Raw genomic sequence first — 57,671 nt, 5'->3', positions numbered from 1 at the left:
AATAGCCAAAAATCACCCCGATAAACAAATTGTTTTCTTTGCTATCGGCTTTGAAACTACCGCCCCTAGCACCGCTTTTACTATTCTACAAGCTGCTGAAGAAAATCTACAAAACTTTAGCGTATTTAGTAACCATGTCCTCGTAATTCCCGCCCTCAAAGCCTTATTAGATAACCCCGATTTACAACTAGATGGATTTGTCGGGCCTGGTCATGTCAGTATGGTAATAGGCACTGATCCTTATGAATTTATTGCCCAACAATATCATAAACCCGTAGTGGTTTCTGGCTTTGAACCTTTAGATATTTTGCAATCAATTTGGATGCTGTTACAGCAGTTAGTAGAAAATCGTTGTCAAGTCGAAAACCAATACAATCGACTCGTACAACCAGCAGGTAATCAAAACGCCTTAAAAGCCATGAATCAAGTGTTTACAGTGCGTGAAACATTTGAATGGCGAGGCTTAAATGAAATACCTAATTCCGGGTTAAAAATTCGCCCAGAATATGCCCAATTTGATGCAGAATTAAAATTTACTCTTCCTAACCAAAAAATCGCAGATCATAAAGCTTGTCAATGTGGTGAAATTCTCAAAGGAGTGCTGAAACCTTGGCAATGTAAAGTATTTGGTACAGCTTGCACACCAGAAACACCAATTGGTACTTGTATGGTATCTTCAGAAGGGGCTTGTGCAGCATACTATAAATATGGCAGATTCTCGACTGTGATGCAAAAATCAGCAGTTGAACAGCCAAAAGTGACTATCCCTTCATAACCTCCACAACAGCAGCGATACACTTCACACAACAACACTGCGAGGAAAATTGTATGCCATTTGTCACCGTGAAAATTGCCAGAGGACATTCCATCGAGAAAAAACGGCATTTAGTAGAAGCCATTACCAATGCTATGGTTGCAGCATTAGATACCAAGCCCGAATGGATTACAATTCACATTGATGAATTTGAGCGAGAAAATTGGGCTGTCAATGGTATTTTACATTGCGATCGCCATCGTGGTAGACACGACGAAACAGGCAGATAACACTAAAAAATAAAGCGTAGGGTGTGTTACCCATCACGTAACGCACCTTACCTAATATTAAATATCAAAAACCACAAATTACAAATTACAAAATATTAAAAATGGATATTCCCCAAACCAACGCCACACCCAACCCTCTCTTACAAAAAATTGAACAAATTCGTCGCCGCCAAAATAAAATCAAAGATACCCACATCACCCTCGCACATGGTAGCGGCGGAAAAGCCATGCGCGATTTAATTGATGATATCTTTGTCAGCAGTTTTGATAATCCAATTCTCTCCCAATTAGAAGACCAAGCAAGTGTTAATTTATCCCAACTTTTACCCCAAGGAGATAGACTAGCATTTACCACAGATTCCTATGTAGTAGACCCCTTATTTTTCCCTGGCAGTGATATCGGAGAATTAGCAATAAACGGCACAATTAATGATTTAGCCGTCAGTGGTGCTAAACCCTTATATTTAACCTGTAGCGTCATATTAGAAGAAGGACTACCCACAGAAACCCTACGACGTGTCGCCACCAGCATGAAAATTGCCGCCCAAAAAGCAGGAGTGCAAATAGTTACAGGTGACACAAAAGTAGTGCATCGTGGCGCAGCAGATAAATTATTTATTAACACGGCTGGTATTGGTATCATCCCCACAGGCGTTAACATTTCCGCCCACAACATTCAACCAGGAGATGCCATCATTATTAATGGGGAATTAGGAAATCATGGCGCAGCAATTTTAATTGCCCGTGGAGAATTAGCATTAGATACTAACATAGAAAGTGATTGTCAACCATTACATGAATTAGTAGCAACCATCCTTAACGTATGTCCTGAAATTCACGCCATGCGAGATGCAACCAGGGGAGGTTTAGCCACAGTTCTTAATGAATTTTCTTTAACTTCTAATGTAGGAATACGCATCAATGAAGCAACAATTCCTGTGCGGGAAGAAGTTAAAGGAATGTGTGAAATTTTGGGGTTAGACCCCTTATATCTAGCCAATGAAGGTAAGTTAGTAGTAGTAGTAGCAAATGACAAAGCCGATACAGTTGTATCAGCAATGAAATCTCACCCAGCCGGAAAAAATGCCTGTATTATTGGTGAGGTTGTTTCTACACCTCCAGGGGTTGTCTTATTAAAAACAGCCTTCGGCACAGAACGTATTGTTGATATGCTAGTCGGCGACCAATTACCAAGAATTTGTTAACAATTAAGAAGATTTATTCATGCACGAACTAGGAATTACCCAAAATATAGTAGCAATTGTCAATGAATATGCCAACGGCTCAAAAGTGCGGCGAGTTGTCGTAGAAATTGGCAAACTCTCAGCTATTATGCCTGATGCTATCAAATTTTGCTTTGATATATGTTCTCAAGGTACAGCATTAGAAGGCGCAACTTTACAAATTATCGAAATTCCTGGTTTAGCAAAATGTCGTCAATGTGGTGCAGAAATTCCTTTAGAAAAACCATTTGGAATATGTGAATGTGGCAGTGTCCACCTAGATTTAATTACAGGCGAAGAACTAAAAATTAAGGAGATAGAAGTAGAGGAAGTATGTGTGTAACCTGCGGTTGTTCAGATGATGCTGACAGCAAAATTACTAACTTAGAAACAAGAGAAATGGAACACAACCACCATCATCATACTCACACTTTACCAGATGGTACTGTGATTACCCATGCTCACCATCACGACCATGATCATAACCATGAATCATCACAAATTCACGCCCAAATTCATGGGACAACTATATCATTAGAACAGGAAATTTTAGGAAAAAATAACCTGTTAGCCGCCCAAAATCGGGGATGGTTCAAAGGTCGGAATATTCTCGCCTTAAATTTAATGAGTTCCCCAGGTGCAGGGAAAACAACTCTGTTAACTCGCACAATTAACGACCTCAAACAACAGATACCCATCAACGTCATCGAAGGCGACCAAGAAACGATTAACGATGCGGAAAAAATTAAACAGACAGGTTGTAAAGTTGTGCAAATCAACACAGGAACAGGCTGTCATTTAGACGCATCAATGATAGAAAGAGGTTTACAACAACTCAACCCACCATTAAACTCAGTGGTGATGATTGAAAATGTGGGTAATTTAGTCTGTCCAGCTTTATTTGACTTAGGAGAACAGGCGAAAGTTGTAATTCTTTCCGTCACAGAAGGGGAAGATAAACCGATTAAATACCCCCATATTTTCCGTGCGAGTGAGATAATGATTCTCACCAAAATTGATTTATTACCTTATGTACAGTTTGATGTGCAGCGTTGTCTAGAATACGCTAAACAAGTCAACCCCAACATTCAGATTTTTCAGGTTTCTGCTACTACAGGTGCTGGTTTAGAGAGTTGGTATAAATGGTTAACAGAAAAAGTTTTTAGCTGTGCAAATTTGGTCAATGCTTAAGTGAGTATACTTAAGTTTAGCAAATAGTTTAAGTCTTAAAAATCTCGGCTTCTTTCCGAAGTCGGGTTTTTTTGTTGGCAGCAATTATTATTTATCATAAATACCTCTATAGATTCATGAAAATGGTGATTAGTTTACCAAAAATTGAGGTACATATTTTCCTCTTGACTTGGTGCGTAAATTTTCAAATAACAAAATCATCATGAATAATATAATTAACTACAACAATGACAAAGGACTCCTCGCCTACATAGAATTTTTAGCCGCTAGTGCCTTAAAACCCAGAAATGGGAATACTGACCCAGTATTTGACTTTGAGGATGCACTTGATCAAACAGAAATGGCGCAGTTAGCAGTTGAAGAATTAAAAAAAATTCCAGAAGTCAACACCTTATTTGAAGAACGCTGGCTACCTGCACCTTTTAATTTAGATGACTTAGCCAAACTCCCAGAGGGAACTTTAGGTCATATCTATGCCAGAGAGATGAAAGCTAGAGGTTTCGACCCTTACTTTTATAAACAAGTCCCTGTAGTTGATGATATTTCCTATGTTAAAATGCTGTGGCGTTCTACCCATGATATTTATCATGTAGTCACTGGATTTGAGACTGATGCTATTGGAGAAATAGGACTACAAGCATTTGTGTTAGCTCAAACTTCAATTCCTATCAGTGTGATGTTGGTAAGTTTTGGTATGGTAAGGATCAGTCTGTATCAACCAACAAAATTCAATGATTTAATGACAGAAATAGCTCGCGGCTATCGGCTAGGTTCTCAAACTCCTGGTAAACTAATAGCCCAAAAATGGGATCAGTTTTGGGACGTACAAGTAAGTGAAATTCGTGCGCGCTTAGGCATGAAAACCATAGACCATGATTTAGCCGCAATTGCCTAGTTAAAAAATCAAAAACTGGATTTCAATTTTGCCACATATTCAGGATATCTTTCACTAAAACTTCTTGTATCCAAATTTGTAAAACAATCACTAAAGGCACAGCTAAAAACACACCCAAAAACCCAAAAAATGAGCCAAATATCACTACAGATAATAAAGTAACTGCTGGTAATAGTGATACTTGACTTTTCATTACCAAAGGCACGATAATTAAACTTTCTACCTGTTGAATTATAAAGTATACGAATACGACTGCGCCAGCTTTCCAAGGGGAATCCATCAGAGCTAACAAAGCCGGTGGAATCACACTCAAAGTAGGGCCTACATTGGGGATAAATTCTAATAATCCTGCTAAAATTGCATTGATTAGTGGTAATCTTACCTGCAAAAGTGCTAACCCAATATAGCTGAAAACACTAATCAATAACATAGTCAACAGTGTGCCTTTAATCCAACCAGTTAAAGATAATGCACACTTATTGAGAATTACATGAACTCGCGGACGATAGAAAGCCGGAAATAAAAAGATAAAACCTCTACGATAGGCAACGGGATTTACTAAGAGCATAATAGTCAATGCTAATAATAGTAGTGTTCCTAAAGCAATAGTCAGGGAACTACTGATTAAAAACAAAAAATTATTCAAGATGCGATTTAACCAGCCTTGTAAACCTTGAGTCAGATATCTAAAATTACGAACATTATCTAAAAATTCATTGGGAATTACTCGTACTAACCAATCATTCCATAACCGAATCCGATCTAATGCCATTGGCATCAGGTTACTTAATTCTCGTAATTGCTCAATCAACTGAGGTACGAGGATAATAAAAAAGCTAAAGATTAAAAATAATAAAATACTCACAGCTATAAAAATAGCCAGACCTCGCTTAATCCGAAATTTCTGTAAAAATTGGACAAAATGGTTTAAAACAGTTGCCAAAACTACAGCAGCAAATGCAATCAAAACTATTTGACGAATTTGCCAAATAATATACAAAGATATAATGACTAAGAAAAACCCCATTAATTGACCAAAAGGCACAATTCCGCCTCCATTTTGCCAGCAATCAACAGATTGTGCGGCTTTTAACATGAATTTAACATTTAAATAATACTGCCTGGTGATTGATAAATAAGCCGCTTCAAGAGAGATTTTTAACTCAGCAATATTCACCTTGAGGCGTAATTAAGTCAAATATAGTAGGGAGTAAGGAATGGGGAATAGGACTCTTTCCAATTACCACTGTTTAGTTCGTAATTTATCAGCAAAATCCTTCCCTAGCTAGAGAGCGATCGCCTGGGTAATGTGAGAATTTTAGCCACAGGAGGAAATATGCGTCAGCTAATTATTCAAGTACCAAGAGGGCATGGAGATACTGTTATTAATATCGCCAAATCTCTCGATGCACAGAACTTAGCCGAATTTGCCGCCCACAATGGTGAAGATGAAGCCATTGATGTGGTAATACTTCATGTGTCTAATCATAAAGTTGACCCCCTGTTAGCTAAATTACAAGACCTACCCAAACTACACATTACACTCATTCCCTCTGCCGTCATCCCTCTACAACCACCCGCATCGGAAGCACCAGAACAAGTCAAAGACGTAGAAACCCTCAGCCCCATAGAAGTCTTTCTTTCTGGCTTGCAAAGTGTCGGCTCTTGGCGTGGCTTTCTCGCTTATGCGGCGGTAGCTGGGATAGTAGTCTGGATTGGTTTATACACAAATACAACTTTTTTGCTAGTTGCTGCTATGCTAATTGCTCCCTTTGCCGGCCCAGCAATGAATACAGCAATCGCCACAGCACGAGGAGACTATCAACTACTCTGGCGCAGTCTGCTGAGATATTTTGTAGCATTAGCAGTCACCATCCTCACCACATGGACACTCAGCCTGATTTTACGCCAGGAAATTGCTACCAGTTTGATGATTGCTAATAGCCAAGTGTCCGCAGTGGCAGTATTTTTACCCCTCGCAGCCGGAGCAGCCGGGGCGTTGAACTTAGTACAATCCCAGCAAAATAGCCTAGTATCTGGGGCGGCAACTGGGATGTTAGTTGCTGCTTCCTTAGCTCCCCCAACCGGAATTGTCGGTATGGCTACCGCCATTGGTAGATGGGATATGGTGACAGATGGCATATTCTTACTATTACTGCAACTATGCGGCATCAATTTATCAGCCTCCCTGTTATTCCGAGTTTATGGTTTGTCAACTCAAGGAACTCGTTATCAACGTGGTAAAAAACTGGTTACTCGCTTGGCTTGGATAATTACCGTTATCGCCTTGAGTCTGCTTCTCACTTGGCAATTTATTAATTCTCCCTATTTAGAACGTTCCACCATTGCCCAACAAGCTAATGCAGAACTGCAAAATGTTGTAAAGCAAGTTGATTTAGCCAAATTAGTTGAGTCTAATGTTCGCTTTACTCGTCCCAATATAGAAGGAGAAAATACCTTGCTATGCGTTGTTTATGTTCAACGTCAACAAGGAGTCACCGCATCTGCTGGGGAAATTCGTTCTCGTCTTACACAGGCAATTCAAACCCGATTAAATCGAGAAGGGTTTAATGTTACACCCCTAGTAGATGTGATTGTCTTGGAGAAAGGTTAGGAAGAAGCAGGGGAGTAGGGGAGATGAGGGAGATGAGGGAGATGAGGAGGATGTAGCTTGCTTTCCTTCTCTTTCAGAGACGCTATCGCGTAGCTTGCTTACCCGGAGGGGTACGGAGGCGTAAGCCTACCCGCAGGGTGGGGGATGAAGGAAGGTAGAAATTCTTTTCCAGTCCCTTCCAGTCCCCAATCTCTTCCCATCCCCAATCCCCAGTCAAGAGTCAAAAGTCCCCATTCCCCATTATGAATTGGAAACAACTTCTACTGAACTTACGCCTGATTAAATTGCGACGCTTTTTTGGTTCGCTATTTTATCCTATGCAAAGGGATTTATTAGAGCGTCCGTTTCTCAGTGCCAAACAAGTGTTTGCAGAAATTGGTGATATCCTCAAGGCTGAACCTATACCGCAAGGCGCAAAATTTTACTTTGAAAAAGTTGAACTGGAAATACATTTTTTAGCTGCTGATTTCGTGCGTGTAAATTGGCAACCAGGAATAGCACCGATTCCCTATGCTATGGCTGGCAAAGATTGGTCAGAAGTAGCAGTTGAATTTGAAAAAATGGGCAATAGCTGGTTAATTTCCACTAAAGAATTACAAGTAATAGTTAATCAAAATGGTAGTCTTATCTATCAAAATTATCTAGGCGAAATTATCCGCGAAGAACTACCCCCCCAACTCAAAACTGCTGGTTGGGTGCATCAAGCTAAACTACGTCCAGAAGAACATATCTATGGCTTAGGTGAACGTGCTGCACCTCTCAACCTACGAACACCGCAAGAGGGGAAACCTGCTACCACCAGTTATTTAATGTGGAATTATGACGCAGGTGGTAGATATGGCCCCGGAACAGATCCGCTTTATCTGTGCATTCCCTTGTATCTGGGTTTGCATCAGTCGGGGAGTTACTTGATTTTCTATGAAAATAGCTACAAAGCAACATTTAGCTTTAACGGTTACGCCGCCGCCGACTTTGATGGGGGAGCATTGCGGTATTATTTTAGTATCGGTTCCCCAGCGCAATTATTAGACCGTTACACCCAATTAACAGGTCGTCCCGCCTTGCCTCCCCGTTGGGTGCTTGGTTATCATCAATCACGCTGGGGATATGAAACAGAAGCAGCCATCCGGGAAGTTGCGGAGGGATTTAAGAATCATAATTTACCTTTGAGTGCTATTCATTTAGATATAGACTGCCAAGAAGGATTTCGCGCCTTTACCATTGATCCTGACCGCTTTCCTCAGTTAACGGAATTTAACCAGGAATTAGTAGACAGAGGAGTGCATTTAATTGCAATTGTGAATCCTGGTGTGAAAGCTGACCGGAAAAGTAAATTATTTGAAGAAGGGCGATCGCAAGAAGTATTTTGCAAAACCATCAATGATAAACTGATCATCGCCCCCGTCTGGCCTGGACTGTGTGCATTTCCTGACTTCACCAACCCCAAAGCCCGCCACTGGTGGAGTCGTCAGTATGAATATCTCCTAGACTTAGGCTTCACTGGTTTTTGGCATGATATGAACGAACCAGGGATTTTTGTCCTTTGGGGTGATCCTTCCCTACCGCCAAATTCTACCCTGCATTTTCTCGAAGGCAGAGGTGGCAATCATCTTGAAGCGCATAATGTCTATGGATTACTACAAGCCGAGGCAGCTTATGAAGCCTTAAAAGAATACAAACCAGAACATCGTCCTTTCATTGTATCCCGTGCAGGTTGGGCAGGTTTACAACGTTATGCCTGGACTTGGACAGGAGACATCGAAACAAGTTGGGCTGGACTACGTATAACAATTACCACTGTATTAAATATGGGTCTTTCTGGCATTCCCTACAGTGGGGCTGATATCGGTGGTTTTAAGGGTAATCCCAGTCCTGAATTATATTTGCGTTGGTTTCAGATGTCATGTTTTTTACCCTTCTTTCGTACCCATAGTGCCAACAACGTCAAACCCCGCACACCTTGGACTTTTGGCGAACAAATTCTGAGTATAGCCAGAGACTTTCTCTGGTTGCGCTATCGACTTTTACCTTATCTCTATACCTTAACATGGGAAACCAACCAAACTGGCCATCCCCTTGTACGTCCTTTATTTTGGGCTGACAGCCACAACCCCCAACTCTGGGCTGTGGAAGATGCTTTTTTATTAGGTGAGGCGTTGTTAATTGCTCCCATTGTTGAAGAAGGTGCAACTTCACGCCCAATCATCTTACCTGATGGGCATTGGTATCACTTCTGGGATGATACCCGATTCCCTGGCGGAAATCAAATTGACATCGCCGCACCACAAGAGCAAATACCTGTATTTGTCAAAGCGGGTTGTGTGTTACCAATGGCAGAAAATCAACAACTCATCCTTCATATTTATCCCCCGGTAACTGGAGTTGGTGCGGGTAGGGTGTATAGTGATGCGGGTGATGGTTATGCTGCTTGGCGGTTAGATGAATTTTATCTCAAGCGAGATGAGGATAACTTAGAAATTATCTGGCAACAGCAAGGAAATTACCCGTTCCCCTACAAAAACGTTAAACTCCATATTCACGGTTTAGCAGTACAAAAAGTTTGGGTAGACGGTGAACAAGTTGATTACCAAAACAATTGTTTCCAGGTTGAACAATTTCAACAAATCAACTGCCAAATTCTCGCAGAAGACTAACATCAACAAACATCTTGCACCTATAGGTTGATCATAATTTTTGTAGGGTGGGCATTGCTTACCATTTGCTCAAACCCTTAGCTTTAGAGAACATCAAAAAATAAATTATCCAAATCGACTGTTAGTAGGGTGCGTCAGTAGGAATATTTTCTTGGTATAGTAGGGGCGGGTTCACAAATACCCTAGTTGAGCAATCCAAGATATTTATAAACCCGCCCCTACTAGGGTTTCTCGTACTGACGCACCCTACATTTTGGATATTTTGTAATTTACCTGCGTCAGCCTTTATGGTAAATATTTAACCGGACATGATTTACCAGCGCAACATGAGCAATATTCCCGCAGTCGGACAACCAGCACCAGATTTTTCTACCCCTGACCAAAATGACAACCCTGTAAGTCTTAATGATTTTAACGGTCAATGGTTGGTAATTTATTTCTACCCCAAAGATGACACCCCTGGTTGTACTACCGAAGCCAAAGACTTTACAGAATTACAATCAGAATTTAGCCAATTAGGAGCTAAAATTGTAGGTGTAAGTCCCGATTCAGGGAAAGCTCATTGCAAATTTATAGACAAACATAGCTTGAATATTACCCTATTAAGTGACCCAGAACATCAACTAATTGAAGCTTACGGTGCTTGGCGATTAAAGAAATTCATGGGTAAAGAATATATGGGTGTAGCACGTTCAACTTTTTTGATTTCACCTGACAAAAAAATTGCTTATGTTTGGGCGAACGTTAAAGCTAAAGGTCACGCGCAAGCAGTGTTAAATAAATTGCAAGAATTAACAGCTAATTAAAAAAGGAAAAATGAATTATTTTAAGCTATGGCAATCTGAAAAAACTTAATTCAAAAATAAGATAAAACCTATGTCGAATCGTCCTATATATCTCGATTGTCACGCCACCACGCCTGTAGATGAACGGGTATTAAGTGCGATGCTACCCTACTTTACAGAAAAATTTGGCAACCCATCTAGTATTAATCATGTTTACGGTTGGGAAACAGAAGCGGCTGTGAAACAAGCACGGGAAATTTTAGCCGATGCAATTAACGCCACACCTGAAGAAATTGTTTTTACTAGCGGGGCGACGGAAGCAAATAATTTAGCGATTAAAGGTGTAGCGGAAGCTTATTTTTCTAAAGGTCAGCATATTATTACTGTGGCGACTGAACATAGTGCGGTGCTTGACCCTTGTGAATATTTAAAAAATCTGGGTTTTGATATTACTATACTGCCTGTTAAATCAGATGGATTAATTGATTTAACAGTATTAGAAAAAGCGTTGCGTCCTGAAACAATTTTAGTTTCTGTGATGGCGGCTAATAATGAAATTGGTGTCTTACAACCATTGGCAGAAATTGGCGAACTATGTCATCAACGCCAGATAATTTTTCACACAGATGCAGCCCAAGCTATTGGTAAAATACCTCTTGATGTGCAAACAATGCACATAGATTTAATGTCTCTGACAGCCCATAAAGTTTACGGGCCGAAAGGTATCGGTGCGTTATATGTTCGCAGACGCAACCCTAGAGTACAACTCGCACCACAACAACACGGGGGAGGACATGAACGGGGTATGCGTTCTGGGACTTTGTATACACCGCAAATTGTCGGTTTTGGCAAAGCTGTAGAGATAGCTTTGGCTGAACAAGAGACTGAAAACCAACGTCTCACCCAGTTACGACAAAGTTTGTGGGAACAGCTTTCACATTTAGAGGGAATTCATCTTAATGGACATCCTACCCAGAGGTTAGCGGGAAACTTAAATATTAGTGTGGAAGGGGTAGACGGTGCGGCTTTATTACTAGGGTTACAGTCAATAATGGCTGTATCTTCTGGTTCAGCTTGTTCATCAACTAAAACAGCACCTTCTCATGTACTAACAGCTTTGGGACACTCAGAAAAATTAGCTTATGCTTCTATTCGGTTTGGCATAGGACGGTTTAATACACAAGCCGAAATTGATTTAGTCGCCAAACACGCGATCGCCACCATTGAGAGTTTACAATCAATTACAGTGAGTTAGCGATCGCTCCCCTTTGACCATTTTCCTTACCTGATGCGCGGATGGGTAGGTGTTGAAAATCGCTCCTCAGCAAAAATCGCTGTATCCCTTACACCATAGGCTTTTGCAGAAAAATTAATTTGAAACCATCCGCGCACCTTACCCAGTAAGGGTTTCAGCTATTTTAGTCAAATCAACTGACATTTTCTCGTGTTATGATAGACCCATCCGCGAATCTGAACCTTGAAAACCTCATATACATTAGCTTTCGGGCTGCCGCAGTTGAAATTAACAATAATCCCTATCAGGGATTGAAACCGCAGATACTTCTTTTGTTGTGTAAAAAACTCTAATCCAAGTTGAAATTAACAATAATCCCTATCAGGGATTGAAACGAAACATTCGCCAGAACCATCCCGGTTACACCAGTTGAAATTAACAATAATCCCTATCAGGGATTGAAACACCTGTGGATGGAAGGACGGAAGATACATCATCGAGTTGAAATTAACAATAATCCCTATCAGGGATTGAAACAGGATTTATAGTCGCAGTGGAATTACCCGCGTAATGTTGAAATTAACAATAATCCCTATCAGGGATTGAAACAGATTTAATCCCATCTCTGGAATACAGAACTCAAGTTGAAATTAACAATAATCCCTATCAGGGATTGAAACTGGGAAGGCATTGTAATCAATGCCTTAGGGATAGATATAGTGTTGAAATTAACAATAATCCCTATCAGGGATTGAAACCCGTGATAGTAGCAATTGCCTGTAAGGTCTATGAGGTTGAAATTAACAATAATCCCTATCAGGGATTGAAACTAGCACTATACGCTGATAATCGTACATCAGTAAAGTTGAAATTAACAATAATCCCTATCAGGGATTGAAACAACTTTTTGGCAAAATGATAGATTTACCGATAAGTTTACCGTTGAAATTAACAATAATCCCTATCAGGGATTGAAACGCCAACTCAAACCTTACCAAGCTGTGTAAATGGTAGTTTCAGGTTGAAATTAACAATAATCCCTATCAGGGATTGAAACGTCTCCAGCAAGACTCCTAGCGAATAATGAATTGGTTGAAATTAACAATAATCCCTATCAGGGATTGAAACTTCTGTCCCATCGATATCTGGGAAAACTTGTACGACCAAGGTTGAAATTAACAATAATCCCTATCAGGGATTGAAACAAAAACAACCCACGCACGGAAACGTGATCATCTATGTTGAAATTAACAATAATCCCTATCAGGGATTGAAACGCGTATACCTCGAAATACAGCCATTAACTTGGGGTTGAAATTAACAATAATCCCTATCAGGGATTGAAACGAATACTATGATTCTTAATAGACTCTAGTTCATTGTTGAAATTAACAATAATCCCTATCAGGGATTGAAACATGACTTGACTGTTTACCCTTGCGGCTGCTTTGACTCAACCGTGTTGAAATTAACAATAATCCCTATCAGGGATTGAAACCCAAACAAAAAATCCCAGGAACGTTGCCGGAACGGTTGAAATTAACAATAATCCCTATCAGGGATTGAAACATCGCACCACTAGCGATCGCCTCTCTCTTCACTTGTTGAAATTAACAATAATCCCTATCAGGGATTGAAACACGGATTCATCGCTAGCCCTTACGGTGCGGGCGATGTTGAAATTAACAATAATCCCTATCAGGGATTGAAACTGCTAGGTGAGGGTGTCTCTCCTTAAAATCCTGAAGTTGAAATTAACAATAATCCCTATCAGGGATTGAAACGAATTTGGATGTGAGCTAGTATTTTCCAAATCGGAGTTGAAATTAACAATAATCCCTATCAGGGATTGAAACTTCAAGGTATTTGTACAGGCAGCCTTTTTGTTTACGTTGAAATTAACAATAATCCCTATCAGGGATTGAAACGCCTACTCGGATAGTAGGATGCACGGATAAAATGGTTGAAATTAACAATAATCCCTATCAGGGATTGAAACCTGAAATTAATGCCTCTATTGGCTTTATATTCTTCGCGTTGAAATTAACAATAATCCCTATCAGGGATTGAAACTTATAAGATTTCGCCCGTCCCAATCGTAGCCCTCGTTGAAATTAACAATAATCCCTATCAGGGATTGAAACGATAAACAGAATTTCCAAACTAACTTATTTCCTATCTTGTTGAAATTAACAATAATCCCTATTAGAGTATGTTGAAAAAGTATTGTTATTAACAGCAAAGTCTCTCAAACCTAACCCCCCCAGCCCCCCTTCCCTACAAGGGAATGGGGGTGTAAAAAAGCCTCTCTCCTTGTAGGGGAGAGGTTTGGAGAGGGGTTTTTATTATGCTGATTGATTGGAAAAACATCATCTCAGCAATCAATAAGGATCATAATCAAACCTACCCCGCTTGACGCTGCGGAAATAATAACCCCTAGTGGGTAGATTATTTAAATCGAAAGTATCACCACTGGGAAAACGCCAAATTTTGTAGTCGTAATAAGTCAATGGGGTTCCGGGTTTGCAGACTTCTGGCGGATGATCTCCTAAAACCAAATACGCCGCATTTCTCCCCATGACTTTGGCAATACCATATTTATCGACAACTATTGATGTTTCTTCACTAATCGCAATACCTAAAGCAGTTTGACAAACACCGTCTTGAATTTGTCGGGCAATAAAGGCCATAATTCGCCCCATGCGTTTGCGAGTGTCAAAATGCGTATCAATGATAGTACCCCGCAAATGCGGCCATTGAAAAAAGTTGTAGGTAAAGGAAATATTCTCATAAGGATCATCTAAAGCATCCTTAGTTTCAATCGGGTCTTCACAAGCACAAGCATCGTAAATATAATCACTGAGAATCATTGCCCCTGCGCTCGTGCCACCAATGCCGCCACCTTTGCGATAAACTGACAATACAGCCGCTTCCAGTCGGGTATTTTTCCAATTGCGGATGTATTGACATTGGTCGCCACCTGCAAAAAAGACTACACCAGCATTGAGGATTTTATGCACAATATCATCTCTGTTGGCATTGTGGCGATCGCTCACTATCAAGGTAGCGACAGAGTTAACCCCCTTCATATCATAAATCAGGTGATTATAGTCATCACCACCATTGGCGCGGAGAACCACAACATTAATTTTCTCCACAGAGTGAGTACCGCCTCTGACTTGGTTAATCATCCACTGGATAGCTGATTCCACATCAGGCCCACCGCCACCCAAGTTGAGAACAGGCCCAGCTAATGCGGGTAATGACGGCAGAATCTCAGCAGTCTTGCTATCGAAGTTGGATCTCAGGTATGCTGTAAGACGGGTAATCACCCTCAACAGCATAGCCCTTGCTGTTTTCAAGAACCTTGCTATACTTGGGAATGCCCTTGTCATACTAATCTTCTGGAGCAAACTGCAACTATTGCTTAATGTCGCACTCCCAAGGGCAAAATTCCCAGCGTACAGGGATTGTACTGTTTTTTAACGGCAAAAAACTGAGAGTAACTATTAACTCTCTGCGTAACTCTGCGAAAACCTCAGCCTTACTCCGCGTTTTTTTACCATTCTACCTGCGATCGCTCCTGCACTACTCTTTGATAAACAGCATCAGTTTGTGCGGCTAATTTCGGCCAGCTAAAGCGTATCCCTAAATCCTCATAAGCATTATCAATCAACCATTGACGATAACCAGGATTTTTTAAAACTTCCAAAATTCCCCACGCCAAAGAATCAGGATTATTCACCCAGGTAACTATACCAGTCTTAGTATGCTGCACTACCTCTGGGAAACCGCCTGTATCTGACACGACTACGGGAACTCGTGAGGCGAAGCTTTCTAAAGCTACAATTCCAAAGGGTTCGTAAAGGCTCGGAAACACCGCACAATCAGCCACAGTTTGAAATTTATCTAAATATTCGTCTGACATGAAGCCTGTAAAATAGCATTTATCCCAAATTCCCAAATCCCAGGCTTGACGTTTGAGATTATCTGTGTTACCTCCGCCAACAATCACAAACTTGACGTAACCCCCCATTTCCCACAACACTTTGGGTGCAGCATTCATTAACACTGATACACCCTTTTCGTAAGTCATCCGTCCCACGTAATAGACTATTTTCTCATGGTCGGCGGCGAATTGACGGCGAAAATCTTGGGCGTGGAAATCTTCGTGATGTTTTTTCTTTTCCGGGCGGATACCGTTATGAATCACATCAATTTTATCCCCAGGACTAGCTAAAACCCGCGCTACCTCTTGGCGCATATAATTGGTACAGACGATAATTCGCCAGGCATCGTAAGCCAGTAAGCTTTCCTTACCGTGAATATAATTTTGAATATCGTTGTGAATGCCGTTGTAACGTCCGTATTCTGTAGCGTGGATGGTAGCAATCAGGGGAATTTTAAAGGTATGCTTGAGAGCGATCGCCGCATCCCCAACTAGCCAATCATGAGCATGGATAATATCAAACGGCCCTTCCTCTACAATTAACTTACCCCCGTGATGTCCCATACTCTGATTCAAATTCACCACCCAGTGAAAAAAGTCATTACTATGGGAAACTGGAACTCGATGTATTTTAATCCCCTCCACCACCTCATACATCGAAGCATTACCAACTTCTACCGTAATCAAATGAATTTCATGGCCTAGTTTGACTAATTCGGGGTACAACTCAGCCACATGACGCGCGATACCGCCAACTATTCTCGGTGGAAACTCCCAACTTAGTACCAGTATCTTCATGAACTAGACTCCCCAATGTTTTCAGCAATTCAAAATTCACAAATCTCTAAATGGTAGGTATCCTAGCTTCTAAGACTGTGTTACCTAAAAGCGCATTTACTTTATAAAACTTTAAATTTCTGAGAGTGGTTATTACCGTAGGTAGATTTACTAAAATTTTCTGATGTTTTTCTCGTTTTTGGAAAAAGCTGATCAAAAATTATCAAGAATCAGTTAATCAGCAAATCTATATGAAACTTATCAGCGTAACTGATCCCCACTCAGGTGGAATGTAGTCTCTTACCCCCCACCCCGTTGGGGAATTCAAAATTCAAAATACCCTACGGGAAGGCAAGCCTACAAAATTCAAAAGTTATAGCAGTTTTCGGTTAATTAAGAAATGTAGAGACGTTGCATACAACGTCTCTACAGGAAGATAAACTTCAAAATTAAAAGACGTTGGGTTGCAACGTCTTTTAGGGTTTTGGGTATCTTGATTATGGATTAGCTTTGGTCTAAACGTAACACAGCCATGAAAGCTTCTTGGGGTACATCGACTGTACCGACTGATTTCATCCGCTTTTTACCTTTAGCTTGTTTTTGTAACAGTTTCTTCTTGCGGCTGATGTCACCACCGTAGCATTTGGCGAGTACATCTTTCCGCAAAGCGGGAATGTGTTCACTGGCGATGACTTTACTACCAATTGACGCTTGAATGGGGACTTTAAATTGGTGACGGGGAATTAATTCTTTAAGTTTTTCCGCCATTGACCGACCTACACCGTAAGCTTTATCACGGTGAACAATCATTGCTAAGGAATCGACGGGATCACCGTTAATCATGATATCCAATTTCACCAGGGGATTCTCACGATAACCGATGAGATGATATTCCATACTAGCATAACCGCGCGATCGCGATTTCATTTGATCAAAAAAGTCGGTAACAACTTCCGCCAAAGGTAACTCATAAGTTAAGGTGGTGCGTCCTTGGGTGAGATATTTCATATCTTTGAACACACCCCGGCGATTTTGCGACAACTCCATCAACGTCCCCACAAACGTTTCCGGTGTAATCATTTCTACTTGCACATAGGGTTCTTCGATGCGTTCGCGGTCGTTGGGAGGTGGTAAATGGCTGGGATTATCAATATACAGTTCTTCACCCTTGTTAGTGATTACCTTATAAACCACAGATGGGGCTGTAATAATTAAATCCAAGTCGTATTCTCGTTCTAGACGTTCCTGCACAATTTCCATGTGCAGCAAGCCTAAGAAACCACACCGGAAACCGAAACCCATCGCGCTGGAAGTTTCGGGTTCATAATGTAACGCCGCATCATTCAGCCGCAGTTTTTCTAAAGCTTCCCGCAAGTCTTCAAATTGATCAGCATCAATGGGGAACATTCCACAGAATACCATCGGGTTGGCTTCTGTATAACCGGGTAAAGGTGTTGAGGCTTTAGCGTTAGACAGAGTAATGGTATCACCCACCCGCGCATCAGCTACAGCTTTAATAGCGGCGGCTAAATAACCCACTTCCCCAGCGTGGAGTTCATCGACTTGCTTTTGGTTGGGGGAGAGAACACCCAACTCATCGATTTCGTATTCCTTACCGGAAGCCATAAGATAGATGCGATCGCCTTTTTTCAACCGACCATCCATCACCCGGAAATAGACGATTACACCCCGATAGGCATCATAATAACTATCAAAGATTAACGCCCGTAAACGTTCATCTACAGTATCCGGTGCGGGTGGGATGCGTTCTACAATCGCTTCCAGAATTTCATCAATCCCGATTCCTTCTTTGGCAGAAGCTAAAATCGCGCCACTGCAATCAAGACCGATAATTTCTTCAATTTCGCTGATTACCCGGTCAGGTTCAGCCCCAGGTAAGTCAATTTTATTGAGAACAGGGATAATCTCTAAATTATGTTCTAGGGCTAAGTAGACATTAGCCAGAGTTTGTGCTTCTACACCTTGAGAAGCATCAACCACCAACAAAGCCCCCTCACAAGCCGCCAAACTGCGTGACACTTCATAAGAGAAGTCAACATGACCTGGTGTATCAATCAGGTTCAACACATACTGCTGACCATCTTTAGCTTGATAGTTCATGCGGGCAGCTTGCAGCTTAATTGTAATGCCGCGCTCCCGTTCCAGATCCATGTTGTCGAGAAACTGTTCCTTCATTTGCCGGTTTTCAACAGTCCCCGTGGCTTGTAGGAGGCGATCGGCAAGGGTGGATTTCCCGTGGTCAATGTGGGCAATAATACAAAAATTGCGAATGCGAACTGCGGGAACGTCAGTCATATACAAATTCTTGCTGAAGCAGCAACCAAGGTTAAAAGCAATTTACTTAATGTATTTTAATGCTTTCTTAGCAAAGATGCTGCTAGTCATTAGTCATTAGTCATTAGTCATTGGTCATTGGTCATTAGTCATTGGTCATTGGTCATTGGTCATTGGTCATTGGTCATTGGTAAAAGTTCATCTCCCCAGTCCCTTCCAATCCCCAATCCCTTCCAATCCCCAGTCCCTTCCAATCCCCAATCCCTTCCAGTCCCCAATCCCTTCCAATCCCCAATCCCTTCCAGTCCCCAATCCCCAATCCCCAATCCCCTTCTTAAAGATTACAGAGGGACTTTTTAAGAATCTCTATAAAGTCCATTTTTCTCTGCTAGTATTCATCGACCTGAAGCGTACAATAAAGATATATCAGTACATAGTGTAGATATCAGGGCGGTTTACACCCGTAATTGTCCTGATGTTCTAATTTACTGAGAAAACTTCTAGATTCATGTCTAGAAAGTTTGATGAACATCCACACTTGCCAGCTGATGCTGTTAATTTGATGAGATTTTGGGGAAATATCTAAATATCCACTCTTCTCATTTGTCAGTAAACAGCCCTAACAGTAAAGATAACTGCTTGACAAAGCGTGTTACCAGAGCGTTTTTGAGTAGATAAACCTATGAATATGAAAGAACGAGCTACCGATGCGGAATCAATGCCCACCGATAAGGTAGAAATCTCTATCCATCTGGACTCGGATTTACTGGAGCAAATTCAGCACCTGACCGATAATCCTAGTAAAGTCATTGAGGTAGCGATTCGGCAATGGTTACGAGGTGAGATTCTCAGAGATGATGAATTGACACGCACCCCCCATAGGATGCCAATTCCACCTAGGGGAGAATGGAATGATTGACCTTTCATTAATAGGCTGTAAAGAATAAAGCTGAAAAATGTAAAGTTTGTCAATCTGAGATTCCAGAACGGCTAAAATACGTAAAAATAAATACGTAAAAGCTGTAATATTTAATGCGAAGCTTTGCCTAGCTTTAGTAAAACTGTTTTGAGTTGCCATTTGTCTATCCAACTCGATTAATGATTATTACTGCCAACTCCCAATTGCCAAACATATTTACTCAAAATCTGGAATCGTTACATCATCAGGGTGATGGGCTATTACCAGCCCTCGGTGCTGAGTTGGTATATACGCAGGATGGGGCTGGGCGTTACCTGTCGTTTTATTGGCAAAAAAGTGAGCTGTTGGGATTTAAACCGAACACAATAGTCACACAATGCAACGAACAGAAAGCTTTTGTACCAGTGGATAAAGCTTCCTACATGGAGATATTGCATCGGGTGTTGACTAACTTGGTTCCCGAAAGGTGTCAATGTTGGTTTAATTGTGAACAAAATCTATTCGAGTTGGAGCTGGCAATTTGTCCGATTATCCCGCCCTTGGGAACTACAGCTAGTGCAGTCTTGGTGACAGGTAGGTTATTACAACTGAAAGTGAATAACCAAGAAGTAAACGTAGCAATTCATACGTCTACACAGATAGACTTAGCTTTGCGATCGCAGGAACACCAAAGAATAGTCAATAAACTTACCAGAAATATTCGCCGGACACTAGATTTAGATGTAATTTGGCAGCAAACAGTTGATAGTCTAGGCAAAGCATTACGGCTAGAACGGTGTATTATTTGCCCTTACCAGCCCGCTAGCTCAAAAGTGCGGGTAATAGCAGAGTATCATCAACCAGAACTGCCTTCTCTGGTGGGTACAGAAATAGATGTGAATACTGAGCCAGCCTTTGCACAGGCGTTAGCTACCTTGGAACCAATTGTCATGGAAATTCCAGGGTATAGCCTCAGTAAGCATAATAAGATGTTAGTAGTGGCTACCTGCTATCAAGACCAAGCTAATGGCTTGATTGCGCTGAATTTACGCTCAGAATGCTGTCCACTCACAGATGCAGAATTAGAATTAGCCAAAGAAGTAGCCGATCAGTTAGGCACAGCGATCGCTCATGCTACCTTATACAAAGAGCTAGAAGTTGCCAGACAAAAAGCCGAAGAAGCCTCCCGCCTCAAAAGTGAGTTTCTCGCTAACGTCTCCCATGAAATTCGTACCCCCCTCAACGGCATGATTGGCTTTTTAAAGCTGATTTTAGAAGGCATGGCAGACGATGCCGAAGAAAGAAATCAGTTTTTAGAAGAAGCCCACCACCTATCTTTACACCTGCTGAATATTATTAACGACATCTTAGATATCGCCAAAATAGAAGCCGGCAAAATGGAGCTAGTTTGCGCTCCAGTCAAGTTAGACGAACTCTTCTGTGATGTGGAAAACTTCATGCGTCCCCAAGCCGAAGCCAAAAACCTCAGTTTTCGGATGCAATTACCGCCTACCTCCGATGACATCATTGTTCAAGGCAACTACCAACGGCTGTTACAAGTCATGTTGAATTTAACCGGAAATGCCATCAAATTCACCCACGAAGGCGGTATTACCATCAGTGCCGATATCGTCCTCCAAAAAGGTAAATTGCCAGAACAGCAGTTTCCTGGTATGGTGAGAGTCAGAGTAGCCGACACTGGGATTGGTGTGTCTCTCGATAAACAAGACAAACTATTTCAACTATTCTCCCAAGTAGATGGCTCTCGCACCCGTCAGTACGGTGGTACAGGTTTGGGACTGGCAATATCCCAAAAATTAATCGAGACTATGGGTGGAGAAGTACATTTTTACAGTCTCGGTGAAGGACTGGGTTCGACAGTAACATTCACAGTCCCCCTCTATCAACAACCAGTTATGCTGTCATCTACTGACAGTGACAGCGATAGTATTTGTTAAAGGTTGCCGGGTAAATTATTCGGGTCAATGCCTTGAGTTTGTAAATAGGCAATCAACCTTTCTTTTTGCTGGCGTTCTTGTTCAGCACGTTGGCGTTCTTGTTCAATCTGTTCCACCGCCCACAGTAACAAATTACCAGATTCATCCCACCACCGCAACCAGTAACCTGTTCTGCCTTCTTTTGTGCCGTACCAAGTCCCCAGAAATAAACCCATCGTTGCCAGCCAATGACGGCCATTTTCATCAGGTTGCTTTAACTCATAGCGTCCGTTTTCCAGGTGGTAAAATTCCAGTAAACCGCCATTAGGGTCAAAAATCACGTAAATAGGGACTTGTAAAACTTGCTCGTAGAAAAACCATTTTCCAGGCGGGTAGGTGCGCTTAAAAGAATATTCTTCCCCCTCAGTACCAGATAAAAACTCCATGACAACCGCCGGGATATCGCCTTCTAAATTGGGCGTGTAACTTTTGCGATCGCCTACAATTTCTTTTACACAGGGAACATACACCCAATCAGGAGCTTTAGCAATAAACTGTCCGTTGACTGTAGCACAAACAGCAAAATTACTAGCAATCAACATTTGCGGTTGGATAAAACCACTAATTTCTAGGCTTTCACGCAAAGCACCCGCCAAAATAGGCTGCCCTGTATTTTCCACTGGTTCATCCTCTAGCTGAAAATCATCGGGCAATGGTTCCCAAGAAATATTCAGTTGATTGATTTGGGCTACCATAGGCAAAGTTTTGGGGTTTATTCCAGTGTATCAAGGGATTGGGGATTGGGGACTGGGGACTGGGGACTGGGGACTGGGGAGATGAACTTTTACCAATGACTAATGACTAATGACCAACGACTAATGACTAATGACCAATGACTAATGACAATCTGATCTAGGATCGATTTATTCAGCCAAAAAAAGAACATTTCGGATAATGTGTTTGTAGTAGACTTTAGCACTACCACAACTCACATTTCCATAACCATTGTTAACTTACTGGGTATCACACGATGGAATTAACACCTCAAAACGTTGAAACAGTCTTAGATGAAATGCGTCCTTATCTAATATCCGATGGTGGCAACGTGGAACTTGTAGACATCGATGGGCCGATTGTGAAACTGCGGTTACAAGGTGCTTGTGGTTCTTGCCCCAGTTCCACCATGACCTTGAGAATGGGCATTGAACGCCGTCTGCGAGAAATGATTCCCGAAATTGCCGAAGTTGAGCAAATAATGTAAGGGACTCTTGACTGGGGACTGGGGACTAGGAAGAAGCAGGGGAGCTTTCGGAGTAGGGGAGCAGAGGGGAAAAATCCCATGCCCTGTGCATTGATGCCCCATGACGGCAGTTGCTCCACTTGGGGAGACCCCAAGACCGTACTGCCTCCCCCATGCCCGATGCCCCATGCCCTGTGCATCGATGCCCCATGCCCAATTCGCAATCACATTCTATGTCTCATCCACTTTATGTAGCCTTTATATGGCATCAACATCAGCCGTTGTATAAATCTCCTGGCAAGGGGATGGCAGCGTCTTCAAGTCAGCAATATCGTTTGCCTTGGGTGCGCTTACATGGCACAAAAGATTATTTGGATTTGGTGTTGATTTTAGAAAAGTACCCGAAATTACACCAAACGGTGAATTTAGTACCATCTTTAATTTTGCAACTTGAAGATTATATTGCCGGTACTGCTTTTGATCCTTACCTGAAAGCCAGCTTGACACCTACAGAACAGCTGACTCACGAACAAAAAGAATTTATTATCCAACATTTTTTTGATGCTAATCACCATACGTTAATCGATCCCCATCCCCGCTACGCCGAGTTGTATTTTCAAAGGCAGGAAAAAGGAGCAGCTTGGTGTTTGGCGAATTGGGATTTGGCTGAGTATGGCGATTTATTAGCGTGGCATAATTTAGCGTGGATAGATCCCCTGTTTTGGGATGACCCAGAAATTGCAGCTTGGTTAAAGCAGGGACGTAATTTTACATTAAGCGATCGCCAGCGTATTTATTCCAAACAGCGCGACATCCTCAGCCGCATCATCCCCCAACACCGCAAAATGCAAGCCTCCGGGCAGTTGGAAGTTACCACTACACCCTACACACACCCAATTTTGCCCTTGCTAGCTGATACTAACTCTGGGCGTGTGGCAGTGCCAAATATGACATTACCAGAGCATCGCTTTCAGTGGGCTGAAGATATTCCTCGCCACCTGCATAAAGCTTGGGAACTATATAAAGAACGCTTTGGACAAGAACCCAGAGGTTTATGGCCTTCTGAACAGTCAGTAAGTCCCGCAATTTTACCGTATATTGTTAAACAAGGTTTTAATTGGATTTGTTCCGATGAAGCCGTCTTGGGCTGGACATTAAAACACTTTTTTCACCGGGATGGGGCGGGAAATGTCCAAGAACCCGAACTGTTGTATAAGCCTTACCGTTTGACAACCCCAGCCGGAGATTTAGCTATAGTCTTCCGTGATCATAGATTATCAGATTTAATTGGCTTTACATACAGCGCAATGCCAGCCAAACAAGCGGCGGCGGACTTAGTGGGACATTTGCAAGCGATCGCCAGAAAACAAAGAGAACGTCCCAGTGAACAACCTTGGTTAGTTACCATCGCCTTAGACGGTGAAAACTGTTGGGAATTTTACCCCCAAGACGGTAAACCCTTCCTAGAAACTTTATATCAAACCTTAAGCAACGAACCCAACATCAAACTTGTCACCGTCTCCGAATTCCTAGAAAAATTCCCAGCCACAACCACCATCCCCGGAGAACAACTACATAGCGGTTCTTGGGTAGATGGCAGCTTCACCACCTGGATAGGCGATCCCGCCAAAAACCGCGCCTGGGACTACCTCACCCAAGCCAGGGAAATGCTAGCCAGCCACCCAGAAGCCACAGAAGAAAATAACCCCGAAGCCTGGGAAGCCTTATATGCTGCCGAAGGTTCGGACTGGTTTTGGTGGTTTGGCGAAGGACATTCTTCTAATCACGATGCCATCTTTGATCAATTATTCCGTGAACATCTGTGTGGTATCTATCAGGCGTTAAATGAACCTATACCCCCATATCTCAGACAAGCCGTGGAGGTTCACGAAGCACGGGCTGATCATTCGCCAGAAAGTTTCATTCATCCTATCATTGATGGTAGAGGTGACGAACAAGACTGGAACAAAGCCGGACGCATAGAAATTGGCGGCGCACGGGGAACAATGCACGTTAGCAGCGCAATTCAGCGTTTGTGGTATGGAGTTGATCACCTTAACTTCTACTTGCGCTTAGACTTTAAAAGTGGCATTAAACCAGGGCAAGATTTACCAACAGAGTTAAATTTACTCTGGTTCTATCCCGATAGAACCATGCACAACAGCCCCATACCTTTGGCAGAAGTACCAGACATAGCACCCCTAAATTATTTGTACCACCACCATTTAGAAATTAACTTACTCACCCACTCAATTCAATTTCGGGAAGCCGGAGAACATTATCAATGGCATCCCCGCAGCAGTCGCGCTCAAGTTGCTTTAGAAACTTGTTTAGAATTAGCAATACCTTGGGCAGATTTACAAGTACCGCCCGATTATCCCTTACGCTTGGTTTTAGTCCTAGCTGATGAAGGATGCTACAAAAAATACTTACCGGAAAATGCCCTAATTCCGATTGAAGTACCTTAAATAGTTTGTAGTAAGGACTTCAGTCCTTACTCACTCAAAAATGAGGGCTAGAGCCGCTCACTACAAACCTTAATATCAACCTTTTACACAAACAACTTGTTTGAGTGTGGCTACAACTTCCACCAAATCAGATTGATTTGCCATTACTTCATCTATAGGCTTGTAAGCCCCAGGAATTTCATCTAAAACACCCTTATCTTTGCGACATTCTACCCCCTTAGTTTGCTCAATTAAATCATCAAGTGTGTAGACATTTTTAGCTTTATTTCTTGACAATAAACGACCCGCACCATGAGAGCAAGAACAAAAGCTATGAACATTACCTTTCCCTTTGACAATGAAAGATTTTGCTCCCATTGAACCAGGGATAATTCCATAATCTTCTGCTTGGGCGCGGACAGCACCTTTACGAGTCACATACACATCTTCGCCAAAATGTACTTCTTTTTCGGCGTAGTTATGATGACAATTTACCTGCAATAAAGGTTTAGTTGCTTTTCCTCCGGCTAGATGTTTTTCAATGATGCGTTTGAAACGTGCCATCATCACATCACGGTTAAAACGCGCGTAATCTTGCGCCCATTGTAAATCATGCCAGTATGCTTGGAATTCGGGAGTACCAGCGATAAAAGAAGCTAAATCTGGGTCAGGTAAATTATTTCCTGCCATCTTAGCTAATTCCTTTGCTGTATTAATATGGCATTGAGCGAGATTATTACCGATGTTACGTGAACCAGAATGTAACATCAGCCAAACTTGGTTCTCTGTATCTAGGCACACTTCAATGAAGTGATTCAATTTGTTACTGATTGCTGGCTTAATTTATTTAGTCTCCATAGTCTCAGTTCTACACTATTTCGACTTCTGCCAAGCACTTTCATTGAACACTCAATCGAATGGGTAGTAATAAACTGATCTTCTTCGGGTGTCCATAACTTTCTATTTTTCACCCTTTTCATTTCAGTAGGACGGCTCCAACTTAGCACTTCTCTAGTTTTGATGATTTTTCTAGATAAAGCTAGACAATTATCATAGTATAAGTGTCTGGCTAATGTCTGAGCATCTTCCTTGTAAACCACTATGTTATAAACCCTATCTCTAGTGTTTCTAGTAGATGTCTTTACTTGGCCTGTCATCTGGTTAATAAATTCTATGTACCCAATAGCAATATGTGAGCTAGATGTAACCAGAGATAAAAAAGGAAATCCTTTTGAAGTCAGCCCTAAAGAACCATCCCCATCTATCAGTCCTCGAAAGTAATCAACTTTGGAGAAGCGACAACTAGGCAGTTTTATTAACTGTGATTTCCGCCCATTCGGTAAACCCCATAATTCAAGATAATCTCTCAACCGCTTGTCATAAACTCTCCAAATAACTGATTTATTATCGCTACTAAAGTTAGTTGTACGTACACGTTCAGTAATTGAGGAGTTAAACGGGATGAGATTTTTGAAAGCCCAAAGTATGTGTTCATCTTGTTTGTTAATCTCTATACTTAAGCGACCGCGATCGCGAGTGCTATTGTATAGATGACCATCAGTTTGGATGAAGCCAAACAAGTAGGCATAATAGGGGTTTTCGAGAGTGATATTAGTGGATTCCATGAAACCACAATATCATATCTGAAAGTCGCAATCGATCAAGTCATTTCTGCTTGATTCTATACCTTCCTGTTCGGTATAGTTCGGAGCACACCTTCATCCTCAATTATTTAGGATGCCCAAGTCCCTCTGCTCTCTACGGGGCGTTTTACCGCTTCCCTCGGTATTAGCAATCTCAGCCTTCACCGATTTGGACGAGTTTTGATTACTGCATTACTACAGTAAGGGGCAATCTTTTACCCCCGCCAAGAGAACCCATTTGTTTCATTGCTTTAGTTTGTAAATCTTGCACGCCACGATGCAAGTCGTTAAAATCTCGCCAACGTTGCCAATTAGCAGCAGATTTTTCAACCTCTTTATTTTCGTTAAAACCCGTAGGAATTGCTGCCTCAATATCGAGACGGATTTTCTTTAGCTTCCCTTCTAATTGTTCACCAGTAAATGGTGTTTTGATGGCGCACATACCACAACCAATATCCACGCCGACAGCCGCAGGAATAATGGCTTCTTTTGTAGCAATCACAGAACCAACTAAAGCACCTTTGCCTAAGTGAACATCTGGCATCAATGCTACGTGTTTAAATACAAAAGGTAGCGATGCTACATTTTTAGCCATCTTGGTTTCTTCTGAACCCAATGGGTGATTTGCCCAAGATAAAACGGGTGATGCTGTCTTAATTTCTAACTTGTCGTAGGGCATAATTTTATATTGAATAGGAAAGAATCATTGTGATTTGTAGAGACGGCTATTTATCGCGTCTCTCTAATTGTCAACTTATGTGACTGATTCACGCATACTACAAATGTAGTATAATAAAAGTTGAGTGTCAACCTCATCGGTTGGTAGTTAGGGAACACCAAAAAATAAATTATCCAAATTGACTGTTAGTAGGGTGCGTCAGGATGAATATTTTCTTGTTATGGCCAGGGTTTCTCGTACTGACGCACCCTACATTTTGGATGTTGTTGATTTGGAAGTCCCTTCAGGGTAATTGATGGATAAAGTTGCGGTGTCAAAGCCTTCCCCATAACAGATGCCAGGAATTAAGTAAAAGTCAGACAATATATACCTACAATGGATAATAATAATTTGGAGGGTATAGAGTCTCCAGTTTTTGGCATAGAGGCATGAGTTTAAAGGCTATTCTGTTTGATTTTAATGGCGTAATCATCAACGACGAGCGCATCCACCTACAATTGATAGATGAAATTCTGATTCAAGAAAATTTGCAACCGCAAAAACCGAAAGAGCGTCAAGGTTCATTAGGACGCAGCGATCGCGCTTGTTTTCAAGAATTGCTCACGAGTCGTGGTAGAGTAGTCACTGAAGAATACTTAACCCAGTTACTCCACCGCAAAGCAAAAGCCTATGTGCTGGAACTCGATAAGCTAGAACAACTTCCTATCTATCCAGGTGTGGAAGACTTGATATATCAAGCGCGTTCCCAACATCTCAAACTAGCGATAGTTAGTGGTGCGCTGCATAAAGAAATTGAACTGGTATTAGAACGAGCCAAGCTAACAGAACATTTTCCTATTATCGTCGCCGGGGATGACATCACCACCAGCAAACCCCAGCCAGACGGTTATTTATTAGCAGTCGCACGTCTCAATCAAGAGTATCCTGACTTAAATCTGCAACCACAGGAATGCTTGGCGATAGAAGATACCCCCGCAGGTATCCAAGCTGCAAAACACGCACAGATGCAAGTCTTAGGTGTAGCCAACACCTACCCGTTTCAGATGCTTCAGCGTTGCTGTAACTGGACTGTTGATTATTTGACGGAATTAGAACTAGAACGAGTTCAACAAGTTTTTTCTGGTAAACCAGTCCAATCTAGTATAAGTGAATGTTAAAATAAAGTACAGTAGTGAAGCGTTGAGTTAACGCCCACTGTCTGGGGAATTAGCTCAGTTGGTAGAGCGCTGCGATCGCACCGCAGAGGCCAGGGATTCGAGTTCCCTATTCTCCATGTATGTTACTTATTCTAACATCAATGTAAACATTGATAGTTGACACGCTCACATTACCAGCCAAATCCTGAGCCGTAATTGTGAGACTTTGAGCAGAAATATTCCCATGAGGTAACTCTTGAGGTAACTCTAGCTGTTGATCAAACTGTCCATTATGAATAATGATGTCTTTGGCAGGTAAATCATTAAAGCGATAGGTGAGACTGGTAATTGGTGAAGCTGTGCTGTGAACAGTTCCGGTTAATCTTGCGCCGGGAGTCAAGCGATCGCCATCGGCTGGACTACTAATATTTAAATTAGGTGCAACTGTATCAATTGTCAATTCCTGCACCATAGACTCTGGGTTGACGTTTCCTGCTTTATCTGAAATTTTAGCAGTGACTTGTTGCACTCCATCAGCTAAAGTCACAGTATCTATTCCAGCAACGTGATTGTTAATTTGCACCTCATCTAACAATTCTTGACCATTAAATAACTCAATTCTACTGTCGAATTCATGATTAACAGCACCGTTGAATTTTAACTGATTAGCTATAGCCACAGAGGTAGTATCTAATGTAAAATTGAGTTTCAGCAACTCAGAAGAATTACCAAATTCATCAATAGATTGCAGAATTAAATTATATGTGCCATCAGCTAATGTACCACCTTTAATAGTTTCTAACAATTGACGGTTTAACAACAAACTACCATCAGGTTTTAAATTAGATGAGATTTCCACTAAATTATCTTCACCTTGTAAACTCGCCTTGAGACTGCTAATCCTGCTAGCATCAGTTACGTAAACAGCTATATGAGAATTAGAAGTAATACCATCATTATTTATCCCTGTATCTTCAACTAAATTAGCAGCAATCTTAGGTGCAGTTGCGTCAAAAGTAGCAATAGACCTTGCATAATTGATTAACACCTTACCTAACTCTGTATTGCGCCATTCCTTCGGCGGTACAATCAATGAGCCTAAATTTAGCACCGTTGTATTTGCACCCTTAACTGTAAAGATAATATCGTTATAATCCCGGTCTGTACCTTGGTTGTGAATGATATCCTCAAATCCAAACACCCCACCGTCTAAAGTTTTATCTAACATTTGACCCAAGTAAGCAACTTTATTAGGGTTAGCATCTGGAATTGAGAATAAAGGCCGTTTATCTCCAGTAATGGCTGGGTTAGCAAATACCTCACTCACAGTACCATTAGGAACTAAAAATACAACAAATTGACTACCAGGAGTCATATTAAAAGTTTTAGCTCCTAAATAATTACCAGCATTTTTGTTACTTTCTCCCAGTTCACCGTTAAAGCGTGCGCCTTCATTTTGGTCAGAAATCACTACATAGCCTAAATTAGAATTGCTTAAAGCACGACGGGAAGCTTCTCGAATAAATTCAATTGAATCAACCGCCAAATTTTCCATACCTTGGAGATTGAAAATAGCCATTTCTCCCTGATAGCTACCGGAATCAACTATAAAGTCGATGATGACTTTTCCTGTAGCATCAACAATAAATACACCTGATGGATAAATCGGACGAGAAGGAGGTTGAGGGTTAACCTCTACTTTCAGAGTATTGCTACTTACAGCACTATCAGAGTCAGTAACAGTTAAAGTTACTGTGTATTCACCCTGATTTTGATAGGTATGAGTCGGGTTTAAAATGCCAGTAGCAGTATTACCATCGCCAAAATCCCATTTAATTGTATGGGTATCTTTAATACCGGGGTCTTGGAAATTACCGTTAAATTTCAAAGCTACTCCTGCATTCACTATCAGGTTAGAACCTGCTGTAACTATCGGTGCAACATTATTCACCACAACTGCTAAAGTTTGACTAATAGAACGCCCTTGAGCATCTTGAACAGTCAGCGTGACATTGTAATTACCGTTGTCTGCAAATTTATGGGTGATATTTTGCCCAGTTACTACCTCAGTATCATCCCCAAAATCCCAGTAATAGGTCAGAGGTTGATGATTAACGCTGGTAGCTACAGCACTGAAGTTACCAATTTCGCCTTCATTTAAGTTAGTATCACCTGAAACATCAGTAATTATCAGAGATGTACCGTTAACGGTGACGGTGACAGTCGCAGGTTGAGAAATTGCACCAAGGTTATCTTTGACGGTGTAGGTGAAGTTGTCAGTCCCGTTAAAGTTGGGGTTGGGGGTGTAAGTTACAGTCCCATCATTGTTAACTGTGACGTTACCATTGCTGGGTTGAGTCTCGATGACGATACTATTTAAGTTAATGGTGTCATTACCATCGACATCTCCGTCATTGTTGAGGATAGGAATGATGATGCTGGTGTCTTCATCAGTGGTAATGGTGTCATCGTTAGCTGTGGGTGAATTATTACCCGTTTGATTAATATTGACTGTTACCTTGGCTTGAGTGCTACCACCAAAACCATCTTCTACTAAGTAAACAAAACTGCCAATACCGTAATAGTTTGGGGTAGGTGTGAAGGCGATCGCACCATCTAAGTTTAGTTCAACAGTGCCATTGATAGCATTATAGACACGGGTAATTTTTAAAGTATCGCCATTTGGATCATTATCATTTTGCAACAGTTCGTTAGGCTGAACCGTTAAGATACTGTTGATTTGTGTGTTGACAGTATCAGCACCAGCTACGGGTATTAGGTTAGTTCTGTCCAGTAATTGGATATTATCAATTGTCACAGAACCGTTGCGATCGCCAAACCCCAGTAAATCAAAGTAAAGTTTTGCCTCAGTATTGGCAGCAATACCACTAACATCAATATTCACAGTTAGCGTTGTATTCAGTGCAATTGTATCACCTGAATTGATTGCCCCAGTAATCTTAACTTTACCGGAAGTCGTACCATCCCCAGCATCAAAATACACCCTACCATCAGGCTGAATGTTCAACAGTGCGTCAGTTTGATTGAGTCCATCAAGTGTAATCAATGGCTGATTTGTATTGTTATCGAACAAACGCACCTCAAAAGCATCCCCAGGATTGAGATTTGTTGATGTTCCTAAATTAACATTCAGTAATTGGAATTGCAGAATTTGCGAACCTTGGGGAATAGTCAAAGTTTGAGAGACGCTAGTAGTAGCAGAATCACCTTCCTGCAAGATAATTGCATTGTTGCTGAGAGTCGATAAGCTGCTAATTGTCTGTGCAGATTTTAGTCCTAATTCCGGTTCAAAAGCCGAGCTTAAAGCTAACTTCTCTATTTCTAAACTATTCACATTGGCTATTAGTCCCTGATTTTGCAGCGATTCAACTACACGAATTTGTATGGTATCTTCGCCTAAACCACTGTCATCATCAGCGACACGCAATTTAACTGTGTAAACACCAGGAGTATTGTAAGTATGTAGGGGAGTCAGAGTTTTATAAACATAAGAACTGTTATCCCCAAAGTCCCAGGAAATGAGCGGGAAAGTATCCAGAGTCCCAGCATCGGTGACAGAACCATTAAATCTAACTTGTGTACCCACCACCACAGTTTGATCAACACCAGCATCCACAACTGGTATTCTATTTCTCACCAGGATATTTTCAGTGTAAGCCAAACTGGTGCTAATGCCATAGTCTCGATAAATATTGATAGTGTAGCGATCCTCAGCAGAAGTTGTGGGGTTGTCATCTAAATAACGGTGTTGGAAACTGACATTATGTGTACCCGCACCAAAGGAGACAGTTTCAACTGTACCATCACCCCAATTAATTCTGGCTGTGAAGGGCGAAATTAGATCAGAGAGGACGGTATTAACTGTAAAGATGTCATTTTCGTAAGTTACCCGTAAGTTATCCCTAGTTACTGGGTCTTCTACATTATCATCCTGATCGGCTGTTACTTCAACAGGAATATATTTAGTCTGAGAAACACCACCATCATCATCGCTGACTGTCACCGCAATTTGATATGTACCAGGATTTTGGTAAGCATGAGAACCAAACAATGAACCTCGACTGAGGATATTTTCAGCACCAGCAACAATATCTGTAGCTACTTGGGTAATTGGTGTGCTGTTGTCACCCCAATTAATAGTATATCTCCACGACTCAGTAGAGCCAAAACCTGGGTCTGTAAAATTACCAAGACTAGGAATAGTAAATTGGTTATTGGCTTTGACTTTAAAGCCAGGAATAACAGAGAGTGTGGGAGCTACGTTCAAGACATCAACATTAAATGTTTGCGTACTTGTACCACCATCATCATCACTTAAAATTACCGTGACCGTGTAGGGAGAATTATCAGCTTTGTTATCTGCATAGATATGCTGGAGGTTGAAGAAACCTCTAGAAGCTGTTCCTGCTGCACCGGGAATAATATTAGTGACGTTACCACTATCAACCTTACCATCACCCCAGTCAACACTATAACTCCAGTTCTCTGTTGCACCAAAACCGGGGTCGGTAAACACCAAGTTACCTAAATTCAGTAATTGACCTTCATTAACAGTTTGGTTGGTAACTGCGGTTAAAGTTGGGGTGACGTTGCGGACGTTGACTTTTATGGTTTTAGTCGCTTCTCCACCGTCATCATCTCTGACAGTTACAGTCATGATATATGGGGAGTTGTCTGGTTTGCTATCACCATAGATATGTTTACCGCCAAACACACCTTGAGATAATACTCCAATAGAACCGGGGGTAACATTGGTGACATTACCATTATTAACTATGCCATCACCCCAGTTAATCGAATAAGTCCAAGTTTCTCCAGCACCAAAACCAGGGTCAGTGAAGCTGAAGAAGTTACTTAAATCCAGTTCTTGACCTTCATCCAGAGTAACTTCATCATACACATTGGCTAAAGTTGGGGCAACGTTACGCACTACCAGCTTGACAAATTTCAGGTCTTCACCACCTTTACTGTCTGTCACCCGCACACCGACATCATAGATATCTTCATTACCATGTGTACCACGGTTATCAGCATAGATATGTGTACCTGAAAATGTACCTTGGACTACACTACCGGAAACAATATCAGTCACTTGACCAACAGCACGGGGGGTAGAATCATTCCAGTTAATTGAGTAATTCCAGGTTTGGTCAGTGTCAGGATCGGTAAACTGACCTGTTAATTTTAATGAATCACCTTCATCAACTACTAATGGTGATAATATTGTCAGCTTCGGCGGTGTATTACCATTATCTAAGACTTGACCAAATGTAATGTTATCAAGGAAAAACATCTGGCTAATAAAGCCTTGAGGGTCTTCTAATAAGAAGTTTTGTTCAAAGTTTTCTACTTCAAAACTAATTGTCCCAACTTTACCTTTATAGCTTTCGGGGATAAGAACTGAATAACGTTTAGTTTCAAAGAATGCTGGGGTTAGTACCACAGATTCTTTAATTTCTCCGGCTTCACCATTGAAGTAAACATTTACTCTGGAATTGGGAGCAACTAACAAAGGCGAAATAATATCAAACTGTACTGCTTGCGCCGTTGTGGGAATGTACAGGCGATTATGGGTGATGCGTTCTAGATTAACCAGACTGTCAATTACACTTTCTTGTTTTTCGCCTGTGAGAATTTCACCTAAAGACCCGGTGAATAATGTTGAACCCATTTCAAAAATCGCTTTGAGAATGCTTTGACCTCCCATTAACAGAGAGTAGTTTGGTTCCATTTCCCAAAGACTTTCTAATTGCTCAAAAACGTATTCTTTAACGTTGTCTAAGCCGGGGACTTTTTCGCTGATAATATCAACTAATTCTGTGGCTGGTTCGCGCCATTTCTCTGGTAATTCTCCCAGTTTGTCGTTGACTTTTTTATCAATGAGTGCTTGGACTGGTTCAGCTAATTTATCCCAAACTTTTTCTAGTAAACCTTTAAAAATTGTTTTGGGATTGGTTTGGAAAACTAAGGCGGCTGTTAAGTCAATGTTAGAGTCTAACAGTACAGTTTTAAAGCCTTCTCCGCCGTGGAAAGACCAACCGGGCATTTCGTGGGAGAATGGGAAGCGATCGCGCAAATGTAATGTCCCCCACTCAAAATCTCCGTTAAATACATCCGCAACCGCAGGTTTACCACTTTCTTGGTCAGCATCATCACTGTTATCAAAGGTAACTTCTACACCCGCAAACCCGGAATCAGGACGCAGATATGTTGCACCACCTAAGACTGAATAAGCCCAACCAATACCATTACCTTCCCAAGATGGCGGGAAACTGGGCGAACTGGGATTAGAGACATACCAAGGGTTAGGTAGTGTAAAGTTAAAGTCTTTAAAATCATCAGGATAAGTGATGGCGTTTTGGGCTTTACGGAAAATATACTCAGGGTCATCAGCAGAAAACTGCTGGAGTTGCAAATTAGTTGTCCCAGCATACCACCGCCACACACGGCTATGAGGGCCACCCAGACCATAGTTAGCCTCGATGGTTGTGTTTAAGTATGGTATTGTCAGTGCAATTCTGATGTCATCTTGAGTAAATGCTGTAGAACCATCCAGTAAACGATTGACATCTGTACCATCAATTCCCCGTCCATTGGGGGTTAAAGTAAAGTCAGTTAAAGAAGCCGATGCTTCACTGGCTAACTTTTGGTAATAGTTATCAGCAAAGAGAATATTATTCCAAACTGTAACATTCGGGTCTTTAAAATCTGCATAATATAATGTTTCCAGATTTGTCCCCACAAACTTCGCCCATGTAGAAGCACTACCTGTAATAAAAGATAAGGCTGTACCAACTACAGGTATGGGTTTAGTAATTGTACTTAATCCCTGAAGAATATCCCCTAATGGCACATCCAGAGAATCTTGAACAAAATCATGGGGGTCAAGAGTTGTCATCTGGATAGTCTTGACATCGGGGAAATAAGTCCCAATACGCTGGATAATCTCACTGTTGACAACCGTACCCCGGCTATGAGCAAGAAAATGAAGCGGGGAGGTAAAGATTTTGTCTTTAGTTCCTAGTGTTTGGTTTTGATTCAGTTTCACCAACGCCGCAAAGAAAGCATCCGCCGCAGCTTCCGAGAAACCAGAATCACTGATATCAGATTCTTTCACCCAGTTCATAATCAGGGTAAGCGGTTTACCGAGTTGCGGTGTTTGTCCGTCTACTGTCTCAAATTCTCCGGTGAAGCGGTTATAAGCCATAACTGCCCCATCTCCACCAGCTTTATCAATGTATTGTGCTAATTCTTTAGTCCACGCTGGTATGCTATCACCCAAAGATAACTGGAAGCCGTGGGTAATGACTGTGACGGCTGAGAATTGGTTAGGATTGCCAACAATCGGTGCAGTATTGAAGGATTGATACTGGCGATAAATGCGACCATCTTTACCTTTGACTTCTACACCCCACCAGTAGGTTTGTCCGGCGGTTAGTTGTAATGCTGGCGGTAATTTAAACTTGGTTGGCTGTCCACCTAGAACTTGATAAGTGAGGATGCGGTTATTGTGGGGGGGATTAGTATCATCAGGGAATAAGCCTTCACCTGGCCCAAATGTACTGACATACAGGGTGCTTTCTAAATTAGGTTCACTAATAAACCATTCAAATTCCGGTGTGTTGGTGTCGATAGTACCAGAAACACTAATTGACAAATCTAGTAAATCTTTTTGAACTGCTAAACCACGGGGGTTATAACCTGGAATAATCGGCCCGTTGGGGTTTTGAACTCCTGGTGTATTCGGGTCTAAGTCAGGAATGGAGAAAATGGGGAAAGCACCGCCCAGGATACCCATTCTGTAGTCAGCCCTGAGATCAATGGCGTGGTTGAGGTCGTTGACGGGGAATCGGTCTAAGGTATAACTACCGACACCGTTTTGCGAGTTGAGGTATTCTTCAACTGTCTGTCTTAACTTGGGTAGGTCGTAGACCATGACAAAGTTATTACCACCAAAGGCAGCATACAAATACTTTTCATCGGCGGAAATAACTAAGTTATCTGGGAACGCCAGAGGTGTGGAACGAGTAGCGGCAACTAAGCCTGAACGCCCTTGAGAATTATACAGACCAAATGGGTCGTATATAATACCGACATTACCGCCGCCTGGGTTGCTGGGTCTGAAGTTGGGGTCATGGGAGGGGTCATTTTGGATGTAGCGGTTAAAGCCGGTGACAAAGGCAAATTTGCGATCGCCTGTGACTGCAATACCCCTAGCATTATTCACATCAAAGCTATCGAAGGTAGAACCCAGGTTTAAACTAATATATTTTTCCACTTCCCAGATATTACTACCCACCTGGCGCAAGACTCCAAAGCCTTGATTATCTGAGAGGAAGTTAGTAAATGTAATGATGTTGGGGTCATTGGTGGTCGTAATGGCGTAAGGTTCTGCACCTACTTCTAAAATTTGACTAATTGGGATGGGGAAACCACTGGCAAATTTTTGATCAGCGTTACTGATGTCGTAAATAATAATATTGCCTGGTTTAGCCGTCACATTGCCAGCAGTCAGAGAACCTCGGCGTTCCCCTGGTACAGCTACAAATAGTCTATTATTATCAGCACTAATCGCAATGCCATGTAGACCGTGAGGTGCGGCGGGTACATCAATAATATTGACTAATTGATGATAAGCGGGAGAGAAAGGATTAATGTCAATGACGTAAATTCGCCCTTGAGTTTCATCAGTGACATAAGCATAGCGATCGCGGTTATCAATGACAATTCTGTGAGGTTCAGCACCGACAGGTAACTGTATCTGATTTATCCCCAAGGTTGCTGCTACACCAGCGACATCAGGAACAGCGTCTATTTGTTGTAGGGCTAAGGTATCAATCACAGCGATCGCGCCACTAGCAAACAAGGTAACATAAGCGCGGGTATTATCAGCAGTGACAGCAACTTGACGCGCCCCGTCTACTTTATTCGGATCACCTACAGGAATGCGAGCTAATAAATCAGGAATCACATCTATTTGGTTGGGGTTAAGGGGATTAACCCGCTCAGTGGGAGCCATAACCGCCACTTGATCACTCACCAGCGCAGAAAATACGTAACGCCCATCAGGTTGAATGAACCCTACATTGCTGCTGCTAATTGCCGAGTTATCCCATTCGGGAATACCACCAGGGCCAGCTTTCAAAACTGAAGTTTTACGAATCACATAAAACTTAGATGTGCCGAGAACAATATTTTGCGGAATATTAAAACGTAATTCCTGTAAACCGTTGCTTAAAGTTTGAATACTCTCAGCTTGGACGCGAACTTGTCTAAGTTGACCATTTTCTAACCCACCCGGTAAAAAGACAACTTCAATATCTTCCTTAACCGTGCCTAGTTTGCGTCCATCAACCAAAGGCGCATTTTCATCAGCATACTGTAATCGCTCACCCCGAATTACCAATTGTGGTGCAAGATTGTCAAAGTCAACCTTGATGACTTGGATAACCGGATCAACACCCTCGATATTAGCAGTATTGTTAACGTTGATTTCAATCGTCCCAATCGCACCCGGCTTAATTTCTACTAAGTGGTTAGTTATCTGTAACCCACCTTCAGGAAGGAACTGCACCACCTTCAACTCACGTTGACCAAAAGGTAACGTCATCACAAACCCGGCCGCCAAGGTAGACATAGCACCCAGCAGCAAACCACCAGGCCCCGGTAAAACTGCCATTGCAGTCACGCCAGCCAATACCAAAGGCAGTGAAAATACTATTCTGGCTTGTAATTCCCTAACTTTTCCGGGGTCTGCACCAGCTACAATATAAGTACCATCATGGGTGACACCAGGATAAGGTCTAGAGGTAGTGCGGGCAATACCATCAGCACCGACAATACCCTTTTCTACCTCCAGCCAAACTTGCTGAGTTGTACCATCACCATTCAAGTTGGGGACAGAGAAGGAACGATAGAAAACGACTGATGAACCAGGGTCTAAATTAGATACAGGAATAGCCAATTGCGCCGGTACACTCATGGCTTGATTCCCTGTGTTTAGTTGGAAAGCTGCGGCGACGGTTAAGCCTTCTGTGGGTAGAGGTAGACCGAGGTCATTAGCATTGATGGGTGTAATGTTAACAGTGGTATTTGCTTGTAAAGCCCCTGGTGCAACGGCAACTTGTAAACCTTCCGCACTACGAACAACCCCACCAGTCACACCTATTGCAGTCGCGCCAATACTCGGTGCAGCAACTTTTACAGGAATAATAGTTTCTGCCATCTTGTTGATCGCAATGACAGTTGTTTCACCTTCGGCTTTGGCTGTGATTAGTCCATCTGCACTAACTTCTACTATTTGCGGATTGGTGACATAATATACTGTGCCTTGGCTACCTTGGGTAATTTTAATGTTATCGCCGTAATTCAGGTCTAGTTGACGAGTACCACCATTCAGGTTGAGGGTGACAGAGTTAGGATAGGGGTCTATACCTGTAATTCCCAAGATTTGACTAGCAATGTTTTGGGCAGCACCGACCATGAAAGCAGTAGCAGCTTGAATACCGTTCTTGCTGACTCGGATAACACCTGTACCGTTGCTAATACCAGTCACTACACCTGTGCTGGAGACAATAGCGGCGGCGGAGTTAGTAGAAGTAAATTGTAGATAGGAAGCTGGTAATAGGACATTACTTTGGTCAGCAAAGTTACCAAAGACAGTTAACTTGGCGGTTTGACCTGAGAATAGACGGGGATTACGTTCTAGGAAATCTAGATGAATCAGAGGCGCGTCACTAACTCGGACAGAGAAGAATCCCGCACCGGAGGTATTATAACCATCATCAGCAACAAGTTTAAAGCTGGCGTTGCCATTGTAACCAGTATCGGGGGTAAAGATAGCACCTTGTCCATTGGGACTGAGGTTGACATCGCCATTCACTGGAGTGGTGGCATCTTTAATTACTCGGTAGTAAACGCGATCGCCATCAGGATCACTACCAAACACAGATAAAGGAATTGTTACCGCTAAATCTGTGTGAGTCAGAATTTCTGGAGGTAGGTTAGCTAAACTTGGTGGACGATTAGCCACAAAACCCAGGTTTTGACCGAGAATTTGCAAGTCAAGCGCATCCACCACACCATTACGGTTCAAATCATAATCTAATGTTAGGGGTGCATTTCCTAACAAAGACTGCATGGATGCACTATCCTCACCATCCACCCGTTCATCTAAATTCACATCTCCCGCTACAAACAAGCGTAAATCAAAATCACCTGTAGCATTAGCATTACCAGTTAAATTCAGTGCATACAAACCAGCCCGGTTAATAGCAAACAATGCCAAAACAGTCTTGTTATCGCTATTTTGCTGGTTAAATACCAGTCTTGCACCGTCAATGGTGGGAATATTCGGCAAGAAATCCCCAGATGTGGCTTTAATTTCCACACCAATAATTACTAAATTATTAGTTGTACCTTGTAGTTCTGATTCGCGGACACTAAAAGTATATTGCTGGGTTGTTTCAATCTTGCCGTTGACAACATTACCATTAAATTTATAGCTAGTACCTAAATCAGTTGCGCTATCTTGTCCGACTGCAACGATGAGACGATGGGGTTGAGTTTGAGAATAACCATAACGACTAGAAACAGCCTCAGCCAAATTCCGCACATTCACCAAGTCACCCAGACTATCGTAGTGATAGATAAACTCACTACCATCCGGTGCGGTAATTTGGGTTAAACGTCCGGCTTCATCCCAAACAAAACGGACAAATTCACCATTATTAGCAACAATACCACTATCACTAAAGTTGAGGATAGTATTACCTTGAATTTGCTGGACAACGCGCCCGTTAGCATCTAAATGATACACAGTACCATCATTAGCCGTCAGGCTGTAGGCGTAACCTGCAAACAGGGAATTATTGGGGTTGTAAGGTTGTCCGGTTTTCAGTTCATAGAATTTCGTTCCACCTTTGGTTAAGAATGCGTCAACAGATTGCAGAGTATAATTTACACCCGCATCTGCTACCCAAGCTGGTTTGTAATAGGTGAACCCGTTAACGGTTTGCGCTTGCGGTTGGAAGGTAAAGCCCCGTCTTGTACCATCAGGTAAGGTGAGATATAGGCGTGTACCGATTTCTAAGGAACTATAAACGCCTAAATTTTCCCTTCCTGTTAACGGTACATTGGTTTGTAGGTTGGTATCGAGATTTGCTAACCGCCAACCATAGCCAAAAGTGCTAGATGTGTTAGCAGCAAGCGGATCATAACTGCGGACGAGATTTAGGGTAATTCCGCCTAAGTTGACTGTTAAATCAGTTTCGTTGCGGACTGGTTGGGCTTTGGTGGTACTGTTAATTTCAATAATCGCTTCTTTGGTGGTGGTGCGATCGCCTATATCTGTAGCAGTTAACCGCAAGCGATAGAAACCATTCGCCAAATTTGCCGGGTCTAAATTCGTCAGCGTTGTATTAACTGGTTGATTTCCACGGGCTAATGTAACAAAATTATTGCTATTAAATCCGGCAATTTCTAACCGCCATTCATCCAAGTTACTATCAACAACACTGCCAATAATTGCCTTTAATTCTGTTAATCTTGCACCATCTAAGCCAGAGGCAAAATTAACGACAGGGGCAGTAATATCTTCAGCATTTTGTACCTTCAAAACCTTACTGGTATAGCCAGTAAAGCCATCTGTATCTGTAGCCCAGGCTTCTACTAAATAACTGCCAGGGGTGTTGGGGGTAAAGATGCCCCTACCTAACATATCCCGCGCTACTTCCACACCATTGACTTTAATTGTCAGGTTGGTAATTTCTGCCAAACTGTTGGCTTTAGCATTAATCACAATACGTTGCTCAGGAACAGCCGGGAAACTTGGTGTTAGTTCGATAAATACAGGAATCTCCGGTGCTGTTAAGGTACTGCTAATTAATACTGTTTCTGTGGTTGTAATCTCACCATCACTGACACTAAAGGTAACTTGATAATTACCAATTTGACCGGGGTTAGGTGTCCAGTTAAATTCGCCAGTTGCAGAATTAAAAGTTGCTCCTTCTGGTAATTTAGCGGCGGTATAAGTTAAAGTTGTTCCTGTATCTTTATCTTCACCCTTCACTGTAAATTGCAGATTTTGACCAACTACAGCCCGATGGTTAGAAACTTCAATTGTCGGGGCTTGATTAACATTGGCAATATCCAGCTTGACAGTAATTGTTCCTTGGGCATTGATGGCATCAAAAGCCGCAAAGGTGAGGAAATATTGCCCAGCTTGTGTAAAGTTTGGTGTCCATCGGAACAGGCGCGTTTGTGGGTCAAAAACTGCACCTGTCGGTAAGGGCGACAGTAGGGCATAGGTGAGAGATTCGCCATCTGCATCTACCGCAGTTACCGCAAATTGGAGAGTATTATTTTCTCGTCCCTGTTGTGTAGGTAAGGGAAGGAAAGCGGGAGTTTGATTAGTATTGTTAATCTTGATTTTTAGTTCTTGGGATGCCGATTTATTCCCATCGCTGACAGTTAAGAAAATGCTTTCTTGTCCAGCAGAGAAAGCGTTAGGAATCCACCGCAATTCCCCTGTAAATGGGTCAAGGCTAGCATTATCAGGAATATCTGTGGCGGTGAAAATTAAGGTATCGTTATCAGCATCACTGACGTATTGATTCAGATTAACAATTAGTTCCTGTCCCTCATTGACAATTTGCTCAGGGATGGGATTAAAAACAGGAGCTTGATTACTAGCCCGTACCCCAATATTAAAGGTTTGTTCATCTAATAATTCCCCTTGAGGGTTACTAATTCTGACAATGATTTCATAGGTTTTACCAACATCACCAGCTTGGGGTTGCCAATTAAATGTGGCTTTTTGATTATCTGTGTTAAAGGTTGCTGGCAAGGTGACAACATCGCCATTTAATCGGGCTATGAGTTCATAAGTTAAGGCTGTTTGTTGACGATTGCTTGCACCTATTTCTAAAGCTAAAGTTTGTCCGGGGACAGCGACTTTATTACCAATGGCTTTCAGGTGTGGAGTAACCGCAACGTTAAACTGATATGTAGTAGAAAGACGGTTGAGATTATTATCTGCTTCTGTGGCTGTGAGGATAAAGGCATAATTGCCACTATCATCAAAACTCAGTGTCAAGCGTAAAATTCCTGTACCATCACCGTTATCGGTAAAGCGGGCAAACCGGGGGAAGTCAAAGTTATTCGCTAACCCCAAGGAAAGAACTACATTATCACCATCTGCATCACTGACTTGTACGGGAATTTCTAAGGTTTGACCCCTTTGCAACACGGGAATATTTAGCGGTGTAATTACTGGCGGACGGTTAGTATTAATTACCTGAATTGGTACTGTAATACTTGTGGTTTGGGCTGTTAAACCATTACCGTCGTCGGTAGCGGTGAAGGTGACAGTATAATTTCCTGATTGGTTGTAAGTTGGTGTCCAGGTAAAGATACCCGTGATGGGGTCAAATTCTGCGCCAGTGGGGAGGGTGCTAACGCTGTAAGCGACGGGGAAGTTAATAATTTGGTCGTTACTGTCATCGTTATCACCATCATCAATGACATATTTACCATCGTTGCGTTGTTTGACCAAAGAGCCATTTTGCATTAACGCCCCGTTACCGTAGGTATCGCCCTCTAACCGTTCTAAGGCGATAAAGTTGGGGTTATCGGGGTCAAAGGCAAAGGCACGGAAGCGCAGTTGTTGGTTTTCTTGTATCTGCAATGCACCTATTTGGTCAAAGACGGGGGTGGCATTGATGTTAACTAAGGTAAAGGTGGCGGTTTGGGTGGTGGTTTTTGTCCCGTCGGAAACGCCAAAGGGAATTACCACTGTTCCCGTTTGATTGTAACCGGGTGTCCACTCAAATACGCCTGTGGTGGGGTTGAGAGTTGCCCCGACTGGTAGGAAGTTACTGAAATAAGTCAGGTTTGCCCCTTCGGGGTCACTTCCTCGCAGTTGTATTCTGAGGGTTTCGCCTTGTTGGATGCTGCGGTTAGCTACTGGTAGTAGGCTGGGGGCTTGGTTAGTGGGAGCAATAAGGAAGCTGGTGGTTTGAGTAACTGTATTAACACCATCACTGACAAAGAATTGAATATTGTTATAAGTTCCCGCCGCATTAAATCCTGGTGTCCAGCTAAACATCAGGTTTTCTGGGTCAAAGGTAGCCCCGGCTGGCAGGTTATCCACCCAGAAGATGAGAGGGTTGTTATTCGCATCTCTGGCAGCAATGGGAATTTCGATTTTCTCTCCTTCCCGTCCTTGAATTTGCGTTGGTATGGGGGAGAATACAGGGGCAGAGTTACCACCTGTGACGGATAAGTTAAAGGTTTGGGTGGCAAAACCGCCCCTGGTGTCGTAAACTCTCAGGCTGACTGTGGTAGTGGCGGGACTATTCGCGGTTGGTTGCCAAGTTATTAACCCGGTGGTGGCATCAATAGTCATGCCTTCTGGAGCATCATACAGCAAATAGGCTAAGGCACTAGCAGCACCATCGGGGTCTTGTGCTTGGGCTTGGTAGGTGTAGGTTTGTCCGACTGCTGTGGTGGTGACAGGGTTGGAAGTAAATACTGGTGCAGCGTTACTGTAGGGTAAGGTGTAAATTCCCGTTTCAAAGGCAACACGTAACTGTTCTGGGTTCTGGATGGTGATAATTTTACCTGTAATTTCCTGTCCTGGTTGTAAGCGTCCATTGCTGGGCAAGTTATTACTTAAATCAAGGAAATATGCGCCATTTGTCCCCACGGTTGCACCCACGGGAACACCAGAGAAGAAGTCACCAGGGTCGAGTAACAGGGCAATGGGTACGGCTAAATCATAGTTTGTAATGTTCTTGATGCTGACATCATAGGAAACTGTGGAGGCGGTGCGATCGCTCCTGGTATTGATAAACTTAAACTCAACTGCCGCTAGGAAGTCGGAGAAGGCGAGGAATTGTCCTGTATAATCCTCAACCATTGTCTCATTCGCCTGACTCTTAACGGTATTTTCTACCCGCAGTTCATAGCGTGAGGGAATTAACGCATCAAATACCAGTTGGGCTGTACGGTTGGTTGTATCGTAGGTGACGCTGTTAGGTTTGATGTCGGTAATTGGTAGCCCGGTTTCTGTGTTGATGACTGTCAGCAAGTAATTGTTGGGATTGATGACAGACGCAGCATCACGGGCATCACCAGCAAACATATCCTGGTCAAAGGTGACAGTGATAATGCTATTAGGCAAAGTAATATTTGTATCGTCTGGTGGGTTGGTGGCAGCCACACGGGGACGAGTTACGGGGCTGATAATATCAATTTGGTTGGACTGACTCAGCAACACTCGCCCTTCTGTAGTGGTGCGGATGATATCGCCACGAGTGCCACCTGTAGCTAAATCTAAGGTTTCCAGGGTGGCGACGTTCACCAGTTTCAATGTGCCGTTATTGGTGGAAACGAATAATAACCCGGCTAAATTAGTGTTTTCCTGCCCAAAGGCGAGGGAATCAACGGGGGCATCGTAACGCAGTTGTAATTTAGGGGTATTTTCTAATTTTCCTTGGGCGTTGCGGGTAAATCTGACTATTTCGCCTCTTTCTGGCCATACTGCCGCCCACAAACTACCATCTACGGGATTAAACGCTAAATTACCCACCCGCAAATCGCTAAAGTGGCTAAAGGTTTTCGTGGTAGTGTCGAAGATTTCGATGCCGTTGGCGGAAGAAACGTAAATCTTACCGTCGCGAATGGCTAAGGTTTGGGTGAGACTATCACCATATTGATTGACAATTGCCCCAGTTTGTGCATTCAATTGCAGCAAGACACCGCCGCCTGTGGTAGCCCAGAGGTTGCCCGCACTATCAAAAGCGAGGTCAAAAATCGGATAGGGCAAGGTAGCAAAGGCAGTTGGGGCAGTTCCGCCTTCTCGGCTAAAGCTGAATAATTGGTTACGTCCTTTACCACCACTGGCAATTACTGAACCATCAGCACGGATAGCTACTGCCATTGGGCCGATGTCTGCATGACTTTGGGGAATACCTGTGGCAAAGGCTTCGGCTTTAAAGGGACGGAGAACCTGATCAAACTCCGAGGGGCGTGTATTTTCCAACCCGTTAGGAATTAAGGCTTTCGCCACTTTAAACAGGTCATTTTGTAAAGCTGGGTTGGGGTTGGGGGTTGGTGCTGTGCCTAAATCAATCGGGGTTGTTTCACCAACGCTGGGTAGTGTACCCAAGTTAGTGTTAGAACCATCGTCAGGTAATTGTAAACCCAAGGGTGGCTGTTGAATGTTGCCAGCGTTATCGGTAGCTATGACCAGGAATTTATACTGTTTTCCGGCTTCGCCTTGGAAAATATCAGTAGTGTCGGTGGTTTGTCGCTTCCAGATTTCATAATTGCCGTTACCCTCAGCCACGTAAACTGTAACGTGCTTGACACCAGAACCACCTACATCATCGCTGCTAGTCCAGCTAACTTGATAATTACCATTGCCCAAGTCAACGATATTAGTGGGGGCGATGGTAGCTTGGGGTGCGATCGCATCTAAGGTATGTACTAACACCGACGTATCATCAGGTGCGGCAGTATTTAGCTGTACCCGTGCTTGGGTGGTAATCTGTACCAGTTCGTTGGTTGTGGGAACTTTGGGCAGAATTGTATAGGTAACAAATCCTGTACCAGCACCGTTATCACTATTAGGCGGTAATAAGCCCAAGTCTGGGTTTTGCATCAATTCCCCGGTTTCTGGGTCGATAGCCCGGAGAATCCAACTAGCCGTATTAGTCGCTGTGTCTAAGCCGGCGGTAACTTGTAAAATAAAACCTTTGCTTTGGCTAAAGTCAAAACTACCTTGGAATGTCGCCCGATTATTGGGAATATTCACAGTAATATCACCAATTCTCAAACCACCTAACCGGAATGTGCGCGGGTCTAGGTCGGGGTCTAATTCCGTGCGAATGATAATTTCACTCGGTCTATTTGTCGCATCCTGGGGATTTTGGAAGCCAATAGTATAAGGTAAGGCTTGACCTACAGGAATAAATTGCTCAGTCCCAAAGCCCAAGGGGCCGACAATTGAGGCGATTTGTCCCTCAGTGCCACCAGTCCCAAAGAAACTGGTAAAATCAGGGGGTGCAGCTTCTCTAAATCCAGGTAAATCGAAACGGGTGCGGTGGGGTACGTAAATATTAAACGACTCAAACCGGGTAGGACGGGACAAGCCTAAATCATATTCGCTGGCGTTGGGGGGTGCAGCCTGTCCGATTAAATCGGCTTGATGTCCATACCATTTACGGATTTGCTCAAAGAAGCTAACTATATTGCCATTAGTAATGATTTGATTACCTCCAGGCCCCGCTAAGATACCAGTCGCTAAGGTTGCCATGAGGCTGACAATGTAGGGCTGTTCATGGATATTCGGTGGTGTATCTTCAGGACGGAGAATACCAGCTTGGCTGAGTGCTACTAGATAAGCATCAATCCATGTTTCTTCGTCGGCAGCAATCACAATTAAACTAGATGAGGTTGTCGAGTCTTGCAGAATGGCTTGACGCAGGTTTCTAGCTTCTTGACGTTGCGCTGCTAAAAATTCGGCGGGAGTCATCGGGGTTGCCGATGCTAAGATGTGGAATTTAAACGACAGGTCAACTTCCTCATCTTCTAATAATTTGCTCAGGAACAAGGGGTCTTTTTCTAGCAGTTCTTCAATACCCTTGTAGACATGAGCAATAAAGTTAAGATTAGCAAAACCTCTGGTTTCCCAATCAACAGCAAAACCAGGGGCGAGGATTTCGCCATCGGTGTTGACGGCAGAATCTAAACTTGCCCAAGGTAGGTTTTGTAACTGTCTGTCTGGTTTTCCTCGCAGGTTAGAACTAAAGGTGACGTAGGGTAAACCTAAATCATCATCAATTCCTAATTCTGGTAAGCCAAACTGGAAGAAGATGTATGGTGTATCAACGTTGGTGAGATTTTGCAAGGCGACTTGATAGCGTCCGACGTTGTTCGGGGGTTCAAAACCAACTACACGGGGGCCACCTAAACCGATGTCTGCATCGAGAGGTAAGGCAGTTTCAATCAAGTAGCGATAAGGTAAAATCGCCTGTTGTCCATCTGGGTTAATGACTTTGACATCATACAAGCCGTGGGGGGCTTGGCGAAAATCAAAGGTGGCGATGATATGGGTACTGTCAACAATGCGATAGTTAACGGGTTCGTATTCGGCAATGTTGGGACGGACAAGTTTAACAATGGCGTTGTCGTCAAATTGCGCCCCGTAAATGTGGGTAGTTACATAACGGCTATCTCCACCCCGGTCTGTGGCGACATCGGTAATGCTAAAGGGTAGTAACTCGGCTTTTAGGGTAATTTGATTGCTATTTTGTCCCCTGACTAAGATGTAGTAAGTTCCGGCTTCTGTGGTGGGAATAACTACTGATTGATTGCCTTCTAGGGGGTTCTGGTAACTGGCATCGTAAGCCAGGGCTGTGGGTGCTTGGTTGCGGCGGATGTAAAGCTCGTTAATAGCATTAGTAGAGCTTGTTGTCAAGTTGACTTTTAAGGTTTCTCCAACGCCGACATCGATGCGATAGAGTTTTTCTTTACCTGCGTCTAAGTTGGTGGTGAGGGGAACGCCTAACTGTAAGCTTTCAATGTTGATATTTATGGCATCGGTGGAGGTGGTGCGGTTGTTGGTTTCGTTTGCACCTTCAAAGATTTCATTGAAGATATCAGTACGGACAATGATTCGATATTGTCCTGGGTTGACTGCGGGGATGTCAACGTTTAGCTGTTGGGTGTAAGATTGATTGGGGTTGAGAAGACGGTTGATGGTGGAGGGAATGGAGGAACGTGCTAGGAGGCGATCGCTACTATCCCAAACACTATCTTCTGATAAGTAAATAGCATCACTCCAACTACCTTTAGCTTCATTGCCAAAGTTGGTAACAGTCCATTCTACAGTTGCAGTTCCTCCCGCTAAGGCATTAGGCGAAACTTCGACTTCGGTAACTTGTAAATCGGCTGGTGGTGGAACATCAATAATAATTGGCACACTGAAGGTATTGTTATTTTCGCCGTTACCTTCAAATACTTGTCCTCTGGTGTTGCTGCCACGGATATCATCGGTAACAACAAACAGGTAGTACAATCCTGATAAATCGGTGGGGATGGTAATTTTCAGGGGGTTGGTGGGGGAATAAGTTCCTCTACCTGCTAGGGGAGTAGTACGACTAACTTCAAAGGATTTCAGGAAGCGGTCTTTACTGCGGTCGAGGATGGGGTCACGGGATAGATATACTGAATCTGTCCAGCGTAGTTGATTGATGGCGGTTGCGCCTTCGCTGTCGTTGGTGACAGTATAACTGAGATTGAAGGATTGTCCGATAGTGATGCGATTATTCTCAGGCAGTCCACTCACCTGTGTAACTTTTAAATCTGGTGGTGTGGTTGCTAATACTTTAACGGCGATCGCAGTAATATTATTACCTTCGTTTTCGTACTCGCCTACACGGGCTAACATCCCGTCACTAGCATCAAAGTATAAACCAGGGTCGGCAGGGGGTCGCTGTCCGAAACGGTTAGAGCCCGTAAAAACAAGGATATAATAGTCGCCTTCAATACCCAAGGGTAAGATGCCTGTAGCTTGGGCGTTGTAAGCTGCACCTTTAGCTAAGGGACTGCGACGGTCAAAGACAAACTCACTGATGAGTTGGTCACTATTATCGAGGGAAGCATCCCGCGACAGGTAAATCCGGTCAACCCAAGTACCCTCACGGGTATCTCTACCGCGCGTGCTATCGATATTTGTCACAGTCCAAGATGCTGTTACTGACTGACCTGAATAAACTTGTATACCTGTAGCATTTGTATCCAGGTCTGTGACTTGCAGGTTAGTGACTTGTAAATCTGGTTCGCGGTAAATAACTGTAAACTGACTGCTACCCAAGAGGTTGTTACTGATGTCTTCGTAGGCATTACCCACATACAACCTCTGCCGTAAGATATCGTTAGAGCCTGTATTACTTAATGACCCCTCTGGGTTGGTAATGACGTAAATATAACGTCCGCCTTCAATACCTTTGGGTAAATTTACTTGATAGCTGATAGGTTGACCAGATAAAGCTTCTTCTGGACGGACGGTAAAACTACCCAGTTGGGTGACGGTGTTGCGGTTAAAGGTGGGACTCTCAGAGATGTAAATATCATTTTTCCAGAATTTTGTACCTGTCCACAGAGGTGCGCCAGTGTTTTCTATACGCCATTTGACTTCTATTTGTTCGCCAGAATAGAAGTTATCAAGGACGGGGTTAACATTGACGCTGGTAACTTGCAAATCTGCGGGGGAGTTAATCACAGTTTGAGCGATCGCTCTGCTATTATTTTTCTCAAACTCACCCCCACCTTCCCAAACTGTAAACCCGGAGTCAGTACCAACAATTACATGAGTACCTTGAGCATAAGTCCCAATATTAAACGTTTGGGTAATTGTGTAGAAAGAATCTGCGTTGGGGTTATTGGGATTCAAATTCCAAGGTTGCAAACCGCCTGTATGAGCAATCCTACCTAATTCTAGATACTTCTGTCCTGACTGATTGAGTTGATCTGTAGTCGCCAGATAGACAACATCTGTCCAATTGGCAATATTTGTCACAGCTGCGCCATTGTTGCGAACTGTCCAACTTACTTTGAGTTGTCTGTCTCCCCCTGGTTGGGTAGCGGGTATAAGTTCACTGCTAACGTTTGTGACAACTAAATCCGCCGCCGGATTTCGGGTAATGGTAATCTTGTTAGGTGATGCTTTGTAGTTATTGTTATCTATTTGGTTGCTGTCATCAGGGTTAATATTTTCTGTCAGCGTAACTTCAGGAATGACATCAAACGCATCTGTCCAAGGAGTAATATACCATTCCCCAATTGCACGCTGTTGTTGTGCCGAAGAAAGTTGTGACAGGTCGAGTTCCACTACAGCAGTATAACTTTCGCCTACCTTTAATGAACCTGTATGACCTTGGGTTTTGGCAAGAATATCTAAGCTGAAACCCTCACCCTCTGAACCTTGCGCGTAAGGAGAAGGACGTTGACGAGATGTAGTCAACCAGATAGTATCTGTCCAATTATTCAGGGTAGTTTCGCCCAAACCTCGGTTAGTAACTTTGTAGCGGAGATTGATTTTACCACCTTGTCCAACTTGGGTTTGTTCCACCACCACATCAGACACCACTAAATCTGCTGGTTGTAATGCTTGAACAAAGATTTCCTTGATCACATTGGTTTTATCGCTGGTGTTGTTATCTTCCTTCGGTGCTTCACTGACAGCGTTACCAGAGTCAGTTCGCACAATTAAATAACCAGTTCCAGCATAAGTTTTCGGAATTACCAGATTTTTGAGAATGCTAGAGTATGTCTCATTCGGTGCTAACGCTGAACCGTTTTGAATTGAACCTAACGCTAAATCACCAAAATCCCATTCGTTATCTGTGGAAAGATAAACTGTATCTGTCCAGCGTGGGGTAGTGGTGGTGACAGTTCCCAAGTTTTGGACGGTAAAGTAAACGTCTATGCTACTACCTGCAACAACGGTGGGGATGGTACTGTTATTGTTGCTATTGCCATCGTTATCTATATTGACTACCTGCAAATCAGGACGAGGTGGTAAAGCAATAGTGACAGTATCACCATCTAATCGTCGGTTGTTGCTGGTAGCTGTGCCTTCATATAAACTACCAGTTTGGTTAGTAATGACTTCTACTTGATATAAACCTTGGAAGGGTTGATTGCTAATTTCTGCCGGAATTCTAATCCGTTCAGTACGAGTGTAGTTACTGGTGGCATTTAAAGGCGTATTGTAAGTATAGCTGGCTAAGATAATCGGTCTAGCATTCGGGTTATTTGCTTCGACTAAGGCGATTTGGTCTACCCAACTACCAACAGCTGCACCTGTGCCTTGATTTCGCACTGTCCAAGCAATATCAATAGTATCACCGGACTGCACATATTGAGGTGTAACAACTTCTGTCACTACTAAATCCGGTGGGTTAGACTGGCTAATAATGTTGACGGAGTTAGGTAGAACAAAGGTGTTATTGTTAAGGATGCCGTTGCTACCGTAGATAAATTCAAAGGGTGTGCCAGCATCCACCGCTACATAGAATGTACCGCTTAAACCATTGGGTAAATCTAGTTGTACGTCACGGCTGTAAGTATTATCTACCGCCAGTGCGCCAAAATGCTCAAAGGTATAAACTCTAACGGTATTTTTACCTTCTGCATCGCTGGTGAGTCTAACTCTATCAATCCAACTACCAAGATTAGTAATGCCAATACCTTGGTTTTTAATGGTAAAGGAGACATTGAGTTTATTTCCTCCTTCCCCTGACGGGTCTGAGGTGGCTTGAGTGACGATTAAATCTGCGTAGCGTGTGGGTGTAATATCAAGGAATAGGGATGCTTTATTTTGGTTGTTGCTTTCGTTGACTTCAAAGATTTTGGTGGTGGGGTCGGTTTGAACGTAAAGATTATACCGTCCTTGGGTAAAGCCTAATGGTAGGTTGATGGTTTCGCTACGGTTGTAAGATTCACCGGGATTTAAGAATCCTGTGCGGTTATATTCTCCGATAATGCGGTCATCAGAGTTACCGATAATTTCATCGGTGGAAGCAATTAAACGGTCAACCCAGCTATTAACTGAACCTGTACCACTAGCTTGTAAAGTATTGGTGACAGTCCAACCAACGGTAAAGGGTACAGAATTGGGAATTGTGACGACAGAGTTAGGCAGTGGAATGGATGAAGTAACAGTAACATTACTAACTGCTAAATCCGCACGATTAACGATAATCTTTTGAGTGGCGACGCTGAGGTTATTGTTATCTAAACTGCCTTCAAATACTTGATTTTCGCTATCTGTGACGACGATTAAGGAATATTCCCCGTCTGCAATCGTGGTAGGAATAGTTACTTGAGTGGAAATGCTACCCAAGGATACGCTATTACGGGTCGCACTGCCAATAGCAATGGCGTTATTTAATGTCCCGTCAGTAGATAAATAAAGTCTGTCTGTCCAAGGGGTGCTAATGTTTCCTATTCCTTGGTTAACTACTGTCCAGTTAACAGTAAATTTATCCCCTGGTGTGGCTAGGGTGGGGAAGTTATTGTTAATGTTGGTGACAACTAAGTCGGCGGGTGTGGGTAAATTAAAGGTGATGGCGTGTTGAATTAAGTTATTCGTTTCGTTGGTTTCGGTGATAACTTTGCCAGCATCGGTTTCTACGAGGATGTAATACTGTTGTCCTTCGATTAATGAACCATCTATCGGTAAGTTGATGGGTAAGATACGGCTATAGTTGCTACCACTGGCTAAGGATAAATTACTGATAAGTTGGGTAAATTGGATGTCGTCATTGCTAGGGGTGGTATCTGTGGAAATGTAGATGCGATCGCGCCAGCTTGTATTTGTGGTAGCATCAATCCCAATATTGCTGACAATCCAGTTAATATTTAACGTACTCCCTAAAGTTGCGGTACTCGGTAAGGGATTAGTGGGAGCAAAACTAACTGTTAAATCTGACTCAATGACATTACTAACCGTAATCGTGAAAGTTTTTCTATAAGTCAAACCGCCATTATCCTGGGTTTGAACTTCAATTACATGAGTAGGGTTAGTTTCAAAGTCTAATAATGCACCATTGGCAACTATTAACTGATTTCCTTGAATTGCAAACCGTCCCCCAGCGTTATTGAATTGATTATTTTCATCTTGGGTGAAGGTATAAATAAAGTTGCCACCGTCAGGGTCAATGGTGCTAAAACTCCCAATAAAACTACCATTAGCGCGATTTTCTGCAACTGTAGTTCCACTTAAGTTAATGTTACTTGGTGCTTCATTAACATTGGTGACATTAATAGTTAAGATTTTATCAATACTTAACCCTTCTTGGTCTTGGCTACGAACATTAATTTTATACCCTGCTTGCGGACGGGTTTCATAGTCGAGAACTGCACCAGCAGCAACCCGAATCTCATTACCATTAACTAAGATAAACCTGGGGTCACTCCCTGATAATAACTCGTAGGTATGAGTATCATCTATATCTAAGTCTGTGGTACTCAAACTTCCTACCAGCGTCCCCGGTGGGCTATTTTCGGGAATATTAGTCTGACTGAGTTCAATATTTATCGGTGGTGAATTGGTAACTTCTGACTGTCCATAAATGAAAATTTCATTTAACCCGCCACCACTACCATAGAAGGATAATACCTCAAACCGCACATAGCGAGCTACAACATTATTAATCCCAAAGGTTTCAATGGGGATATTATTCCCAGTGTTGTAGACGTTATCTAAAGTATCCGTTAAAACTGGGGTAAAGGTGACATTATCACTAGATACACTGAGGCGGAAATCCTTTGTACCCCGGTCGTTAAATCCTCGGTTATGGGTGTTTTGCAGGTCGATGCGATTAATGATAAAATCTGCACCCAAGTCTACAGTAAAGAAGTCGGTTGTATTGTTGCGAGTTAGCCAGAAAGACCAGTCTCCACCTGTTCCAGTATCATTAAGACGACCATCTGTAACGTTATCAAAGGGGAAGGTTTCTGAACCAACATTATAGAACCCGCTACCAGTAGCGAGTTTATCTAATGATAGTAAGGGTGGTGTAACTGTCAGTTTAACTGTGGCGGTGTCTGTTCCCCCTTGTCCATCACTGATAGTATAGGTAAAGCTATCCTCACCTAAATTTGTGGCGGTGTAAGTTAAACTGCCATCAGGGTTTTGTGTAACTATGCCTTTAGTTGGTTGCGTAAAGCCAATGATACTTAACGGGTTGCCATTAAAATCAAAGTCATTAGCTAAAATACTGTTGAGATTGAAAGGAATTTTTAACCGTGCAGTAAATTCATCGTTTCTAGCAATGGGAACAGCATTATTTTCTAGGTCGAAAGTCACACTTCTGGGGGTGACTAACTCCAAGGTGTAAGATAAGGGGTTAGTGCTGTTACCATCCAATAAGAGAATATATTCTGCTGTTCTGGGGAATATTAGCTCAAAATCACTATGAATGCCATTAATATTGTTTAAAGCGGCATTATCCAGTCCATAAACCGCCCAATATGCACTACTGCTAGGAGTAGCATTGAAATTAAAATAAAGTCTCTGTCCAGCCGTGGCGTTGAAACGATAGAATTTGATATCTGTTCCCTGAGTCAGAGTGTCAGAAAGTGGGGTATCTAAATTGATGGGGGTAGCGGTGGCAGGGTCTAATAGTCTAAAACTGTAGGTGACTGTATTATCACCACTAGGGTCAATCACTAAGTGATAAGTACCGCTTTCTGCTAAGGTGAGAGCAAATTGGTCATCGTTGAGCCTAGTGTTGAACAGTTCAATGTTGTGAGGACTAAGTAAACGAGCGAAAACACTACTGTTAGTTGTAGATAAATCATCAAAAATTAGGCGTTGTCCTACTGCACCTGTAAAAGTATATATCTGCCGATCGCCTGGTTTGGCAATTGTACCTTCAATTTTATTCCCAAGAGCGATCGCTGTAGTGTTGGTTTCTGGCTGAACAATTTGCAGGTTAAATTCTAAGGCTGTATCAATATTACTATCGATTTCTAACAGGTAATCGCCGTTTTTAGGTAAAATTACCTCAAAATCTGCGTTTAGTTGAGCATTACCAATTACCTGACCATCTAAACCGTATACTCTCCAATCAGCACTACCACTATTATTAGCTAAGGAATTAAAATACAGTCTCTGTCCACCAGTCCCACTAAAGCGGTAGTATTTAATTTCCCGACTGTTGAGATTTCCTGTAATACTTTTGACTGGTTGATCCAGTAGGATAACATTTTGATTGCTGGCGGTAATGGGGTCTAAAATACGGAAACTGTAGGTAGCTTTATTATCGCCACTGGGGTCGATAATTAATTGATAAGTACCGGCTTCTGCTAAAGTAAACGGTGATTGATCCTCGTTTAGTCCTCTGCTGAATACTTCGATGTTGCTAGGACTGAGTAACCGGGCGGAAACACTACTATTAGTTGTAGACAAACCGTCAAAAATTAGGCGTTGTCCTACTGTCCCTGTAAAAGTATATATCTGGCGATCGCCTGCGTTGACAATCGCACCATCAATTTTATTCCCAATGGCGATCGCTGTGGTGGTGGTTTTTGGTTGAACAATTTCAACGTTAAAGTTTAAGGCTGTATCCAGACTACTATCTATCTGTAAAATGTAGTCGCCTGTTTTCGGTAATAATACCTGAAAATCGGTACTCAGTTGAGCATTACCAATTACCTCACCATCTAAACCATATACTCGCCAATTAGCACTACCGCTATTATTAGCTAGGGAATTAAAGTAAAGTATTTGTCCACCAGTGCCATTAAAACGGTAGTATTTAGTTTCCCGACCTGGGAGACTTCCTGATAGGCTGGTTACTGGTTGATTTAGTAAAATAACATTCTGATTGCTTGCGGCTAATGGGTCTAAAATACGGAAACTATAACTACCTGAACTGTTAGTATTTGAACCTCTGACTCGTAAGGTGTAGTTTCCAGAACTGGGTAAAACAATAATACCGCGATCGCCTACAGTAGATTGACTGGTAAATATTGCCTGTCCTTGGCTAGAACCATAGTACAAATCTGCAACAATATTACTACCACTCAACCCATCAAAGTAAAATAACTGTCCAGCCGCAGCACTCAAGGTATATTCTACCTGTTGACCAACAGTAATAGCTCCAGTCTGCACTATTCCAAACCCAGACTGCACAACAGAGGGGTTATTTTGGGCTGTTACTTGAAAACTATAAGTTATATTACCACTGGAATTTTCACCATCCAGAACTAACCAATAATTACCTGTTTCTGGGAGAACTAGAGTAAAGTCATTGAGATAATTAATAGAGGTTAGTATCTTCTGGCTACTACCATACACTGTCCAAGTGACATTACTATTACTAACATTCAGGCGATCAAAAAATAATTGTTGTCCAGCAGTACCACTAAAGCGATAAATTTTAGTAGCCAAACCAGATTCTATACTACCTGTAATCGGATTGGCAGTATTAAACTGAAGTAATTCGGTATGAACTGCTAAATCTAATAGTTGAAATTTATAATCGCCAACGGTTTGACTACCGCTACTAATAATCAGTTGATAGATGCCTTGTTCACTCAGTATGATAGGCATCAAATCATTACGTACACTTTGGTTGAAAATAGTATTTTGACTAGGACTGACTAAGCGGACATTGATACCAGTAGGCGAATTAAACAGACTGTCAAAAACTAACTGTTGTCCGATGCTTCCCGTAAAGGTGTAAATTTGTTGTTCTGCTGGTGTTAATAGTTTACCTTCGACAACATTACCGATAATTAAATCTTGGCTAGTAGTCGTGATTGTCGAGACTCTAAAACTATAATTATTGTTATCAATTGCAGAACTACCATCTAAAACTAACCAATAGTCACCATTTTCGGGGATAACAAACTTAAAGTCAGCAAAAGAATCAGCATCAGCTAATACCCTCTGACTACTGCCGTACACTCTCCAGTTAACATTACTATTGCTGCTATTGAGTTGGTCAAAAAATAATTGCTGCCCAGCATTCCCACTAAAACGATAGATTTTTCTAGTTAATCTAGAGTTGAGTGTACCTGTAATCGGATTAGCAGTATTAAACTGGAGTGGTTCAGTATTGACTGCTAAATCTAATAGTTGAAATTTATAATCGCCAACTGTTTGATTACCGCTACTAATAATCAGTTGATAGTTGCCTGATTCACTCAGTATGATTGGCATCAAATCATTACGTACACCTTGGTTAAAAATCGTATTTTGGCTGGGACTAACCAAGCGGACGTTAATACCAGTCGGGGAATTAAACAGACTGTCAAAAACTAACTGTTGTCCGATGTTTCCCGTAAAGGTGTAAATTTGCTGTTGTGCTGGTGTTAATAATTTCCCTTCTACCACCTCACCAATAATTAAATCTTGGGTATTAGTCGTGATTGTCGAGACTCTAAAACTATAATTATTGTTATCAATTGAAGAACTACCATCCAGC

22 protein-coding genes, 1 tRNA gene, 2 pseudogenes and 1 CRISPR repeat array (1 of these 26 only partly in view) are annotated in these 57,671 nt (G+C 42.4%); of the genes and pseudogenes, 16 read left to right on the top strand and 9 right to left on the bottom strand.

The genetic code is table 11. The annotated features are described in order from the left end of the window. The 6 genes from hypD to A3775_RS14170 all read left to right on the top strand — a co-directional run. On the top strand, positions 1-775 hold the 3' portion of the coding sequence (gene hypD / locus A3775_RS14195) for a hydrogenase formation protein HypD (RefSeq protein WP_066425486.1). It extends 377 nt beyond the left edge of the window; the window shows 775 of its 1,152 coding nt (coding positions 378-1,152); its start codon lies beyond the left edge, outside the window; its stop codon occupies positions 773-775. 53 nt (positions 776-828) lie between these two features. After that, the gene (locus tag A3775_RS14190) at positions 829-1,044 is read left to right on the top strand and encodes a 4-oxalocrotonate tautomerase family protein (protein WP_066380276.1); all 216 of its coding nucleotides are present in this window, start codon (positions 829-831) and stop codon (positions 1,042-1,044) included. 101 nt (positions 1,045-1,145) lie between these two features. Continuing rightward, on the top strand, positions 1,146-2,249 hold the full coding sequence (gene hypE / locus A3775_RS14185; protein ID WP_066380277.1) for a hydrogenase expression/formation protein HypE: 1,104 nt from the start codon (positions 1,146-1,148) through the stop codon (positions 2,247-2,249). Positions 2,250-2,268: 19 nt separating this feature from the next. After that, positions 2,269-2,610, top strand: coding sequence for a hydrogenase maturation nickel metallochaperone HypA (locus tag A3775_RS14180; RefSeq protein WP_066380278.1), 342 nt, complete (start codon positions 2,269-2,271; stop codon positions 2,608-2,610). Further along, positions 2,601-3,458 (top strand): hydrogenase nickel incorporation protein HypB, encoded by an 858-nt coding sequence (gene hypB, locus A3775_RS14175; protein ID WP_066425484.1) that lies wholly within the window; start codon positions 2,601-2,603, stop codon positions 3,456-3,458. The genes A3775_RS14180 and hypB overlap by 10 nt, the downstream gene beginning before the upstream one ends. A gap of 202 nt (positions 3,459-3,660) precedes the next feature. Then, positions 3,661-4,353 carry a Coq4 family protein gene (locus A3775_RS14170; RefSeq protein WP_066380283.1) on the top strand — a complete coding sequence of 231 codons (693 nt, stop codon included), beginning with the start codon at positions 3,661-3,663 and terminating at the stop codon, positions 4,351-4,353. Positions 4,354-4,375: 22 nt separating this feature from the next. Here the strand turns inward: A3775_RS14170 and A3775_RS14165 are convergent, their stop codons facing one another. Further along, a complete protein-coding gene (locus A3775_RS14165) occupies positions 4,376-5,398 on the bottom strand; it encodes an AI-2E family transporter (protein ID WP_066380976.1) in 1,023 nt (340 codons plus the stop codon). A gap of 291 nt (positions 5,399-5,689) precedes the next feature. On the opposite strand from A3775_RS14165, the gene A3775_RS14160 reads away from it, so the two are divergent. The 4 genes from A3775_RS14160 to A3775_RS14145 all read left to right on the top strand — a co-directional run bounded on the left by A3775_RS14160 (position 5,690) and on the right by A3775_RS14145 (position 11,661). Continuing rightward, positions 5,690-6,967, top strand: a complete 1,278-nt coding sequence (locus A3775_RS14160) for a TIGR00341 family protein (protein ID WP_066425586.1) — start codon at positions 5,690-5,692, stop codon at positions 6,965-6,967. A 242-nt stretch (positions 6,968-7,209) separates the two neighbouring features. Next, entirely contained in the window at positions 7,210-9,621 is a 2,412-nt protein-coding gene (locus A3775_RS14155; RefSeq protein ID WP_066425482.1) for a TIM-barrel domain-containing protein, read from the top strand. A gap of 326 nt (positions 9,622-9,947) precedes the next feature. Then, positions 9,948-10,427, top strand: a complete 480-nt coding sequence (gene bcp / locus A3775_RS14150) for a thioredoxin-dependent thiol peroxidase (protein WP_066425584.1) — start codon at positions 9,948-9,950, stop codon at positions 10,425-10,427. 70 nt (positions 10,428-10,497) lie between these two features. After that, complete coding sequence (locus A3775_RS14145) at positions 10,498-11,661, top strand: cysteine desulfurase family protein (protein WP_066425480.1); 1,164 nt, start codon at positions 10,498-10,500, stop codon at positions 11,659-11,661. A gap of 260 nt (positions 11,662-11,921) precedes the next feature. Further along, positions 11,922-13,859: a CRISPR direct-repeat array (repeat unit 37 nt; unit sequence GTTGAAATTAACAATAATCCCTATCAGGGATTGAAAC). Positions 13,860-14,021: 162 nt separating this feature from the next. On the opposite strand, the gene A3775_RS14140 is transcribed toward A3775_RS14145, so the two are convergent. The 3 genes from A3775_RS14140 to lepA form a co-directional block, all read right to left on the bottom strand. Beyond that, entirely contained in the window at positions 14,022-15,035 is a 1,014-nt protein-coding gene (locus A3775_RS14140) for a cyanophycinase (RefSeq protein ID WP_066380292.1), read from the bottom strand. 164 nt (positions 15,036-15,199) lie between these two features. Then, a complete protein-coding gene (locus A3775_RS14135; protein WP_066380293.1) occupies positions 15,200-16,387 on the bottom strand; it encodes a glycosyltransferase family 4 protein in 1,188 nt (395 codons plus the stop codon). 483 nt (positions 16,388-16,870) lie between these two features. Next, on the bottom strand, positions 16,871-18,682 hold the full coding sequence (gene lepA, locus A3775_RS14130; protein ID WP_066425478.1) for a translation elongation factor 4: 1,812 nt from the start codon (positions 18,680-18,682) through the stop codon (positions 16,871-16,873). Positions 18,683-19,343: 661 nt separating this feature from the next. On the opposite strand from lepA, the gene A3775_RS14125 reads away from it, so the two are divergent. Together A3775_RS14125 and A3775_RS14120 are read left to right on the top strand one after the other, a co-directional pair. Beyond that, entirely contained in the window at positions 19,344-19,580 is a 237-nt protein-coding gene (locus A3775_RS14125) for a type II toxin-antitoxin system CcdA family antitoxin (RefSeq protein ID WP_066380297.1), read from the top strand. Positions 19,581-19,759: 179 nt separating this feature from the next. After that, complete coding sequence (locus tag A3775_RS14120; RefSeq protein ID WP_066380299.1) at positions 19,760-21,517, top strand: cell wall metabolism sensor histidine kinase WalK; 1,758 nt, start codon at positions 19,760-19,762, stop codon at positions 21,515-21,517. Here the strand turns inward: A3775_RS14120 and A3775_RS14115 are convergent. Beyond that, the gene (locus tag A3775_RS14115; protein WP_156481640.1) at positions 21,514-22,251 is read right to left on the bottom strand and encodes a Uma2 family endonuclease; all 738 of its coding nucleotides are present in this window, start codon (positions 22,249-22,251) and stop codon (positions 21,514-21,516) included. The two genes, A3775_RS14120 and A3775_RS14115, sit on opposite strands and share 4 nt — an antisense overlap. Before the next feature lie 275 nt (positions 22,252-22,526). Here A3775_RS14115 and A3775_RS14110 point away from each other — a divergent pair, with 275 nt between their 5' ends. Together A3775_RS14110 and A3775_RS14105 are read left to right on the top strand one after the other, a co-directional pair. Beyond that, entirely contained in the window at positions 22,527-22,757 is a 231-nt protein-coding gene (locus A3775_RS14110) for a NifU family protein (RefSeq protein ID WP_066380302.1), read from the top strand. A gap of 212 nt (positions 22,758-22,969) precedes the next feature. Beyond that, positions 22,970-25,204 (top strand): glycoside hydrolase, encoded by a 2,235-nt coding sequence (locus A3775_RS14105; RefSeq protein WP_066425476.1) that lies wholly within the window; start codon positions 22,970-22,972, stop codon positions 25,202-25,204. Positions 25,205-25,279: 75 nt separating this feature from the next. Here A3775_RS14105 and A3775_RS14100 read toward each other — a convergent pair. From A3775_RS14100 to A3775_RS14090, 3 genes and pseudogenes are all read right to left on the bottom strand, one after another. Then, positions 25,280-25,999, bottom strand: a pseudogene (locus A3775_RS14100) (RtcB family protein); the annotation flags it as partial. Next, the gene (locus tag A3775_RS14095) at positions 25,999-26,808 is read right to left on the bottom strand and encodes a hypothetical protein (RefSeq protein WP_066380304.1); all 810 of its coding nucleotides are present in this window, start codon (positions 26,806-26,808) and stop codon (positions 25,999-26,001) included. The gene A3775_RS14095 and the pseudogene A3775_RS14100, both read right to left, overlap by 1 nt. 235 nt (positions 26,809-27,043) lie before the next feature. Beyond that, a pseudogene (locus A3775_RS14090) lies at positions 27,044-27,505 on the bottom strand (RtcB family protein); the annotation flags it as partial. A 428-nt stretch (positions 27,506-27,933) separates the two neighbouring features. On the opposite strand from A3775_RS14090, the gene A3775_RS14085 reads away from it, so the two are divergent. Beyond that, on the top strand, positions 27,934-28,662 hold the full coding sequence (locus A3775_RS14085) for an HAD family phosphatase (protein WP_066380305.1): 729 nt from the start codon (positions 27,934-27,936) through the stop codon (positions 28,660-28,662). A gap of 43 nt (positions 28,663-28,705) precedes the next feature. After that, positions 28,706-28,778, top strand: a tRNA-Ala gene (locus tag A3775_RS14080). Here the strand turns inward: A3775_RS14080 and A3775_RS14075 are convergent. Beyond that, complete coding sequence (locus tag A3775_RS14075) at positions 28,769-57,580, bottom strand: Ig-like domain-containing protein (protein WP_156481639.1); 28,812 nt, start codon at positions 57,578-57,580, stop codon at positions 28,769-28,771. The genes A3775_RS14080 and A3775_RS14075 overlap by 10 nt on opposite strands. Between the last annotated feature and the right edge of the window lie 91 nt (positions 57,581-57,671).

Origin of the sequence: Anabaena sp. 4-3, from assembly GCF_001597745.1 — a bacterium.
Taxonomy (GTDB): domain Bacteria; phylum Cyanobacteriota; class Cyanobacteriia; order Cyanobacteriales; family Nostocaceae; genus Trichormus.
This window is presented reverse-complemented; position numbering and strand designations above follow the sequence as displayed.

Excerpts from the sequence above, each read along its gene's own strand:
- A3775_RS14190 (WP_066380276.1), top strand. The coding sequence starts at position 829 with ATGCCATTTGTCACCGTGAAAATTGCCAGAGGACATTCCATCGAGAAA.
- hypE (WP_066380277.1), top strand. The coding sequence starts at position 1,146 with ATGGATATTCCCCAAACCAACGCCACACCCAACCCTCTCTTACAAAAA.
- A3775_RS14180 (WP_066380278.1), top strand. The coding sequence starts at position 2,269 with ATGCACGAACTAGGAATTACCCAAAATATAGTAGCAATTGTCAATGAA.
- hypB (WP_066425484.1), top strand. The coding sequence starts at position 2,601 with ATGTGTGTAACCTGCGGTTGTTCAGATGATGCTGACAGCAAAATTACT.
- A3775_RS14170 (WP_066380283.1), top strand. The coding sequence starts at position 3,661 with ATGAATAATATAATTAACTACAACAATGACAAAGGACTCCTCGCCTAC.
- A3775_RS14160 (WP_066425586.1), top strand. The coding sequence starts at position 5,690 with ATGCGTCAGCTAATTATTCAAGTACCAAGAGGGCATGGAGATACTGTT.
- A3775_RS14155 (WP_066425482.1), top strand. The coding sequence starts at position 7,210 with ATGAATTGGAAACAACTTCTACTGAACTTACGCCTGATTAAATTGCGA.
- bcp (WP_066425584.1), top strand. The coding sequence starts at position 9,948 with ATGAGCAATATTCCCGCAGTCGGACAACCAGCACCAGATTTTTCTACC.
- A3775_RS14145 (WP_066425480.1), top strand. The coding sequence starts at position 10,498 with ATGTCGAATCGTCCTATATATCTCGATTGTCACGCCACCACGCCTGTA.
- A3775_RS14140 (WP_066380292.1), bottom strand. The coding sequence starts at position 15,035 with ATGACAAGGGCATTCCCAAGTATAGCAAGGTTCTTGAAAACAGCAAGG.
- A3775_RS14135 (WP_066380293.1), bottom strand. The coding sequence starts at position 16,387 with ATGAAGATACTGGTACTAAGTTGGGAGTTTCCACCGAGAATAGTTGGC.
- lepA (WP_066425478.1), bottom strand. The coding sequence starts at position 18,682 with ATGACTGACGTTCCCGCAGTTCGCATTCGCAATTTTTGTATTATTGCC.
- A3775_RS14125 (WP_066380297.1), top strand. The coding sequence starts at position 19,344 with ATGAATATGAAAGAACGAGCTACCGATGCGGAATCAATGCCCACCGAT.
- A3775_RS14120 (WP_066380299.1), top strand. The coding sequence starts at position 19,760 with ATGATTATTACTGCCAACTCCCAATTGCCAAACATATTTACTCAAAAT.
- A3775_RS14115 (WP_156481640.1), bottom strand. The coding sequence starts at position 22,251 with ATGGTAGCCCAAATCAATCAACTGAATATTTCTTGGGAACCATTGCCC.
- A3775_RS14110 (WP_066380302.1), top strand. The coding sequence starts at position 22,527 with ATGGAATTAACACCTCAAAACGTTGAAACAGTCTTAGATGAAATGCGT.
- A3775_RS14105 (WP_066425476.1), top strand. The coding sequence starts at position 22,970 with ATGTCTCATCCACTTTATGTAGCCTTTATATGGCATCAACATCAGCCG.
- A3775_RS14095 (WP_066380304.1), bottom strand. The coding sequence starts at position 26,808 with ATGGAATCCACTAATATCACTCTCGAAAACCCCTATTATGCCTACTTG.
- A3775_RS14085 (WP_066380305.1), top strand. The coding sequence starts at position 27,934 with ATGAGTTTAAAGGCTATTCTGTTTGATTTTAATGGCGTAATCATCAAC.